36 protein-coding genes, 4 tRNA genes, 2 rRNA genes and 1 pseudogene (2 of these 43 cut by a window edge) are annotated in these 40,784 nt (G+C 32.1%); 15 read left to right on the forward strand and 28 right to left on the reverse strand.

Translation table 11 applies throughout. The features are described from left to right. Together MARIT_RS02695 and MARIT_RS02700 are read right to left on the reverse strand one after the other, a co-directional pair. Positions 1–629 carry the 5' end (the start) of a tyrosine-type recombinase/integrase gene (locus tag MARIT_RS02695; RefSeq protein WP_100210686.1) on the reverse strand. The gene continues 658 nt to the left of window position 1, outside the view, so 629 of the gene's 1,287 nt are visible here — the first part of the coding sequence; the start codon lies at positions 627–629; its stop codon lies off the left edge, out of view. 725 nt (positions 630–1,354) lie between these two features. After that, a complete protein-coding gene (locus MARIT_RS02700) occupies positions 1,355–1,927 on the reverse strand; it encodes a hypothetical protein (RefSeq protein ID WP_100210687.1) in 573 nt (190 codons plus the stop codon). A gap of 155 nt (positions 1,928–2,082) precedes the next feature. Here MARIT_RS02700 and MARIT_RS02705 point away from each other — a divergent pair, with 155 nt between their 5' ends. Continuing rightward, on the forward strand, positions 2,083–2,838 hold the full coding sequence (locus MARIT_RS02705; RefSeq protein WP_262509613.1) for a zinc-dependent peptidase: 756 nt from the start codon (positions 2,083–2,085) through the stop codon (positions 2,836–2,838). A gap of 2 nt (positions 2,839–2,840) precedes the next feature. Here MARIT_RS02705 and MARIT_RS02710 read toward each other — a convergent pair whose 3' ends face one another. Together MARIT_RS02710 and MARIT_RS02715 are read right to left on the reverse strand one after the other, a co-directional pair. Beyond that, positions 2,841–3,269 (reverse strand): hypothetical protein, encoded by a 429-nt coding sequence (locus MARIT_RS02710; RefSeq protein WP_024741332.1) that lies wholly within the window; start codon positions 3,267–3,269, stop codon positions 2,841–2,843. A gap of 3 nt (positions 3,270–3,272) precedes the next feature. Then, on the reverse strand, positions 3,273–3,500 hold the full coding sequence (locus tag MARIT_RS02715) for a hypothetical protein (RefSeq protein WP_136437531.1): 228 nt from the start codon (positions 3,498–3,500) through the stop codon (positions 3,273–3,275). A 331-nt stretch (positions 3,501–3,831) separates the two neighbouring features. On the opposite strand from MARIT_RS02715, the gene MARIT_RS02720 reads away from it, so the two are divergent. Then, on the forward strand, positions 3,832–4,251 hold the full coding sequence (locus MARIT_RS02720; protein ID WP_024741330.1) for a CBS domain-containing protein: 420 nt from the start codon (positions 3,832–3,834) through the stop codon (positions 4,249–4,251). A gap of 851 nt (positions 4,252–5,102) precedes the next feature. Here MARIT_RS02720 and MARIT_RS02725 read toward each other — a convergent pair. Then, positions 5,103–5,702, reverse strand: coding sequence for an outer membrane beta-barrel protein (locus MARIT_RS02725; protein ID WP_100210690.1), 600 nt, complete (start codon positions 5,700–5,702; stop codon positions 5,103–5,105). An 851-nt stretch (positions 5,703–6,553) separates the two neighbouring features. On the opposite strand from MARIT_RS02725, the gene MARIT_RS15595 reads away from it, so the two are divergent. Next, on the forward strand, positions 6,554–10,027 hold the full coding sequence (locus MARIT_RS15595; protein WP_162288603.1) for a T9SS type A sorting domain-containing protein: 3,474 nt from the start codon (positions 6,554–6,556) through the stop codon (positions 10,025–10,027). A gap of 188 nt (positions 10,028–10,215) precedes the next feature. Here the strand turns inward: MARIT_RS15595 and MARIT_RS02735 are convergent, their stop codons facing one another. The 12 genes from MARIT_RS02735 to MARIT_RS02790 form a co-directional block, all read right to left on the reverse strand. Further along, positions 10,216–10,419: a hypothetical protein gene (locus tag MARIT_RS02735; protein ID WP_100210692.1), complete on the reverse strand. Its 204-nt coding sequence runs from the start codon at positions 10,417–10,419 to the stop codon at positions 10,216–10,218. A gap of 251 nt (positions 10,420–10,670) precedes the next feature. Further along, positions 10,671–11,369, reverse strand: coding sequence for a sulfite exporter TauE/SafE family protein (locus tag MARIT_RS02740; protein ID WP_024742273.1), 699 nt, complete (start codon positions 11,367–11,369; stop codon positions 10,671–10,673). Then, on the reverse strand, positions 11,369–11,815 hold the full coding sequence (locus tag MARIT_RS02745; protein WP_100210693.1) for a FixH family protein: 447 nt from the start codon (positions 11,813–11,815) through the stop codon (positions 11,369–11,371). Before MARIT_RS02745 ends, MARIT_RS02740 begins: the two co-directional genes overlap by 1 nt. A 20-nt stretch (positions 11,816–11,835) precedes the next feature. Further along, complete coding sequence (gene ccoG, locus MARIT_RS02750) at positions 11,836–13,257, reverse strand: cytochrome c oxidase accessory protein CcoG (RefSeq protein WP_024742271.1); 1,422 nt, start codon at positions 13,255–13,257, stop codon at positions 11,836–11,838. Positions 13,258–13,279: 22 nt separating this feature from the next. Continuing rightward, entirely contained in the window at positions 13,280–14,146 is an 867-nt protein-coding gene (locus MARIT_RS02755) for a cbb3-type cytochrome c oxidase N-terminal domain-containing protein (RefSeq protein WP_100210694.1), read from the reverse strand. 15 nt (positions 14,147–14,161) lie between these two features. Next, positions 14,162–14,329, reverse strand: a complete 168-nt coding sequence (locus MARIT_RS02760; RefSeq protein WP_024742269.1) for a cytochrome c oxidase subunit IV — start codon at positions 14,327–14,329, stop codon at positions 14,162–14,164. Between the two features lie 4 nt (positions 14,330–14,333). Then, a complete protein-coding gene (gene ccoN / locus MARIT_RS02765; RefSeq protein ID WP_100210695.1) occupies positions 14,334–16,535 on the reverse strand; it encodes a cytochrome-c oxidase, cbb3-type subunit I in 2,202 nt (733 codons plus the stop codon). A 30-nt stretch (positions 16,536–16,565) separates the two neighbouring features. Further along, a complete protein-coding gene (ccoS, locus tag MARIT_RS02770) occupies positions 16,566–16,772 on the reverse strand; it encodes a cbb3-type cytochrome oxidase assembly protein CcoS (RefSeq protein ID WP_024742267.1) in 207 nt (68 codons plus the stop codon). 873 nt (positions 16,773–17,645) lie between these two features. After that, positions 17,646–19,007, reverse strand: a complete 1,362-nt coding sequence (hemN, locus tag MARIT_RS02775) for an oxygen-independent coproporphyrinogen III oxidase (protein WP_100210696.1) — start codon at positions 19,005–19,007, stop codon at positions 17,646–17,648. A 48-nt stretch (positions 19,008–19,055) separates the two neighbouring features. Further along, entirely contained in the window at positions 19,056–19,754 is a 699-nt protein-coding gene (gene deoD, locus MARIT_RS02780; protein ID WP_024742265.1) for a purine-nucleoside phosphorylase, read from the reverse strand. A gap of 7 nt (positions 19,755–19,761) precedes the next feature. Next, positions 19,762–20,427 (reverse strand): deoxyribose-phosphate aldolase, encoded by a 666-nt coding sequence (gene deoC, locus MARIT_RS02785; protein WP_100210697.1) that lies wholly within the window; start codon positions 20,425–20,427, stop codon positions 19,762–19,764. A 5-nt stretch (positions 20,428–20,432) separates the two neighbouring features. Continuing rightward, positions 20,433–22,805 (reverse strand): heavy metal translocating P-type ATPase, encoded by a 2,373-nt coding sequence (locus MARIT_RS02790; protein WP_100210698.1) that lies wholly within the window; start codon positions 22,803–22,805, stop codon positions 20,433–20,435. Between the two features lie 106 nt (positions 22,806–22,911). On the opposite strand from MARIT_RS02790, the gene MARIT_RS02795 reads away from it, so the two are divergent. Next, complete coding sequence (locus MARIT_RS02795) at positions 22,912–23,598, forward strand: Crp/Fnr family transcriptional regulator (RefSeq protein ID WP_024742262.1); 687 nt, start codon at positions 22,912–22,914, stop codon at positions 23,596–23,598. A 56-nt stretch (positions 23,599–23,654) separates the two neighbouring features. On the opposite strand, the gene rpe is transcribed toward MARIT_RS02795, so the two are convergent. Both rpe and MARIT_RS02805 read right to left on the reverse strand, forming a co-directional pair. Continuing rightward, positions 23,655–24,311 carry a ribulose-phosphate 3-epimerase gene (gene rpe, locus MARIT_RS02800; protein WP_024742261.1) on the reverse strand — a complete coding sequence of 219 codons (657 nt, stop codon included), beginning with the start codon at positions 24,309–24,311 and terminating at the stop codon, positions 23,655–23,657. A 263-nt stretch (positions 24,312–24,574) separates the two neighbouring features. After that, the gene (locus MARIT_RS02805; protein WP_024742260.1) at positions 24,575–25,438 is read right to left on the reverse strand and encodes a sigma-70 family RNA polymerase sigma factor; all 864 of its coding nucleotides are present in this window, start codon (positions 25,436–25,438) and stop codon (positions 24,575–24,577) included. 204 nt (positions 25,439–25,642) lie between these two features. On the opposite strand from MARIT_RS02805, the gene MARIT_RS02810 reads away from it, so the two are divergent. The 3 genes from MARIT_RS02810 to MARIT_RS02820 are packed head-to-tail and all read left to right on the forward strand — an operon-like array spanning position 25,643 to position 27,270. Continuing rightward, complete coding sequence (locus tag MARIT_RS02810; RefSeq protein WP_024742259.1) at positions 25,643–26,212, forward strand: RNA polymerase sigma factor; 570 nt, start codon at positions 25,643–25,645, stop codon at positions 26,210–26,212. A 2-nt stretch (positions 26,213–26,214) separates the two neighbouring features. After that, positions 26,215–26,415: a hypothetical protein gene (locus MARIT_RS02815; protein WP_024742258.1), complete on the forward strand. Its 201-nt coding sequence runs from the start codon at positions 26,215–26,217 to the stop codon at positions 26,413–26,415. A gap of 36 nt (positions 26,416–26,451) precedes the next feature. Next, on the forward strand, positions 26,452–27,270 hold the full coding sequence (locus MARIT_RS02820; RefSeq protein WP_024742257.1) for a mechanosensitive ion channel family protein: 819 nt from the start codon (positions 26,452–26,454) through the stop codon (positions 27,268–27,270). A 338-nt stretch (positions 27,271–27,608) separates the two neighbouring features. Here the strand turns inward: MARIT_RS02820 and porT are convergent, their stop codons facing one another. The 5 genes from porT to MARIT_RS02845 form a co-directional block, all read right to left on the reverse strand. After that, positions 27,609–28,313 (reverse strand): type IX secretion/gliding motility protein PorT/SprT, encoded by a 705-nt coding sequence (porT, locus tag MARIT_RS02825; RefSeq protein ID WP_100210699.1) that lies wholly within the window; start codon positions 28,311–28,313, stop codon positions 27,609–27,611. Between the two features lies 1 nt (position 28,314). Beyond that, positions 28,315–29,043, reverse strand: a complete 729-nt coding sequence (ubiE, locus tag MARIT_RS02830) for a bifunctional demethylmenaquinone methyltransferase/2-methoxy-6-polyprenyl-1,4-benzoquinol methylase UbiE (RefSeq protein WP_100210700.1) — start codon at positions 29,041–29,043, stop codon at positions 28,315–28,317. Beyond that, a complete protein-coding gene (locus MARIT_RS02835) occupies positions 29,036–29,929 on the reverse strand; it encodes a NifU family protein (protein ID WP_100210701.1) in 894 nt (297 codons plus the stop codon). The genes ubiE and MARIT_RS02835 overlap by 8 nt, the downstream gene beginning before the upstream one ends. A 98-nt stretch (positions 29,930–30,027) precedes the next feature. Then, positions 30,028–31,458 carry an OmpP1/FadL family transporter gene (locus tag MARIT_RS02840; protein WP_100210702.1) on the reverse strand — a complete coding sequence of 477 codons (1,431 nt, stop codon included), beginning with the start codon at positions 31,456–31,458 and terminating at the stop codon, positions 30,028–30,030. Positions 31,459–31,492: 34 nt separating this feature from the next. Then, entirely contained in the window at positions 31,493–32,659 is a 1,167-nt protein-coding gene (locus tag MARIT_RS02845; RefSeq protein ID WP_157926169.1) for a hypothetical protein, read from the reverse strand. Positions 32,660–32,813: 154 nt separating this feature from the next. Here MARIT_RS02845 and proS point away from each other — a divergent pair, with 154 nt between their 5' ends. From proS to rpsT, 4 genes are all read left to right on the forward strand, one after another. After that, positions 32,814–34,292, forward strand: coding sequence for a proline--tRNA ligase (proS, locus tag MARIT_RS02850; protein ID WP_024742251.1), 1,479 nt, complete (start codon positions 32,814–32,816; stop codon positions 34,290–34,292). A gap of 75 nt (positions 34,293–34,367) precedes the next feature. Further along, positions 34,368–34,439 (forward strand) — tRNA-Glu (locus MARIT_RS02855). Positions 34,440–34,546: 107 nt separating this feature from the next. Continuing rightward, a tRNA-Glu gene (locus MARIT_RS02860) sits at positions 34,547–34,618 on the forward strand. 35 nt (positions 34,619–34,653) lie between these two features. Beyond that, positions 34,654–34,905, forward strand: coding sequence for a 30S ribosomal protein S20 (rpsT, locus tag MARIT_RS02865; protein ID WP_024742250.1), 252 nt, complete (start codon positions 34,654–34,656; stop codon positions 34,903–34,905). A 113-nt stretch (positions 34,906–35,018) separates the two neighbouring features. Here rpsT and MARIT_RS16225 read toward each other — a convergent pair. From MARIT_RS16225 to MARIT_RS02880, 4 genes and pseudogenes are all read right to left on the reverse strand, one after another. Continuing rightward, a pseudogene (locus MARIT_RS16225) lies at positions 35,019–35,381 on the reverse strand (transposase). Positions 35,382–35,434: 53 nt separating this feature from the next. After that, positions 35,435–35,851: a transposase gene (locus MARIT_RS16230; RefSeq protein WP_317042298.1), complete on the reverse strand. Its 417-nt coding sequence runs from the start codon at positions 35,849–35,851 to the stop codon at positions 35,435–35,437. A gap of 428 nt (positions 35,852–36,279) precedes the next feature. Further along, the gene (locus tag MARIT_RS02875; RefSeq protein ID WP_157926170.1) at positions 36,280–36,792 is read right to left on the reverse strand and encodes a hypothetical protein; all 513 of its coding nucleotides are present in this window, start codon (positions 36,790–36,792) and stop codon (positions 36,280–36,282) included. An 83-nt stretch (positions 36,793–36,875) separates the two neighbouring features. After that, positions 36,876–37,592: a hypothetical protein gene (locus tag MARIT_RS02880; RefSeq protein WP_024742552.1), complete on the reverse strand. Its 717-nt coding sequence runs from the start codon at positions 37,590–37,592 to the stop codon at positions 36,876–36,878. 947 nt (positions 37,593–38,539) lie between these two features. On the opposite strand from MARIT_RS02880, the gene MARIT_RS02885 reads away from it, so the two are divergent. From MARIT_RS02885 to MARIT_RS02900, 4 genes are all read left to right on the forward strand, one after another. After that, positions 38,540–40,059 (forward strand): 16S ribosomal RNA (locus tag MARIT_RS02885). Positions 40,060–40,185: 126 nt separating this feature from the next. After that, positions 40,186–40,259 (forward strand) — tRNA-Ile (locus MARIT_RS02890). Positions 40,260–40,350: 91 nt separating this feature from the next. Then, positions 40,351–40,424: transfer RNA gene (locus MARIT_RS02895), tRNA-Ala, on the forward strand. 159 nt (positions 40,425–40,583) lie between these two features. Then, a 23S ribosomal RNA gene (locus tag MARIT_RS02900) occupies positions 40,584–40,784 on the forward strand; it runs 2,678 nt beyond the window's last position. Together the 16S and 23S rRNA genes with 2 tRNA genes alongside form the textbook arrangement of a ribosomal RNA operon.

Raw genomic sequence — 40,784 nt, forward strand, 5'->3', positions numbered from 1 at the left:
AAATCAATATTACAAAAGCCCCTTTTGTTAGCATCTTTTAGCCACGTTTTAAGCCCTTGTATTTTTGTTCCTGTGGTATTCTGTGTATAGCCCTGTACATTGATACAGAAATTTACAAACTCTTTGTAAAAATTGTAGCCTATTCCTTTAAGTTGTATTTGTTCGTTTTTATGCTTTTCAAAGGCAATCAAAGTGTTTAAAATACTTTTGTTTTTTCGCTTTGTTCCGTCTGTAATCGGTTGCCCTGTTTGCTTATTTAGGGTTTCCGTGGCTATATGATACTTTACAAAATCAATTAAGTATTTTTTGTATTGTTCGCTATCTTCTACACGATTAAAGAACTTGTTTACATTGTCTTTTAGCCAATCTTTACCAAAATGGTTGTCGTTTGATATTGTATAGTTATAGCAGTCCGTTAGGTATTCGCTTAATTGAGCTAATTTTTTATTTATTGCTATACGGTTTTGTATCGTGCTTTTATTCTTTACTTTTTGATAGGTGTTTGAAAAATCGCCCTTTTTTACCTTAAAACCTGTTGAGGTACTTTGGTCTAGTTTTTTACTTATCCACACACGGACGTAAATTTTTTGGCTTTTATAATTTTCCCTAACGTAAAACTTAACTTTCATAACACACCATTTGCAATATTGCTAAAATATATATTATTCCGAATTAATTCCGAAAAAAAGTTAATTTATCCGTATTCTAATTAATTTGTGTTAATGTTTTTATTGTGGTTGGTTTTAGTTAAATGATTAACTTAGTTGGTTTTAGTAAGGTTTTAGTAAGGTTTTTGATTTGTGTGAATTAAGTAGGTTTTGTTTCCTTCGCAGTCACTTTTTTATACCCTCTTAATTAAATTTAAGAGAAGTCTTCTTTTTCCTTTAAAAAATAGAAACTCACTCATTTTTATAATAATAATTCTTATACGACGTTTAAGGATTTAGTGAAATTTAATTTTTAAAGCTTTTATAAGCGGTATTAAGAGTTGAATAATTTACTTTCTTTTTTCTAATAAGAATCAGTTCGAGTGGCTTCTCTATTTTTGATATAGAAAGATCGCCTTGGTAGTTTCGCGATATTTAGTATTCTATTAAATTCACTCGAAGCTGATTATTTAAAATACTTTATTAAAAAAGATTAGTTTAAATCTCTTAAAATTAGTTAATAGAGGTTACTTATATATATATCCGTTTTTATTTGAGTAAAATTTTTGTTTTTTTATTTCTTTAGCTATAGAATTTAGAAATAATTCAAGAAAGTTATCTTGGAATTAGAACGTATATATTAAAATATTAAGAGGTCATTTAAAATTATTTTAAATGACCTCTTTTGAGTTTTTGTATAAAAAAAATTATTTTATTTCAGAGAACCTTTTGTCAATAGCAGCTTGTAATTCATTAGGATAAATTAATGAAGGGAATTTTTTATTATAAGGGAAGTGCTCTACATAGTAAGTATTGCCTGAGCTATGTTTTAATTCATAGGTGAATTCTTCATTATTTATCTTAATTACCTTTCTTTCATTAGTGTAATTAAAATTAGTGTCAAAAAGCCTTCTGTATTCCTCATTTGACTTTTTAAATATTTCAAATTTTCCATAGTTTGCTGTTAAATTATCACTTATTGTATCAGCAAATTTACCTGTGATGTAGTCAACAGGTACAAAAATAAATTTTCCATTTTTGTATTGAGCAGAACTTATCGTTCCTCTAGAGATGATACTATCTGATATATAGTTGATAGAAGTATCTATTTGTCCATTGCTAACTTTATAAATGGCTGTGGTGATCCATGGCGAGAATTTTTCTAATTTTTCAGCTGTTGGAAGCGGAGGTGTAGTAGGGGCTGCGTCCTCTGATGAGCAAGAAATAAAAGAAATTGTACTAAGCGCTATAAAAGCTAGTTTAATGATGATTTTTTTCATGATAAATGGTTTTTAATGAGGTTTTTACATCAAATTTTATGCCATTAAAAAGAATCAATATATTTAAAAAAATAGGAGGTTGTGTATTTTATTTATACTTATTTTGCTTTATGAAACATATTTATGCTATAAAATTTAGTCTTTACTTCGTTAGTATGCTTACTTTTCTTATAAAATACATAGAGTATATATATGTTTATATATTCCATAAACCCATTTTTATTCATTTGTATTTTAGGCTTAGAAAATTATCAAAACAGCAAAAAGAAATATTGATAAATAAGTTCGGGTTTTATAATAGATTATCAGAAGAGCACAAGGTGTATTTTGAACATAGATTGTCCACCTTTATAAGGAGAAAGAAATTTATAGGGAGAGATGGATTTATAGTAACAAATGAGGTAAAAATACTTGTAGGAGGAGTTTATGTAATGTTAACTTTTGGACTGAGGAAGTATTTAATAGATGTATTTGATAAAATCATTATATATCCGTCTGCTTATTATTCTGTAATAAATAATCATTGGCATAAAGGAGAGTTTAACTACCGCTTTAAAGCGATAGTTTTTTCTTGGGAGGATTTTGTTGAAGGGATGCAAATTGAACATGATAATTTTCACTTAGGAATTCACGAATTTATGCACGCTTTAAGTTTTTATGGAAAAAAATCTAATGATTATAGTGCAAAGGTTTTCTTCGAAATGCATGAAGATATTACAAGCATCTTACACAATCCAGAGAATATATTAGATATAAAAAAGGCAAATTACTTTAGGGCTTATGCGTATACTAATAAATTGGAGTTTATGGCTGTTGTTATGGAATATTTTTTTGAATCTCCTGATGAACTTAAAGCGCATTTTCCAGTGCTGTATCAAAAAATAGTAAAAATGTTGAACTATAAGTTTTAAGATTATTTTGGAGTAGGTTCGTTATTGTTGCTTTTTACTTTACTCATAAAAATAGAAGCTATGGCCACTAGCATCAGCCCTGTAAAAGCGCTTCCTAATATTTCATGATTTTCTTTGATTAAGGTGTAAGAAAGAAACATACCTCCTGCTAATAGAAAAAAAGAAAGTATTAATCCCAAGTAATTAATCCATCTTAGCCCATTTTCATTTTTTTCTACTAGGTTGAATTTTTTATTGAATGTTTTGTGTCTGAACTCTTGTTCCTTTTCTGCTCTTGATTTTAGCCAATTTATTATTTCTGGATCAATTTGAGATAGCTTTTCTATTTCAGAAGCATCTGGTAGTAAGCTATCGTCAAAAGTTTCTTCTATCAAATGATCTTTTCTCCCGTCTCCTTGAGTTACTTGAGCTTTTCTTTTTTGTTTTGCCATTAATTAGGAGCTTCTTTTTTTTAGTTCTTTTTCAGCCTTTTTAGTATCTTTTAAAAAGATATTAATATCTTTTCGTAAAAGAATTTTATCGTGGTGTGGGGCTGGTATATCAGATATATCCAACATTTCGCATCGCATTTTTTCAATATTTTTACTGGAATGATGATAACTGCCTGTAAACATATCAGTGATATCTGATAAAAGATTTAAAAACTTTTCTGAGTTACTCACAATTTTAAAATATAGTGTCATGATTCATGAATGCAAAGTTAACTAATTAATATTTAAAGAAGTCTTAATCAAGCGTTAAGATTAAATAAATACGTTTATTTAAAATAAATAGACGTTATAGGATCTAATCTCAACAAGTTACAAAAAAAGTTTGGTTTGTATGAGGAATTGCTCTCTTATTTTATATTTTTTATAAATATCAAAACAACAGCTCGCTCTGCACTTAAGTTAAGCTTAAAAAAAGTTATATAACATGATTAAAATCAGTTTTTCTATTCTTGAAAATTAGGAAATTTGCTATAGAATTTTAACCTAAAAGACTCCTAATATTATGAAAAAAAGGATACCGATATCAGTAATTATGACCAAAGATGTAGTAACATTAAATACTACAGATGATTTAATGACGGCGGAAAAGCTATTTAAAGAAAATAGCATACGTCATATACCCGTTGTTAGAGGAAGTGAAATTATAGGAATGCTTAGCTACACAGATTTATTGAGAATTAGCTTTGCAGATGCTATTGACGAAAATGAAGCAGATGTAGATACGGTAGTGTACAATATGTTTACGATTGAGCAGGTTATGGCTAAAAATTTAGTGACAATAAATTCAAATGCAACGATAAAAGAAGTAGCTGAAATTTTATCTAAAAAAGAATTCCATGCGCTTCCTGTAGTAGATGATTCCAAATTAGTAGGAATTGTGACTACTACTGATTTGATATATTATCTGCTAGAGCAATTTTAATTTTTTACCCCCATTTTTTATATTATCTTAATTACTTAAACTAGAAATGATTTTTTATCATTTCTAGTTTTTTATGAAGAGTTATTGATCAACAGTTGGCTTATCAATAACTTTTATAGGTTTTCTATTCATTTTAGAAAATTGCAAGTTTTGAATAATTGTTTTAGAATGAAATTCTATTTTAGAGACTACTCTTGGTTTTGCTATAGAATGATCTTTTACTTCTTAAAGAAGTGACTCGGTAGGTGTGGTTTGGGTAAGAGCTTGTTAATCGGTTTTTAGTTTTGCGGTAAAATTGAATTTCAATTTTTTGAGGAATTTTACATCCTATTAGAAGAATATAATATTATTAGATATCGTTCTTAATGATGTCATAAGTATATATAAAGAAGGTAGTAAGAACTAACGAGATATTAAAAAAGCTACTTCTAGTAAAGTCTTTAATAAATAGTCAAAAATGTGAAATTATTTCTAAAGCTTTATGATTGCTATAAATTAGGAATAATCACGCAAAATTTCGACGACTCCATTCTATATTGTATTATCATTTCATCCTTATTATACAACCAAGTTATTGTAAAATGACAGTACCATTGCACTTTTAAAGTAATGGTACTGTCTATAAATTTATTAATACTCTTTATTTAAAAAAGTCCTTCTATTTTATTAGTGAAAATATCTAATGAAAATCTTAGATTAACGCAAGGACTAATTAATGTTGTAACTTAATGTCTGAGAATTTATATAAAAAATACTGCGATTATATCGTTTTTAAATGATATCTTTTATATAGTATCATAACCGTTTGAATTCTATTAAGTGACGGTATGAAAATTATTAGTCAAGTATCGTTAAAAGTCAAATTGGTATCCTATACTTAATTGAAAAACTTGGTTTAAAAGTAAGTTTTCAACATTTGTGTCTTGGAATCCATTCCCCGTGTCAACATTTCTTCCATATAAATCAGCAAGCCCTTGTTTGTAACGTAGATCAACAGTCATACCGAAAGGAAAATCATATCCAATTCCCCCCATGATAGCAAAATCGAAACCATCAGGTTTTGGAGTGATATTCTTATGATTTACTAAAAAGTCTAAAACAGGAGCTACCTGTAGGTTAAATTTACTTTTAGCTATATAAAATTTATTATTAATAACAAGCGATAAATAATTAACTTTAATCTTAGAAGAATTAGCTCCAATAGCTAATTTTCCTCCTTGTTCAGAGTATAAAATCTCAGGGTGTAAGGTATAGGTATCTGTAAATTTAAAAGAAACGGAAGTACCAGCATGAAAAGAAGTCGAACTACTTTTATTTCCACCAGAAAGTCTCTCTAAGTTTGTAATGGTTGAATTATTTAACCCAATTTTTATACCAGGTTTAATCTTCACTTGAGCGTTAATTATAAGTAAAGAAAACATAGCAAGCGCTGTTAATGCGAATTTTTTCATGATTACTTTTTGTTTAAAATTTTCGCCAAATGTAGGCTATTATTATATAAAAAAAACTTAATTTTTTGAAAAGGATTTTATAATTAAACTAAAAGAGTTTTTTTTAAATCTTAATGTAAGCTAGTTGGGTAGTAATAGGTGTATTTTTGTGTTAAATAAGAACATTTTTAGCTACTTCTTAGTTTCTTATTTTGGTGATGTAATTTTTAAAGAGCACCTTCAGAAAAATAGATAATAAAAAAAGAAGATATGCGCGGTTTTAGCTGGGGGTGTTTGGGATGTTACAAGTCCTTTTGTAACAAAATATAATGGGTTGATAAGAACGATAGCGAATTTACTATATATGAAAAAATAAGCGAGGTTTGTTTAGAGAATAAGTCTTTTCTAATAAACTTTAGCGTTGAATCTTTTAAGCATTTATTTTAAACTATGTTAGTAAGGGGTTATATCAAAAGATAACTGTTGTACAAGTTTGTGTAGGGAGGCTGTTTTTGGACGATAATTTTTGAATGAAATAAGGCTATAATTTTGATTATATACGAGAAAAAATAAAAAAAAATGGTTGAAGATTAAGCAACGATGTCTTTTTTTTGTTTGAGAATGCTTAATTTGTTTTATGTTATACAATATACTTTTTTGAGAAAAGGAGGCAACGTTAAGAAAAATGTAAAGTACTGTTTGTTTTTTTTGCTAGTTAAATGCACAAAACTCTTTAATTTTTAGGTGAATAACTTAATTTAATATAATTTTATAAAATTAAAATGTTCGTTTTATGGCTACTGAAAAAGTTGTGAGTAGTAGCTGTTTAGGTCGTAACATTAATGTATTAACCCCTTATAAATTAAATTAAAATGAGAAAACTTTACACAACATTATTAGTAATGACCTTTTGCATGGCAAAGGTAAATGCTCGGGATTTTAAGCCCTTGCAGGAAGAACAAGGCAAAGGAGGTAGCTTCGAATCGGAAGTTTCCATCCCTACTAATTCTGACAAGAGTAAGTATGCTGCAAGTAGTGTGATTTCTGCTAGGAATTTCAATCCATATGAAGAAGAAATTGAAGAAGATAATTATGACTATGTAAATGAAATCAATCCGCAAGGTTTAGAGTTAACTTGGGCAAATCAGGTAAAAGGATCTGGTAGCAATTTAGGGAAATCTGTGACTACAGATCTTGAAGACAATACCTATATAGTTGGAGAATTTGAAGATTTTACAGATTTTAACCGCACTGAAATAGGAGGTGTTTTAAAAACAGAAAATGAATTTAGCGATATTTATGTTCAAAAGCGTGATTCTAATGGAAAACATGTTTGGGCAAAACAAATACGAGGAACTGCTACAAGAAAAGTAGGTCGCGTTATTACTGATTGTGGAAACAATGTTTATGTAATAGGGACTTTTGAAGGAAAAGCAGATTTTGATTTAGGAGAAGGAGAAAAATGGTTGACTGCTAAAGGAGCGTCTGATATATTTATTTTAAAATTAGATTCAGAAGGAAACACAGTTTGGGTAGAGCAAATAAGTACTGGAGGATCTATTTCAGAAGAAACAGCAGGCACCGGTTCTATGCAAATTGGAACTGATAATAACTTATATGTAACAGGTTTCTTTAAGGATAGTTTATCAGCAACTATCGGAGGTCAATCAATCAACTTTAATTCTGAAAGTGAAAGTATTTTTGCACTAAAAATGGATCTAGATGGAGGTTTTGAATGGGTAAAGAATTTTGAAGGAAACGGAAAGAGTTATACTAGCGCTTTGTCATTAGACCAAGATAATAATGTATATATATCTGGAGATTTTACAGGAGCTATAGAGTTTGATCCGAACGGAGAAGGTTGCTTGTTAGAAGGTGTTAATGCTAGAGATAAATCTATGTTTGTTACAAAATTAGATACCAATGGTGTCCTAGAATGGGTAAAAAAAATAGATAACGCTACTATAGGAGGTGGAATTTCTATAACAAATGATGCTCGTAATAATGTATATATCTCAGGAATTTTTTGCCAAGTTATTGATGCAAACCCAAATAAAGGTTTATATAAACTTACACCATTATCAGAGGAAGGAGCAAATACATTTATGGTAAAACTAACTTCAGAGGGAGCGTTTTTATGGGCAACTCCTACGCAAAGTAATGATTATAGTGAATTGCATGGAATTGTTGTGGATAAGGAAGGGTATTCTTATGGAATAGGATCTTTTAGTGGAGCTATAAAATTTGGAGAAGAAGGTTGTGAGGAAATAAGCTCATGTAATAAAGAATCTCAAATCTTTATTCAAAAAATTAGCCCAATCGGAATATTAGAATGGGTAAAAGGAATAGGAGCAGAAGGAGCTGATGAAGGATTAGGACTTCATATAGATGATGATTATAATTTATATGCAACAGGATCTTTTGAAGGAGAAGTAAATTTTAATGTCAATACTATTGAAAAGAATTTAACATCAGGAGGGGCAGAAGATACATTTGTATTGAAAATGTCTATTGTTGGTGATGGTTGGTTTTGTGAAGAGGATCAAGAAGAGGAGGTATATAACTTAGAGTATGTTTGGGGAAAACAATTGAAAGGAGATTCTAATAATGAAGGAGAATCAATAACTACAGATTGTGATGGAAATGTATATGTAACGGGATCTTTTAAAGGAATAACTGATTTTGATACTTATTTAGATGGTAAGCGATTGACTAATGGTTATAAAGAAGCGAGTGATATTTATATTCAAAAATTAACTCCAGAGGGGTACCATGTTTGGGCAAAGCAAATTATGGGGTCTTCTACACAACAAGTAAGTCGTATTGTAGCTGATGCGGATAACAATCTATATGTATTAGGAACGTTTGAAGGTACTGCAGATTTTGATTTGGGAGAAGAGCGATTATGGATGACTGCGAAATATGGTACAGATGTATTTGTATTAAAATTAGATTCAGATGGAAATACTATTTGGGCGAAACAAATAGGAACAGGAGGAGTACCAGATAAAGGTTTTATGCAATTGGGTAAAGACAACCATTTGTATGTAACAAGCTCTTTTACTGGTCAATTAACAACAGAGGTTCGTGGTTCGGCAGTTCAGATAGCTAGTGAAGGAGAGAGTCTTTTTGCGTTAAAGATGAGCTTAGATGGAGAATTTAAATGGGTAAAGCATTTTGAAGGAGTAGCGTCAGGTTATGGAACCACAGAGGCGTTGTCATTAGATCAGGATAACAATGTATATGTTGCAGGGCACTTTGGTCGTGCAATGGATTTTGATCCAAGTGAGGCATCGCATATTTTACGAACAGAGAGTAGGGGAGCTACATTTATAACCAAGTTAGATAAAGAGGGGAGCTTTCAGTGGGCAAAAATGCTTAAGAATGAATTTATGAGTTCGGCTTATAGTATTGCGAATGATTTAGAGAATAATGTGTATGTTTCAGGTACTTTTCAAGATGAATTAGATGTGAATCCAAATGAAGGAGTTCATACAATCAGTTCAATAGGAAATACGAATAACTATTTAATTAAATTAGATTCAGCAGGAGGTTTCTTATGGGCTATGCCAACGCAAAGTTATTTAGATTGTCGTTTGAATGAAATAGTATTAGATGAATATGGAAATAGTTATGGAATAGGATTTTTTACGGATGATATAAAAATAGACTGGGAGTGTGAAGGAGATGAAGATGAGGTTGTGGCATCTGAAGGAGAATCACAAATATTTATGCAAAAGGTAAATGCGTATGGAGGTTTAGAATGGATAAGAGCTGTAGGAAGTACTGGAGGAGATTATGGAGAAGGATTTCATATAGATAATGATTATAATTTATATGCAACCGGATCATTTGAGGGTACCGTTGATTTCAATGTAAATGAAATAGAAGAGAATTTAATTTCAGGAAAAGAGCGAGATACGTTCATATTGAAATTATCTTTAGTAGCAGACGAGGATGATTGTTTAGAAGAGGAAGAAGAAGAGGACGATTATTGTGAAGGAGAAGGAGAAGGAGAAGGAGAAGGAGAAGGAGAAGGAGAAGGAGAAGGAGAAGGAGAAGGAGAAGGAGTTGCTCCTGATACGAATGATAACACTATTCCTTTAGGAGTTGTAGTAAACGCTTATCCGAATCCAACAACATCTACATCGGTTACAGTTAATTTTAGTTTACCATTACCAGAGGTAACAATTAAGGTGTCTGATGCTCAAGGGCGTTTATTACATAATTCATTGTATAGAAATGCAAATGATATAGTATTGCCTTTAGATGATTTGAAAGGTCTTTATTTTATAGAGATGATTACTGCTGATGCAAAGCAAACAATATCAGTAGTTAAGAAGTAGTTTATAGCATTACTTTATGCAAAGAAAGAGGCTGCCTGAAAAGACAGCCTCTTTTCTTTGCCTATTTACTGTAAATAAGAAGAAAAATAATTTAGAAGATCGAAATAAAGAGGGTAGAAACACATATTATTTTGACTTTTTTAGAAATAATTACATTGTTGATAAATCTTAAAGAATTTAGTGTATGTTTAATACCTGCTAGAAAACTTTTTTAAGATTCTTTTTGCGAATGCCTTTCCTGTTTTAGCATAGCTTATACAGTTTTTGTTACTAGAAGTTCCTCTAAATCTATTTCCAAGAGTATTCTTACTTGTTATTTTAAGTACGATATTGTTTTTATTTGCTGTTTCTACAAGTTTTAATAAGGTGCTTATTGTTATAGGTTGCCTCATTATGCCAGTATTTACTTTTTCTTTTCAGCTTAGCAGCATGTTATTTCATATATACCTCGCAGGTAAGGTTTTTCTAATAAATGTAATAAAACGTTTTACGTTAATATACCTTTAATTTTTAGTGGCATCAAAACTGTTTTTTACAACATTCATTTTTTATTTAATATGGTGCGGTAAAGAATAGTGCTAAAGTAGCTATTGATTTTATTTCATGATTTTTATGTTTAAAGAATAGTTATGACATAATACTTTTAATGGCATAGCTGTGCATTAGTTATGAAGTTTAAATTAGGCAAGGGAGATATATAAGGAATTCCTAGTCCTAACCCCCTAAGAATAAATAATATTCCTATTAGTACGACAGCGTAGGGGATTATTTTTTGAATTTTTTTTCTTACAAATCCAGTTGTGAAATTACCTAGATACACCACAGAACTCATTAAAGGAATCGTTCCTAAGCCGAATAGAAACATATATAGGCTACCTGATAAAGCATTTGTGGTAGCTAAAGCACCAAATATGGCCATGTATATTAATCCACAAGGTAAAAACCCATTTAAAAAGCCTATTGTAAAAAAAGTATCGTTTCCTTTCTTTTTTAATTCCTTTCCTAAAGACGATTTTATTTTAAGCATACCTCTATTAACAGGTTTGAAAAAGTTATATTTTTGGAAGGTTTTGGGAGCAAGAGTGATAAAAATCATTGAAAAACCAACAATGATTGAAAGTTGCTGCTGAAAACCAAAGAAATAAAACCCTTTACCCAACAAGCCAAATAATAAGCCAATAAGGCTGTAGGTGAAAAGTCTGCCAAGATGATAGCTTGTTATTTGCAAGACTTGGGTTGCCTTATTGGAGGCACTTATCGGAAGCATAAATGCGATAGGGCCACACATTCCTATACAATGTAAACTTCCTAGTAAGCCAAATATAAATGCTGATAAAAACATTAGTAGATGAATTCTTTTTGATATAAGTAATCTTTATTTTTATAGTTCCATGATACCGTAATGTTCCAACGACCATCTAATAAACGGTTCTCAGGCACGAGCAAATATGGTTTGGAAAAAGAAATAGGAATTTCAAAATCCAGTTGCTTATTAGATGGTCTGTATAGGAACACTTTTCCTTGAATATCTTCTAGCTTAAAACTGGCAGGAAAAAAGATTCTTATCCCCTCCAGCGTCTTTTTTATTTTAATACGTTCTTTTAGAGCTTGTGCATTTTTTGCAGCGTTGATATTATTTTGATATTCTAATTCTTTTTGATAATATTTATCCGATACTAAATCATGGTTGTAATCTTTACCAGTACTCATAGTAATTACAAAATACATGATAAAGCCTATAAAGCCAATGATTGCGATTACGATACCTGTTCCCCAGTTTAATTTCATTTTTAAGACTTTTATAATGATTATCTATAGCTTCTTGGCCCTAGAAAGTTAGTAGTAGTGGTTTCTATTAAGTTAGTACCAGCATATACTCCTATTTCTAAGGTTACTTTTTCTCTTTTTAATGCTGATTGGTGTAGTTCAATGAATAAGGTGCCTTCTGCCAATCCTTGCTTAGGAATACTAAAATTTTGATGTGTAACTATTTCAATTTTTCCTTGATGAGATAGTAATTTATAACTAACGTTGTTCATCTCTTTCGTAGTTTTATTGATAACTTTGTAAGTGTAAATATTACTGATAATCCCATTTTCTTTGTGTTGGTATAGCTGCCCGGGTAACCGAAGAATCGTAGCCTCAACATCATTCCTAAGAAAAAGCATTCCTGTGAGTACTCCAATTAAAATACAAAGTACTGCTGAGTATCCCTTCATTCTAGTCGAAAATTTAAAAGGTGTTTTTTTTGCTATATTTTCTTCGCTAGCGTAGCGAATTAACCCTTTTTGAAAACCTACTTTTTCCATAATATGATCACATTCATCTATACAAGCAGTGCAGTTAACACATTCCAACTGAGTACCATTTCTAATATCGATTCCTGTAGGGCAAACATGAACGCATTGAAGGCAGTCAATACAATCTCCTTTTCCAGAGCTGGCTCTGTTTTCTTTTTTATTGAATTTAGCTCTTCCCCCTTTGCCTTCGCCTCTTACATAATCATAAGCAACATTAATAGTTTTATTGTCTAACAATACTCCTTGCAATCTTCCATACGGACAGGCAATAATACAGACTTGCTCTCTGAACCACACAAAAATAAAGTAGAAGACACCTGTAAAAATTAATAAGGATATTAAGGTACTTATATGGTGAAATGGATTTCCAGTGATGTATTTAATGAGGAGGTCGCTTCCTATTAAATAAGCAAGAAAAACATTTGCAATCAAAAACGAAATGATAAAGAAAATGAACCATTTTAAAAGTCGCTTTCTTATTTTCTCGCTATTCCAAGCCTGTTTGTCTAATCGAATTTGTTTCCCTCTATCCCCATCAATCCAATATTCAATTTTTCTAAAAACCATTTCTAAGAAAATGGTTTGAGGGCAAATCCATCCGCAAAAGATACGACCAAAAACAACTGTAAAAAGAATAACAAAAACAACACCTATAATCATTGATATAACTAGTAGATGAAAATCTTGGGGCCAAAAAGGAAACCCAAAAACATTAAACTTACGTTCTAGTACATTGAATAACAAGAATTGATTTCCTTTGATTTTAAGAAAAGGAGCTGCAATTAGAAAGAAGAGTAAGAAATAACTTGTATAAGACCTATACTTATAAAGTTTTCCATTAGGTTTCTTAGGATACACCCAAGAACGTTTTCCCTCTTTATTGATAGTTCCTATACTGTCTCTAAATTGTTCGTTTTTGGGTGTTTCCATTGCCAATTATTAAAAAACCAAATTATTCTTCGTTATAAATATCTCCTTGAGGAGCTTTGGGTTTAGCAGGTGTAGTTCCTTGTAAGGATATGATATAGCTAGCTACCTTTTGAATATCTTTAGGCTTTAGTGTTTTACCCCAAGCAATCATACCTTTACCATCTCTACCCCCATTTGAAATAGTATTAAAAATATTCTTAATACCACCGCCTAGAATCCAATACTTATCCACTAAGTTGGGGCCAATACCGCCGCCTCCATCAGCCATGTGACAAGCTACGCAGTTAAGAGTGTACACCGCTTTTCCTCTACTTAAATCAGTTTCGTTACTTAGCACTGTAACCGTTTCAGCATCAATAATAGTTTCTTTTGAAGTTGATTTGTAAATAGCCAGCTCTTTGTTTGCTGTTGCTACTGATTTTTTATATTCCATTGTTTGATTATCAGCACCTAATAATTCATACCTAACTAAATAGATAACACCAAAAATAATCGTAGCATAAAACATATATACCCACCATGGTGGTAAATTATTATCAAGTTCTTTGATACCATCGTAATTATGATCTAGTATAATTTCTTCTTCTTCATCAACTGCCTTTGCTTCCGTCCATTTTTTTATTAGCTTTTTGATCCAAGCCCAATGATCTATATCTTTTGGGTTAATTCCTTGCTTTTCCATTAAAAGTTCCTCAGCTTTCTTTTGAGCAATGATATTTAATAGCTCTTTAAAGAAAATTACTAGAGCAAGCGTAATAATGGCTATCCAAACTAATGGATTTTCATATAGACTAAAAGGGTTTTTATACGAAGTAATGGCTGTTATAATTGCTATAAGGCTAAAGGTAATAAAAGCGATATAAGCTATAGATTGAAAATATTTCTTCATCGTATTAATTTTTTACTAATTATCTAAAGGTAAGTTGCTTACTTTTTTTATGTAATCTTTTTTAGCGGTAGCTACCCACCAAAATAATATTACAAAAAATGTAAAGAAAATAGTTAATGATATCATTGGGTATATTTCAATACCAGTAATGCTCTCCATATGGTTTTTTACAAACTTTAACATGTATTTAGTTTTGAGAGGTTAATTGATCTTTTACATCTTTAACTTTAATATCTGTACCTAACCGTTGTAAGTAAGCTATTAAAGCAACGATTTCTCTATCTTTCATTTCAATAAAAGGTAAGCCGCTTTCCTTTGCATATTGCTTATCAGCTTCATAACTTTTAGCAAAATCAGGATCGGCATATAAGTTTTCCTGAATTTTTAAGCTTTGTGCTTCCATATTAGCAGTTGCATTAGCAATATCATCTTCAGTATAAGGAACTCCTAAACTCACCATTGCTCTCATCTTTTCTTGAGTATTGCTTTTATCTAATCTATTTCTGATTAACCATTGATAAGCTGGCATAATAGAGCCAGAAGAAGTGCTTTGTGGGTCATACATATGGTTTAAGTGCCAATTATCAGAATACTTACCACCAACTCTTAATAAATCAGGTCCAGTACGTTTAGATCCCCACAAAAATGGATGGTCATATACAAACTCACCTGCCTTTGCGTATTCGCCATAACGTTCAACTTCACTTCTAAATGGGCGAATCATTTGTGAGTGGCAGCCAACGCAGCCTTCTCGTATATACAAATCTCTACCCTCTAGTTCTAGAGGAGAATAAGGCTTTACGCTGGTAATGGTCGGAATATTTGATTTGACTAATAGAGTAGGAATAATTTGCACGATTCCTCCAATTAAGATTGCAATAGTAGCATATATAGTTAGCTTAATAGGTTTTCTTTCTAACCAAGTATGCCAAGTTTCTCCTTTTGTTTTGTATTTAGATATTTTAGTTAATGCAGGAGCTTCGGCTAGTTCATCGGTAACATTACTACCTGATTTTACTGTTCTTATAATGTTGTATAGCATTACAAAAGCACCTATAATAAATAAGCTACCTCCAATAGCACGCATCCAATACATTGGTATAATTTCGTTTACAGTTTCTAAGAAGTTTCCATAAGTTAAAGTACCATCAGGATTAAATTGTTTCCACATAGATGCTTGTACAAAACCTGCAACGTACATAGGTAAAGCATACATGATAATTCCTAATGTTCCAATCCAGAAATGAAAATTAGCTAACGTTACTGAGTAGAGCTTGGTTTTGAACATTCTTGGAATTAGCCAGTAAAGCATACCAAAAGTTAAAAAGCCATTCCAAGCTAAGGCACCAACGTGTACATGAGCAATAATCCAATCACTAAAATGAGCGATTGCATTTACATTTTTTAAAGATAGCATAGGCCCTTCAAACGTAGCCATACCATAACCTGTTATAGCTACTACCATAAATTTTAGCACAGGATCTACACGCACTTTATCCCAAGCACCACGTAAGGTTAACAATCCGTTAATCATACCTCCCCAAGAAGGAGCAATTAGCATTACAGAGAAAGCAACTCCTAAATTTTGAGCCCAATCAGGTAATGAAGTGTATAATAAATGATGAGGGCCAGCCCATATATAAATAAAAATTAAAGACCAAAAGTGAACAATGGATAACCTATATGAATACACAGGACGATTTGCGGCCTTAGGAACAAAATAGTACATGAGACCTAAAAAAGGTGTGGTTAAGAAAAAAGCCACAGCGTTATGCCCATACCACCATTGTACAAGAGCATCTTGAACTCCTGCATACACAGAGTAACTTTTTAAAAAACTTACAGGAAGCGCTAGACTGTTAAAAATATGTAGCACAGCTACTGTAACAAAAGTACCTAAATAAAACCAAATAGCTACATATAAATGTCTCTGCCTCCTTTGAAGAATGGTCCAAATCATATTTACACCAAAGGCAACCCAAACAAGAGCAATAGCAATGTCAATAGGCCATTCTAATTCAGCATATTCTTTTGAACTGGTGTATCCTAAAGGAAGTGTGATTGCAGCGGCGACTATTATCAATTGCCACCCCCAAAAATTAAAATTACTTAAAAAATCACTTGCCATTCTGGCTTTTAGTAGCCGTTGCAATGAATAGTAAACTCCAGCGAAAATAGCGTTTCCTACAAATGCAAAAATTACGGCATTGGTATGCAATGGGCGTAAACGACCAAAGCTTAGCCATGAAATTCCGTCAGTAATATTTGGGAATAAAAACATAAAAGCTAGTAGCAGCCCTACTGAAAAGCCTACAATCCCCCAGAGCAATGTGGCATAAATGAATTTTTTTACGATTTTATTATCATAATAAAATTGTTGCAGTTCCATAATTTGTTTGATTTTAATATCTATTGTTAGTTATTTTCGTTCTCCTTTTAACTGTTTTAAAGAGGGAGCAATTTTAGTTGTTGTTTTATCTTTGACTAACTCATCATCAAAAAGCATACGAACCGAAGGAGTGTATGGATCATCATATTGTCCTTCTTTTACAGATATAATAAATGCAATAAAAAATATAATTGCCACTAAAATACTTAGTGTAAGTAGTAAGTAAATTACGCTCATGTGCCCCCCTAATAATTGTATGACAAAGGTAAAGGGAGGTCTTTTTTTTAAATATGATATTTGTCATGTTTTAAAACTTTTGTATTATAAAAAGTGAACAAAGTTTTCAAAATTTATTACGGACTAGATTCTATCTCCGTGGAAGGTTAGGTTTTGTAAGAGGAAGGAATGTACTTTTTAGCCAATAATTATTCTTTTTGATGAGGAAGAGGGCTTTAAGAGTTAGAAAAACTATCATTTCGTTTTTACAATGTTTTTCAGATTGTTTGTCTTTCAAGTTTAATTTTATGACAGAAGCATGACACTATTCCCTTCTTTAGAATTTAGAGTGCATTTATTTTGTATGATGCGTATTTGAAAGGATGGGTAAAAACTTGAATTGACCAACAGAAATTTTTATTTGAGAAGAGGTAGAACTAAAAGATTTAGTAGCAAAGTTTCAAGGAGATGGGCATATCGCTTTAAGTAGGCATATTAACAAATGCTTAGTTTTCCTGTGAATTATCAATAAATTTTATGTTTTTCTTTTAAAAAAATAACTGATTACTGTGTTGTTTGTATGAGACAGGAAATTGGAATAAGGAGTGGTATAAGTTTTTTTAGAAGGGATAAAGTTTTCGTACACTTTTATGTTGTTAATTGTTTTATTTTGATTGGTACACGATTTTTTATGGTGTTTTTTTAACATCAATTCGATAGTAAGAACGAAATTATTTTGTCTTAAAAGGGGAAGCCAAAACTAGAAGTAATTATGTTCCTAAAAAGAACTATTGCATTAAATTTTTTGTTGAATATTAGAAAAGAAATTTGGTATTATGTGAAGTTGATAGGGAAAAAAGGAAGTAATAATTATCAACATTTAAGTATAAAAAATTAAATAGTCATTGAAAATAATTTAGCCTTAGGTTGCTTTTTGTGGAGCTTTTTATCAAAAGCCATGCAAATATTTCGTACGTAGGGCCTAGCCTTTTCAGGAACAGTTAAGTTATTAGAGTTTACAATAACTAATCCATCGGAAATCATTTCTTGAAGTTTGTTTAGATGTACTTGAATATCTTGAATTTGTAAGTTTTCTGGCTGCCAAGAAGTGGTAAAGTGGCACATAATATTTAGGATATGTTTTCGTATAATTACATCTTCTTCAGATAATATATGTCCTTTAAATATTGGAATTTCCCCATTGTTTACGATGCTTTGGTATTCTTTTATTGTTTTTGCATTTTGAGCAAATCCGTACCAAGAATCTGATATTGATGACATTCCGAGTCCTATCATAAGCTGTGTTTTGTTAGCAGTATATCCCATAAAGTTTCTATGAAGAGTTTTATCTTGCGTAGCTTTATATAGGCTGTCTGTAGGTAAGGCAAAGTGATCCATACCTATTTCAATATACCCCATTTCCGAAAATAATTCTTTTCCTATTTCGTAAAGCTCGCGCTTCTGATCATCTTTTGGCAAATCGGCTTCTTTAAAACCTCTTTGCCCAACCCCTTTAACCCAAGGAACGTGAGCATAGCTGTAAAAAGAAATTCTATCGGGTTGTAATTCTTTGGTTTTATGAATTGTATGGATTACATTTTCCTTCGTTTGAAAAGGGAGTCCGAAAACCAAATCATGGCTGATAGAATGATATCCAATTTCTTTCGCCCAGTGGTGAACCTTTTGAACATTTTTAAAAGGTTGAACTCTATGAATAGCTTTTTGTACCTTTATATTATAATCTTGCACGCCAAAACTAACACGAGTAAACCCTAAATCATATAAAGTTTGTAGATGGTTTTTAGAAGTATTATTTGGGTGACCTTCAAAACTAAACTCATAATTTTGGTGTTTTTTACTTTTAGAAAATATTCCGTCAATTAATTTTTTTAGTTGTTCCGAAGCAAAAAAAGTAGGAGTACCACCACCTAAGTGAATTTCTTTAATAACAGGTGTTTCTTTGGCTAAGTTGCGGTACAGTTCCCATTCTTTTAAAACTGTATCAATATATGATTCTTCCACTTCATGACGTTTTGTAATATGCTTATGGCAGGCACAGAATGTACATAAACTCTCACAAAATGGTAAATGAATATATAAGCTAATTCCCTCACTAGCATTACTTTCAGCAAATGATTGTTGAAAAGTTTTGATCCATTTCTCTTTTGAAAAAGTACCATTATCCCAATAAGGAACAGTAGGATAACTCGTGTATCTAGGTCCAGGGATATTGTATTTTTGTATAAGTGAATTCATATTCTTGATACAGTTTGGTCTTTAAATAGAAAATTATTAGGAGGAGTTTTAAGCAATTCCTAAAGCGATTTCTATCATTTCTTTAAATGTTTGCTCTCTTTCACTAGAGCTTGTTCTTTCTCCTGTAACTAAGCTGTCTGAAATAGTTAAAATAGACAACGCATTTACTTTATGTTTTGCGGCTACGGTATATAATCCATTTGTTTCCATTTCCACGCAAAGCACTCCATATTCAGCCCATTTTTTATAGCTTTCAAATTCATCAGCATAGAACTCGTCAGAGCTTAATATATTTCCTGCTTTAATCGTAATATTTTTTTTACTAGCAATGGCTAAAGCTTTTTGAAATAAAGTAAAACTAGCGGTAGCCGCATAGTCAGCACCGTTGAAACGAATGGTGTTTAGCCCTGAGTTAGTAGATGCTGCCATGGCAATAACAATGTCTCTAATTTTTATTTCTTTTTGATAAGAGCCTGCTGATCCTACCCTAATTAAATTTTTGACGCCATATTCGGTAATTAATTCATGCGTATAAATTAAAGTAGAAGGAATGCCCATTCCTGTTCCTTGTACAGAAATGCGTTTTCCTTGGTAAATCCCTGTAAAACCTAGCATTCCTCTAACATCATTATAACAGGTGGGGTTTTTTAAAAAAGTTTCTGCAATCCATTTCGCCCTCATAGGGTCACCAGGTAATAAAACCGTTTCTGCAATATCACCTTTTTTTGCTTTAATATGTATGCTCATTTTAATTTTAGTATTGATTTGTGTCTGCGATGCCTGTAGTAACTAAAGATACGCCTGATGAGGTGCCTAACCTAGTAACCCCTAAAGCAATATATTTTTTAGCGATGTCGTTATCTCTAACCCCTCCAGCCGCTTTTATTTGTACTTTATCAGTAACCACTTCTTTCATTAATAGTACATCTTCAAGAGTAGCTCCATTAGTACCGAACCCAGTAGATGTTTTAATAAAGTCTGCTCCAGCATCTATTGCTAATTGAGAAACTTTTTTGATGTGCTCTTTTGAGAGATAACAGTTTTCAAAAATAACCTTTAACGTATTTTTACCGATACTATTTTTTATTGTTCGAATTTCATTTTCTACATAATCATATGCTCCATCTAAAAGCTTTCCTACATTTATAACCATATCAATTTCAGAAGCCCCTTTAAGAATACAGTCTTTAGCTTCAAAAACTTTAGCTTCGGTGGTCATAGCCCCTAAAGGAAAGCCAATTACAGCGGCTATTTTTACATTGGAATTTGCTAATTCTTTTTTAGCTAGTTCAACGTAAGAGCCATTTACGCAAACAGCATAAAACTGATGAATTTTAGCTTCATTGCATAAGTTTATAATGTCTTTTTCTGTTGCGGTAGCTTTTAATAAAGTGTGATCTATATATTTGTTTATATTCATGCTTTTTAATTAATTTTTTTACCTAAAATGTTGGTTGTTATTGTTGTAAATATAACGATACTGATAGAGCTTAAAGGCATTAAAATAGCTGCAATTACAGGTTTTAATTGCCCTGTTGTAGCAAAATATAGCCCGATTATATTATACAGTAAAGATAGTAAAAAGCTATATTTAATAACTCGTATAGCTTTTTTAGCTATTTGGATATAATTGGGAATTTGATGGAATTTTGAAGCATCTAAAATAGCGTCACAAGCAGGAGAAAAAATGTTGATATTTTCAGATAAGGCAATCCCTACATTACTTTGTGCTAGGGCTCCAGCATCGTTAAGACCATCACCAATCATAATAACACTTTTACCTTCTTTTTGTAATTTTTTTACATGGCATAGCTTATCTTTAGGTTTTTGATTGAATAAGAGTAATGTGTTTTTAGGAAGTATTCTTTTTAAATATTCTTTCTCCCCTTCATTATCTCCAGAAACTATTGCTAAATCAAAATTTTTATTCAATTTAGAAAAGAGTTCTTTTACGCCATTTCGATATGCATTTTTGAAAATGTATTTCCCCTTGTATTCCCCATTGATATTAATATGAACGGAAGTATCTAAATTATTTTGCTCAGCACTTTTTTTAACAAAAGCAGAGGATCCTATTTTAATGCTTGTTTTTTGAGAATTAGCAACGATTCCTTTTCCTGTATATTCTTCAAAATTATCAATTTTAGCAGGCTTATCAACTAAAGAGTTATATAACATTCTACTTAAAGGATGATTAGATGCTCTGAGGGTGCCTTTTAATACGGATAATTGAACTTTATTTAGAGGGGTTCCTTGGTAATGAATTTGATGCTCCTTAGTAGTTGTAAGTGTTCCTGTTTTATCAAAAATAATAGTATTGGTTGTAGCAAGTTGCTCAACTACTGTTGCATTTTTTAAATAGCATTTCTTTTTTCCCAAAATACGAAGTATGTTCCCTAAGGTAAATGGAGCAGCAAGAGCGATTGCACAAGGGCAAGCAATAATAAGTACAGCGGTAAATACGTTTATGGCTTTGTTAATATCATGGTAAACCCAAAAAGCAGCAGCAATAAAAGCAATTGCTAAAATAGTTACGGTGAAATGTTGGCTAATTTTATCCGTTAGTGTTTTAAAAGAGGAGTTTTTATCTTTCTTAAAGACATCATTACTCCATAACTGTGTTAAGTAACTTTGAGAAACAGAAGTTAATACCTCCATTTCTATATTATTGGATAGTTGTTTCCCTCCGGCAAATAGCTTATCTCCTGATTTTTTAATAACAGGAAGAGCTTCTCCAGTAACAAAACTATAATCTATTTTAGCTTCCCCCTTTATTAGAATACCATCAACAGGAATCAACTCCTGATTTCTAATAAGTAATCTATCTCCTTTTTTTATCTCATATATTTGGGTACTTGTTTCTTCTCCTTTGCTTTTAATTTTGGTTACGGCAATAGGGAAGTACGATTTGTAATCGCGTTCAAAAGATAGAAAATTATACGTTTTTTGTTGGAAGAATTTCCCTAGTAATAAGAAAAATACTAGTCCTGTTAAACTATCGAAAAAGCCAGTTCCTAAGTCAAAGATGATTTCCAAAGAACTTCTAATAAATAATACGCTAATTCCTAAAGCAATTGGAACATCTATATTTAAAATTTTAGAACGTACTCCTTTGTATGCTGAAATAAAATAATCTTGAGAAGCATAAAAAACCACGGGTAAAGAGAAGAAAAACATTAACCAGCGGAAAATTTCTTTGTATTGCTCTAGCCAAAATTCTGAAACCTCAAAGTATTCAGGAAAAGAAAGAAACATAACATTACCAAAGGCAAATCCAGAAACGCCCAGTTTGTAAGTTAAACTTCTATCAATTGTTTTTTTTCCAACTTCATAATCTTCTAAGGAAATATAAGGCTCGTATCCAATAGCACTTAATAATAAAACAATATCTTTTAAAGAAGAAGTATCAGTATTATAGGTTATTCGAACGGTTTTTTTAGGAAAATTTACTTGAGAGGAAGAGATACTTGATTTTAATTTGTACAAATTTTCTAACACCCAAATGCAAGAGCTACAGTGTATATGAGGAATGTAAAGGTTGATTACATGAATATTTCCATCATTAAACTCTAGCAACTTGCTAACAATAGTAGTGTTTTCGAGAAAGTCATATTTTCCTTGAGTATTTTCAGGAATGGCTCCAGGATTTTTTTGGAAATCATAGTAAGAAGTTAAGTCGTTTTCTGAAAAAATTTCAAAAACAGCTTTGCAACCATTACAACAAAAAAACTTCTCCTGTACTGCAATTGTCTTTGTATCGCAGTTATTCCCACAATGAAAACATTTTGTGCTTTCCATATTTACTCTTTTGCCTGTTGCAAAGATGCGATAACATTCATAATAAAAACATGATATTTATCAGCTTTTAGTTACCTTTGTAGTAAAGCTAAAAGGGGGAGCTATTATGGGAAAATGTGAACAATGTATTATTCGACAATTTAATTCTTTAAGGTCGCTAACAAAAGATGAATTGATTAGGATTTCTGGATGTAAAACTTCTAAAACAATAAAAAAAGGAGAAGTTTTATTTGATGAAGGAGAGCATATTAATGGGGTTTTTTGTGTTAGAGATGGTATTTGTAAGGTCTCTAAAATGAGTGATAATGGACGAGATCAAATTGTTCATTTAATAAAAAAAGGGGATTTATTAGGAGAGCGTAGCTTAATCAATAATGAAGCCTCTAATTTAAAAGCAGTTGCTGTTAATGATATGAAGGTATGTTTTATACCTAAGGAAGAGATTATAAAAGATCTTGAAAACAATCCTAAATTTACAATGGATGTTTTAAAAAATATGGCTTTATCTCTTAAGAATGCGGATAATGTAATTGTGGATATGGCTCAAAAGACGGTCAAGCAACGTTTGGCGGCTACATTATTATATTTAGATGAAAGATTTGAAAAAGATGATGATGGAGCTATAAAGGTTCATTTTTCTAGAGAAGATATAGCAAATGTTATTGGTACCGCCACAGAGTCAGCTATTCGACTACTTTCCGAGTTTAAAAAGAAAGAAGTTATAGGATTAAAAGGGAAGAGCATTACTATATTGGATAAAAAAGAATTGCAAAGTATTATGAATACTTTTTAATTTGTATTTTATAAAAAAGACCTTTACTTAAAAAATAAAGGTCCCTTTTTATACAATTAATTGATCAGAAGTTTGAGTTCAGAAATGGTTTCTGTAGGGTTTTCACTTTTGAAAACATAGCTTCCAGCAACTAAAACATCAGCACCAGCTTCAATGAGTTGGTTGGCATTTTTATTAGTAACACCACCATCTATTTCTATTTGAGTAGGGGCATTTGAGAATTCAATTAAATGCTTTAATTGATGCACCTTTTTATAAGTGTTTTCAATGAAAGACTGTCCGCCAAATCCTGGATTAACACTCATAATACATACTAAATCTAAGTCAGTAATAATATCTTCTAGAACAGCTATTGGAGTGTGAGGATTTAAAGCAACTCCCGCTTTCATTCCAGTTGCTTTTATGGCTTGTATAGTTCTATGTAAATGAGTACAGGCTTCGTAATGAACCGTTAAGATATCAGCTCCTAAATCAGCAAAAGTTTGTATGTATCGGTCAGGATCTGTAATCATTAGGTGTACATCAATTGTTTTGTTTGCATATTTTGAAATAGCTTTTAAAACAGGCATTCCAAAAGAAATATTAGGAACGAAAACGCCATCCATGATGTCAATATGAAACCAATCAGCATCGCTATTATTTACCATTTCAATATCTCTTTGTAAATTTCCGAAATCGGCGGCCAAAACAGAGGGTGCAATAAGTTTTTTCATTTGTTGTATTGTTGTTTTTCGCAAAAATAGTTATAATACTATTGGTATTATAAAATTTTAGAGATACTTTGATTCTTTTTCGTTAGGTTAGCCTTAGCAAATGGACTGATAATAGGGTGGAGCTATATAAAATAATTAAGTAGATATTTATAAAGAGTATAATAATACAGACAGTATAAAAAGAGAAAACTCCCAAAGTAATTGAGAGTTTTCATTAATCAAAAAACGAATAGTTATGACAACTATTTGTTACTGTATATGTTTTAGCCTAAATAAGTCATTAAAATTTTACTTCTAGAAGTATGTTTTAATCTACGAATAGCTTTTTCTTTAATTTGTCGAACACGCTCGCGAGTCAAGTCAAAAGTTTCTCCAATTTCTTCTAAAGTCATAGGTTGGTGTTCTCCTAAACCGAAATATAGTTTTACAACGTCGGCTTCACGGGGAGTTAATGTTTCTAAAGCACGATTAATTTCAATGCGTAAAGACTCATGTAGTAATGTTTTGTCTGGGTTTGGTGATTCTCCTGAGTTTAGTACATCGTATAAGTTAGAATCTTCACCTTCTATTAAAGGGGCATCCATTGATACATGACGACCAGAGTTTTTCATAGATTCTTTGACATCATTAACAGTCATGTCAAGCTTTTTAGCAATTTCTTCAGCACTTGGTGGACGCTCATTTTCTTGTTCTAGAAAAGCGTACATTTTATTAATTTTATTAATAGAACCAATTTTATTTAAGGGTAATCGAACGATACGAGACTGTTCAGCTAAGGCTTGTAAAATTGATTGACGAATCCACCAAACAGCGTAAGATATAAATTTAAAACCGCGAGTTTCATCAAAACGCTTAGCTGCTTTAATTAAACCTAAATTTCCTTCATTAATTAAATCGGGTAGTGTCAATCCTTGGTTTTGATATTGCTTAGCTACAGATACTACGAAACGTAAATTGGCTTTTGTTAGTTTTTCTAAAGCAACTTGGTCTCCGGCTTTAATACGCTGAGCTAGCTCAACCTCCATGTCTGCGGTAATTAAATCTACTTTTCCTATTTCTTGCAAATACTTATCTAAAGATGCGGTTTCTCTATTGGTAACTTGCTTTGTAATCTTAAGTTGTCTCATCTAGTATCGGTAAAATTTTAACGATTAATATTCCTTATACAATTACTTATACGAAGAAAGGTTTAAAAATGTTACAAAAAAAAATATTTTTTATAGGAAAGTTGTTTTATAAAAGTTATTTTCGATAAATTTTTTAAGAAGAAGTGACTCTTTGAAATAAAAAGTGTCTAATTAAAACAAACTACTTATAAATTAACTACCTGATTGAAGACACTTGAAGTGAATAAACTAAGCGATGAAGAATTGGTTTCTAAAATAGTTGAAGCGAATGATACCCATTTGTTTGCTGTTTTATACGATAGGTACGCTACTGTTGTTTATAATAAGTGTTATGGTTTCTCTAGAAATAAAGAGGAAGCTCAAGATCTTACACATGATGTGTTTATTAAGCTTTTTGTTAAATTGAGGAGCTTTAAAGGAAACTCTAAATTTTCTACATGGCTATATTCTTTTACGTATAATTTTTGTGTAAATTATGTACAGAGAAATTCAAATAAGAAAAAAGAGAAAGTTACTGTTGTTACAGATGTGATTAAAGAAGAATCTGATGAAGATGAAATTGATGACGCTGCTTTATTTGAGTTAAAATCTGATAAATTAGCGAAAGCACTGGAATTGATAGAGCCAAAAGAAAAAATGATTTTACTAATGAAATATCAAGACGACATGTCTGTGAAAGAAATATCAGAAGCGTTAAGTATAGGAGAGAGCGCTGTAAAAATGAGAGTTAAAAGAGCAAAAGAAAGAGTAGTAAAAGTATATCAAGAGTTGTAATCATGGAAAACCCGTTCAAAAAAATATTACATAATGAGGAGGTGCCAAAAGTACTTAAAGAAAAAGTACTTAATGATGTAGCAATGATAAAACTTACGATAGATGTAGCAGACTTATTTGTAGTAAAATACCCGAATACGATTGGGGATATATTAGGAGGAGGATTTCAAAAAAAGAAAAAAGGAAAAGAAGATGGTAACTAATAACGCTAAACTAACTACTAAAATAATATTATAATAATGGCATTACAAGCAGAGGTATTAAAGCCTTTTCAAAAAATCTTTGAAGACATTTTAGAATCTTTACCAACAGTACTTAAATTTATAGGATTTGTAGTATTTGCATGGTTATTTATTCGAGTTTTTATTTATGTATTGAGAAAAATTTTAGCGAAAACCAATATAGATGAATGGTCTAAAAAATTAAGCCAAACAAAGATTTTCGGAGATACGACAATAAATATTGTATTAACGAAGGTTATTTTAGGAGTTCTAAAATGGTTTTTAATTTTAGTCTTTGTTTTAGCAGGAGCTGAGATGTTTGGTTTGACTGCAATTTCTAATGGAATTCAAAGCTTTTTTGCTTATTTACCTAGGTTATTAACTGCTCTTGGTATTTTCGTAGGAGGAGCTTATCTAGGAACTGTTGTGAAGAAGTCTATTCAATCAATGTTCAAGTCGCTAGATATTACAGGAGGAAATTTAGTAGGAAATATTGCGTTCTATTTGATAGTAGTGTTCCTGTCAATAACGGCATTAGATCAAGCAGGGGTAGATACAAGTGTTATCAAAAGTAACTTAACTCTTATAATAGGATCTATTTTATTAGCCTTTACAATAGCCTTTGGTTTAGGATCGAGAGATGTGATTAAGAGATTACTCTTTGGATATTATTCTAGAAAAAATATAGGGATAGGAGATGAAATTGTGGTGAATGATGAGGTTGAAGGGGTTGTAATTGCTATAGATAATATTTGTCTAGTGTTAAAAACGACCAATGGAAAGGTAGTATTGCCTATAAAACACATTGTTGATAATAAAATAGTTGTTAAAAAGTAGTTAATAGTTATATACTTTTTATATATTTGCCAATTATATACGTGGAAATAACAATAAAACGATAGATTTCGGGGGACTTCTATCTTATAGGTAAGGAGTAATCTTTACATTTAAAAGAAGACTATTTATAGTCTTCTTTTTTTGTATTAGAATGTGACTTAAAAAAGAAAATGGTGTCTTATTATATGAAGAGGTAGATTTCGGGGGACATCTATTATCTTTGAATATATAGAAAAGCTCTTAGAGCTAGAAAGGTTGCTTACAAGCAACCTTTCTTTATTTTTTATCCTAATTTTTTAGAACTTTTATTGAAATAACTTTGAATTGAGAATTTGTCTTTATTCAAAAGATAAATGTAGAAATACTCCACGAGTACCTAAGAAATCTATAGGATCTGTCCATTGGCTAGGAGAAGAATTATCGTATTTTAATTCATTGTTTAGGGCAAATACTCCCCTTATAGAAGGAGAGAATTTAAAATAATTTAAATAAAAATCTACACCGATTCCTATTTCATACATGAAATTACTTGAGGTAGCTCTAAATTCTCCTGAAGAATTATCATTGCTATTTTTCTCATTACTAGAAAAATTGTAGTCATATGAAATACCACCCAAAACATAAGGCCTAAAATTATTAAGCCTATTGGTGCTAAATTTAAAAATTAGAGGAAGATGTAAGTAAGTAGCTCCAACTTCTCTAGTTCTTATATTTTCATTTGTGCCAGGAATATGATCAAAAATAAGCGTTTTTGTATTAGACATTAGCCCTGGCTCGAATCGAAGGTTCACATTATCGTGTAACCTCAAATCAGCAATTAAACCAACATTAAAACCTATTGAAGATTCAACTTTGACATTCGGATTACTAATGTTACTTGGTTTGTATGCTATTTTGTAGCCATTATTGTTAAGCCCTAGGTAGAAACCATAATGAAAAAGAGGTTTGTCAAAACTAGGAAGGTTCAATACTTTTTCTCTTTGAGAAAAAGTATTATTAATTACTAGTAGTAAAAAACTGAAAGTAAAAAGTTTTTTTAACATATTATTTTGTAGAAGTATATATTGAAGCAACGCCAAACGTTACAGGTTGATTCTTTGCATTCTTAAACCCATTTTTTTCTAAAATATTGTTGAATTCTTTTCCGAAGGGGAAAGAATTTGCACTTTCCGATAAATAAGAGTAAGCAACTTTATCTTTTGAAAAAAGTTTCCCTATAAAAGGAAGAATAAAAGAAGTGTAAAATTGATAGCCTTGCTTAAATGGAAACTTAGTAGGGTTTGAAGTTTCTAAAACAACAAAGGTTCCTCCTGGCTTTAAAACTCGCTTTATTTCTTTTAGTCCTTTGTCGAGATTTTCAAAATTTCTAACGCCAAAAGAAACGGTAATTGCGTCAAAAGTATCATTGTCGAAAGGCATATTTTCGGAGTCACCAACAACCATTTCAATAGTGTTTGCTAATTTAGCGTTAAGGATTTTTTGTTTACCAACTTCTAGCATTCCTTCTGAGATGTCCAATCCAATTATTTTATCAGGATTTGTTTTTGCAAGCATAATGGCTAAATCCCCTGTTCCAGTAGCAATATCTAATATTTTTTTTGGATTATTCTTACCTACCAAAGCAACTACTTTTTTGCGCCAGCTAATGTCAATGCCAAATGAAATTACTCTGTTTAATCCATCATAATCTTTTGAGATATTATTAAACATTTTAGCCACTTGCTCTTTTTTTCCTAATTCGGAATTTTTATAAGGTTTTATTGTTTTACCCATTGATTGCGATTACTTCGTTAATTTGATTTGGTAGCATTTCTTTTAGCATGGTCTCAATCCCATTTTTTAAGGTAATTGTAGAAGAGGGGCATCCGCTACAAGCTCCTTGAAGAATAACACTTACGCGCTTTGTGGTTTCATCGTATGATTGAAAAGCAATATTTCCACCATCGGAAGCAACTGCGGGTTTAATATATTCGTTTAAAATATCAACAATTTTGGCAGAAATTTCGGAAAGTTCCTCTTTAGGGATTTCAACATTTTGTTTTGTTTGTTGTTTTGGGAGCTCTTTAATAATGATATTACCTTCTTGGAGGTATGTTCTTATAAAAGAACGAACTTCAGAATAAACCTCATCCCATGATACCATATCGTATTTTGTAATAGAAATGTAATTTTTAGAGATAAAGATTTCTTTTACAAAAGGGAAATTAAAAATAGCCTGTGCTAGTGGAGATGATTTACTGGCTTCTTCTATATTTTGAAACTCTACATCTGTTTGTGTCAATGCTTTATTGGTTCCAAATTTCATGACAGCTGGATTTGGTGTAGCTTCTGCATATACCTCAACAGCTTCTTTTTTAGAAGTGGTTTCTTTTACAACCTCATTGCCTTCTTGTAAATATTTTTCAATTTGCTCTTTAACTTCATTTTCAACATCGTCCCATTGTACAATGTCATAGCGCTGAATAGCAATGAAATTAGCGGTTATAAATACCTTTTTTACAAAAGGTAGATAGAATAATTGTTGAGCTAAAGGAGAGTTTTTAGCTTCATCAATATTATTGAATTCATAACTACCGCCATTAATTAAAATTGAATTGCTTACAAATTTTATGATGGTTTCGTTTGCTGTTTCTTGAATGTTGATTTTTATATTGCTCATAAGTAAAAATGTAAAGCAAAATTAAGGTAAAAAACTGAATTATTTAGATATAAAAAAAAACCGCTAAATGCGGCTTCTTTATTTCCTTAATATAAAGATTATATATTGAAAGAAATGGTTCCTGTTATTCTAGAGTTATCCATAGTTAGTTCAGAAGGATTAGCATTTCTTGAATCGTAGATATAATAAGGAGAGGTATATTTAGAATTGCTATAAGACAAATCTATTTTAGTATTTCCAAAATTATAACCTAAACCCGCTGAAAATCCTTTTAAATTGTCAGAGTCTAAAGCATTTTTATAAGGACTGTTTTCAAAGTGATAACCACCGCGCAAACTCATATTATCAAAACGCCATTCAGTACCTATATTAATAGCGTGAGAAGCTTTGAAATTATTTGAGAAATTTTGGTTTTCTATGTTGAAATTTCCATTATATAATCTAGTGTTTTTGTAATCTTTATAAGTATAGTCAATGCTGATCAGCCCTTTTTTGCCAAAAACAAAAGCACTGCTAGCGGTCAACTTTCCTGGAGTTCTTAATCTAAAAGGAGGAAATAAAGAATTGAAATCTCTTTCAGGAATAAAATCAGGATCTATCTCTTTATAAATATCAAAAGTAGTAATGTTTTTATTAGAGTTATTTGTTGTTGATATAGAGGTGTATCCAATCCAATCATCATACCTGTTGTTTTGAGGATGAAAAACCCTTAAATCGTTCTCTTCTAAGACTTCGGCGTACCAAGTAGGTGTTTCGTAAGAAAGACCAAAGCGAAAATTCTGGTGTAGCTTATAGATAAAGCCAAAATTTAAAGAAACTCCGTTTCCTTCAATATAAACATTTTGCTCGTTTGAAGCGTTTAAAGTATTTCCGTTATCATCTTTATTAACCTCATTTAATCTTGTTTTTTGAGAAAAGTTAAGATTGTGGAAATTTAAGGAAGCACCAATATATAATTTATTTAAATGAGCAGCAGAGAACCCAACGCTGAAAACGCTAGTATTTCCATTTGTATTATTACTGAATTTTTGCTCTTGCGCATTGTCAAATTGGTTAGTGATATCTTCAGGGTGCTCATTAAACAATGCGTAACCGCTATTTCCTTGCGTATAAAAATTTGAGGTAAAATCGTTTTTTATTCGGTAGTTGAAGAATAAAGCAAATCTATTCCAATTGGTATCATAAGCGGTATCAAAAGATAATATGCCTCCTGCTTGTGAAATATTGAAAAAGTTATTTTGAGTATTAGTGCTATTTCCGTAATAAGAAGCATCAATAATTGTTTTAGTCTCCCCTAAAGTGATAGCTAAAGAGCTCTTTTTAGCAACAGCTCCACCTGCGGGATTTATACCAGTAGAAGAGAGGTCTCCACCTAAAGCCCCAAAGGCGCCACTCATAGCATTAAATCTGGCAGTGCCATAATTGTTGTCTGTTCCGAATAGTATTCCTAAATCGTTATAACCTAATGACTGAGAAAAGGAGGAGAGCTGCAAAGCTATCATAAAGGTGAATGATAAAATAGATCTCATATTTATTGTGGTTTATAGGTAGGTGTTAAAAAAATTAAGAAGACCTTCTTCTGTAAGAACTATTACTTCTAGGAGAATAAGATCTAGAAGAACTTCTAGGCGAACTGTAGCTACGTGTACCATTACTTCTAGAATTTGAATACCTGCGAGTGGACGTTCTGTTTCTTGTAGAACTAGTGCTTCTATTATTAGGAGTGTAACTTCGATGAGTATTATTTCGCGTACTTCTTCTGTTTCTTCTTGAATTTGTTCTGTTGTTACCCTCTGTATTGCGTCTTGAGTAGTTGCGTGTGCCTCTAACGCTTCTATTAGAAGATGATCTACGATTGTTAATTTGACTTCTACGATTTACTCTAGAGTTGTTAGTCCCATTTTTATAGAAACCACTATTTCTTCTTGTATGGTAGCTTCTGCCTCTGCGAGTTCTGGAAGAGGTATTTCTTCTATAAGAGGAAGAACGTCTGGAGTTAATAGCACTACCCCTTCTGGAATTTCTTGCGTAACTTCTTCTAGAAGTTATATGATAAGGTCTTTGATAGTATCTGTTGATACCTCTTCTGGAAGAATAGTACCGATTTCCGTAATATCTATATGGGGTATGGTATCTATAGTAAGCTCTATTATAATAAGGAGAGCAATAGAAAGGATTGTTAAACGCAAAATCACCATAGAATCCAGTATTCCAATAATAAGATGAAGGGTAAGGATCCCAAAAAAGTGAGTTATACTGTCTGTAGTAGCCCCAGCGATACGGTCTGTAGTAGCCAAGGTCGTAAAAGGGAGAATAATAATTAGAATAGCCAAAACCTGTATTAATATTAATAACTACATCTGTATCATTGTCAAAACCCCAAGGTTCATTATACGTAATCCTAGTTTTAGGAGCGTGATCATTTTCTGTGATTTCTTCGAAATCTTCATTGTCGTCGTCAGATTTGTAGCTTTCAATATCTGTTATGATATCAGTTCCATTGATTTGATCTAAACGTTCTAGTTCTTTAGTGAAATAATTATCGTTGTATGGTTTTTGATGAGTAACGTTAGCATTTTTTCTTCTGGTTTCAAATGCTGTATCATCATAAATTCCATCATCATTGTTGTTGGAAACATTTTGAGCGGTTCCACAAGCAACTAGTAAGCTAGTTATGAATAGTGACAAAAAGTATAGTGAAAGTTTCGAGTTTTGGCAATGTAACTTCATATCTTTTAATTTAAGTAGGTAAACAGTTTTCTTTATAGGTCAATTGATTTGCAAAAAAACATAACTTTGTTTGGACTATTACCTTTTTAACGTAGTTTTGCAGAACACAATTCACAGATATAAAAGTAACAATATTTGTGCCAAATTTTTGATAATGAGTAAGAAATTAACAAAACGAGCGGAAGATTATTCGAAATGGTATAATGAATTGGTTGTAAAAGCCGATTTAGCAGAGAATTCAGCGGTTAGAGGATGTATGGTTATAAAGCCTTATGGGTACGCTATTTGGGAGAAAATGCAGGGAGAGTTAGATAGAATGTTTAAAGAAACAGGCCACCAAAATGCGTATTTCCCGCTTTTTGTTCCGAAAAGTTTATTTGAAGCAGAGGAAAAAAATGCAGAAGGATTTGCAAAAGAATGTGCAGTTGTAACTCATTATAGGTTACAGAATGATCCGGATAAAGAAGGTAAATTAAGAGTAGATCCAGAAGCGAAGTTAGAAGAAGAGTTGGTTGTTAGACCAACTTCAGAAGCAATTATATGGAATACTTATAAGGGATGGGTGCAATCATACAGAGATTTACCTTTGCTAATAAATCAATGGGCAAATGTAGTAAGATGGGAGATGAGAACACGTTTGTTTTTGAGAACTGCGGAGTTTTTATGGCAAGAAGGACATACGGCACATGCATCTAAAAAAGAGGCTTTATGTGAAGCAAAACAAATGCAAGAAGTATATGCTAATTTTGCTGAAAACTTTATGGCAATGCCTGTGATAAAAGGAGCTAAATCTGAAAGTGAACGATTTGCTGGTGCTGATGAAACTTATACTATTGAAGCGTTAATGCAAGATGGGAAAGCATTACAAGCAGGAACTTCTCATTTTTTAGGGCAAAATTTTGCAAAAGCATTTGATGTTAAATACACATCTAAAGAAGGAAAACAAGAATATGTTTGGGCAACGTCTTGGGGAGTTTCTACTCGTCTTATAGGAGGGTTGATCATGACGCACTCTGATGATTCAGGGTTAGTTCTGCCTCCTAAATTAGCGCCTATTCAAGTGGTCATAGTTCCTATCTATAAAGGAGAAGAACAATTAAAGGTCATTTCGGAGAAAGTAAGCGTCATGGTCAAAGAATTACGTAAAAAAGGGATTGCTGTAAAGTTTGATGATAGGGATACCTTTAGACCTGGAGCAAAATTTGCGGAATACGAATTGAAAGGAGTTCCTGTAAGAGTAGCTATGGGGAATAGAGATCTGGAAAATAATACCGTTGAAATAGCTCGTAGAGATACATTTGAAAAGAAAACAGTGTCGCAAGATGAAGTTGTAGGGGTTATAGAGAGTTTATTGGAAGAAATTCAGGAGAATTTATATGATAGAGCTCTTGCTTTTAGAAATGCACATATAACAAAGGTGGATACTTTTGAGGAGTTTAAAGAAGCTATTGAAACTAAAGGAGGTTTTGTGTCGGCTCATTGGGATGGTACTGTAGAAACCGAAAATAAAATAAAAGAATTGACTAAAGCAACTATTCGCTGCATACCAAATGAAGCAGAGGAAGAGAGTGGAGTATGCGTATTTACAGGAGAAACTTCTAGTAAACGAGTGCTTTTTGCAAAAGCGTATTAATTTTTTTTAAAAAAAGTTTGTGTAAATTAAAAAGAGTTTATATATTTGCACCCGCAATCGCAAAGAAAGCAAAATGGTCCGTTCGTCTAGGGGTTAGGACGCCAGGTTTTCATCCTGGTAACACGGGTTCGATTCCCGTACGGACTACAAGTTCTTTTACTTTTAAAAGTAAAAAAAATATTAAAAAATAAGATTTAAAAGATGTTGTAAGATTAGAAAAATAATTATACATTTGCATCCGAAATCAAAAAAATGGTCCGTTCGTCTAGGGGTTAGGACGCCAGGTTTTCATCCTGGTAACACGGGTTCGATTCCCGTACGGACTACAAGTTTTTTATAAACAACATAAGAAGTTAAGAAAATGGCAAATCATAAGTCAGCGTTAAAAAGAATAAGAAGTAATGAAGCTAAGCGCTTAAGAAATAAATATCAGCACAAAACAACACGTAATGCTGTTAGAAAATTAAGAGCTACTGAAGATAGAAAAGAAGCAGAAGGAATGTTTTCTAAAGTTGTTTCTATGTTAGATAAATTAGCTAAAAACAATATTATTCATAAGAATAAAGCTTCAAATTTAAAATCTAAGCTAGCTAAACATGTAGCTGCTCTATAATATTTTTTTAAAATTAATTTTAAAAGTGTCTCAGTTTGATTGAGACACTTTTTTTATGTTTTAAAAATAGATCTTATTATAAGATATTCTCGGATCAATCGCAAAAGTTGTGGTTAAGTAAAAACCTGAGTTAATCTGTATAAGAAAAATTCTACATTTCTCACCTCTCTAAATTGTGTTCTAAATGCTTTTACCTTTGCATTGAGGGATTCCGCGGAAGCGTTTGTGCTTCGGTTGTCAAAATAGTTGCGTATAGATTGATAATTTAAACTAATAGAGCTGGCTACAATATTAAAAGCTTTAAATTTTGATTCCTCTACCTATTTAAACCAATGTGCTGGCTTGGTATAGGCTATATCCTTGGTTATAGTTTTGTTATTAAACAGATTTTTGAGTTTTTGACAGATGCTGTATGCCTTTTTAATATCAGGATAGTTTTTAAATAATATTTTAGCTCTTTGCTGTTGTTTTAGTATCCAATCATTTTTGGATTTATATAATAAATATTTACTTCTTGCTAATAATTGTTTTAAAGTATCTGCATTAGTAAAAGTTTTAGTAGTGTATGCTTTGTTATTTTTTTAGCTTCTTTTATTTGGTTGTTTTCTTGGTCTATGGCTTCCCAACGATGTTTTATACGGATATCTTGTAAAACATCTAAGGCTAATTTCTGTACATGAAATCTATCTGTGACTTGCACAGATTTAGGAAAACATCTTTTAGCGACTAATTTCATGGAATGCGCCATGTCTAAAGTGATTTTTTTGACTTTATTAGGTTTAACACTTGGTATTTTATAAAGATATTGGATTACTTGCTCCGCCTTAGTTCCTGCAATGATAGCTACAATACTTCCTGCCTTGCCTTTGGCTTTTTTGTTAGTTATAATAGTATAGAGTTCTCCTTTAGATAAAGCGACTTCATCAGTAGAAAGTTGTTTTTCTATATTCTCGGGGAATAATAACCAATCTTTGGCATGTGATTTTTCCTTCCACTATTTAAAATCACTTAAATAATCTTTAAACTGGCGTTGTAGTTTTTTACCATTAAGCCCATAAAAACTAGCAATCGTATGGCAATCATTAGCTTTGATACTGATCAAGTGTTTTTAAAAAAACAGCGAACTCAACGGTCATTCGAGTTCCCTGTGCTATTAGATTCCAGTTTCTATAAACTAATTTTTAGCTTTTATAACATACTGGAATGGTTTAAAAGCATTCTTTAATGGTAACTAGTTTTACTAAAAGGGCTCTTAAAAGACTTATTTTTTATCTATAGTTAGATTTTTTAGTATTTGTGTAACAGTTACCACTGCTAGTAAATATTATTCATTCTTTTGGTATTGTTTAATTTGTTTCCAACGTTTTGGGTCAATTACTTTCCAATAAACCTCGTAAAAGTCTTTTTTTCAGGATTATGGTTTTTTATAAGTTCTCCAAAAAAGTTTGTTAATGCAATTTTTTCTTCATTTTGTTTCGTTAACGCATCTCTTTCTTTTTCGTCTAATACCATGACAGATGCGTAAATATATTTCCAATTCTCAAGACCAGTTGTCAGAACAGTATATTTTTTTCCGTTTGGTAAGAGGTCAATATTATTCCATATTAGTATTGGGTGATTTTTGTCACTCGGAAAAATTTCCTTATCCCATTTTCCGTATTTATCAAACATCACTTTGTGTGTGTAAAATGGAGAATAAACGCATTCATATCTTATTTCATTAATTTTTGTTGTGTCTTTATTATTTATAGTAACATATTTTTTATTCAAAATTTCCGTAAACTTATTCTTGTAAATTTTAGGGCATTTTGTTTCCTTAATAGCTTTTCGCATTGAAGAACAGTTTAAGAAAATAGAAAATATAATTGTTATGTAAATTCCTTTCATAGATTAGGTTTTAATGTTTGCTGACGTTTAGTGTATGGTACGTTTGTATCCAGTAATGCATATATACAAATTGGTATGTTTTTTTACTCTATTTTTTCTTTTAGCAAATATTTGATCTGGCCCTGAAGATATTCTCCATATTCTACTTTACTTTCCAAACTCGTTTTTTTTCCATTAAGATTCGATTTTATTGACATTTTATTATCACCAAGAAAAGTAATTTCTACGTGAGAAGCATCTTCTTTTAAACCGTGCCTTCTTGACCTTGATAAAATAAAAGACCATAAAGATTGTCCAGCCCTGAGTTTTGCATCAAGGCCTAATTTCCTCATTTTTTTAATCAATCTTAGAGCATCTTTTCCATTTGATATCCAACTATCAGAAAAACTGCAATAAAATTCTTCGATTGAATTCCAGCTCTCTATAAATTCACCTTTTATTCCTTCTCCCTTTTCATAGTATTCAGCAAGCAAACCAAATTGTATTTCAGGAAATTGATTTGTCATTTTAGATGGCATAGATTTTTTTAATACCCAATCCAATATAATTTTTCCAAGTCTTTTTACGTCGTTACTAAATATTTCAAATATTGAGCAATTATCCCATTCGAAAATGTACCTATAACTTTTTTCGTTCCCAAATAATGAGATTGTACAACTTCTAATTTCATTTTTTAATAAAAGATCATATGAGGTAGAAAAGGGCTCTGGTTGAGGAACAAGGATGTTCCTTTCTAATTTAATTAATTCAGGAAAGCTATTATTTAATTCTGTTTGTAATAGTTCTAATTCTTTACTCATTATAATCTGAGACTTGTTTTAATTAGACATAACGTTTTTATAGATACATAAAGTACATCTTTATTTAAACCAAAATAAGTTAAATATTAAAATCGTCCAAAGGATCTTTTAATTTTTTCTAGACTAGTTGTACCAACAAGAGTATAAAATATGGTTGTTTTAGGATTATTATATCCTAATGCTTCTCGAGTAAATCTAATTACTCGTTCTACTTATTAAAAGTAAAGAAAAGCACTTGGGTTAAGATGTATGGAAATTTTGACGAATAAAAGAGGGAATATAGAGGTAAGTGCGTATAAAGAGATGTTTTCAAAGATGAGAAGACGCTCTAAAAAGAAGAAGAAATAGCTAGTAAATGTAATTTTTACAAGATAGGAATAAAGAACAATAAAAAACTTTGCTTCTATAAGGTGTTGTTTTCTATGAAGTTGCGTTGTATTGCATAAAAAAGGGCAAAAAAAGGCTTGTTATTGTATAAATAGTTTCTATATTTGCAGCCGCTAACGGGCAAATAAGCAAAGTTAGCAAAGATCATTGAGAGATTGGGTTTGTAGATGTTTAAATAAAAGTTAAAAAACGTTTGTTTCGAGAGATTTAAAAGTTTTATATTTGCGCTTGTTTAATAACGAGGAGTTGATTTTTTAGCTTTTAAAATTTAAAAAAAACTTTTTCAGAAAAAAGTTTGTCAGTTTTAAAAAAGGTTATACATTTGCAACCGCTTTCTAAAAGAGAGTAACGTTCAAGAAAATTTGGAAGATTTTGAATAAAAAAATCAGTTAGTTCGAGTCTAACATTTCTACAAGAGATTATTTTAGTTTGCATAAAGATTAGAATAATAAGTTCATTGAAAATATTGAAATTGACAGCGTAAACAAAGAGTAGAATAACCACTTTATATAATAAAGTAATTCTTTTGAAACTTATTCATTCATAATATTAAAGATTATACAATGAAGAGTTTGATCCTGGCTCAGGATGAACGCTAGCGGCAGGCTTAACACATGCAAGTCGAGGGGTAACATTGTAGCTTGCTACAGATGACGACCGGCGCACGGGTGCGTAACGCGTATAGAATCTGCCTTCTACAGAGGGATAGCCTTTAGAAATGAAGATTAATACCTCATAATACTTTGGAGTGGCATCGTTTTAAAGTTAAAGATTTATCGGTAGAAGATGACTATGCGTCCTATTAGCTAGATGGTAAGGTAACGGCTTACCATGGCAACGATAGGTAGGGGTCCTGAGAGGGAGATCCCCCACACTGGTACTGAGACACGGACCAGACTCCTACGGGAGGCAGCAGTGAGGAATATTGGGCAATGGAGGCAACTCTGACCCAGCCATGCCGCGTGCAGGAAGACTGCCCTATGGGTTGTAAACTGCTTTTATACAGGAAGAAACGTACCTACGAGTAGGTATTTGACGGTACTGTAAGAATAAGGACCGGCTAACTCCGTGCCAGCAGCCGCGGTAATACGGAGGGTCCGAGCGTTATCCGGAATCATTGGGTTTAAAGGGTCCGCAGGCGGTCGATTAAGTCAGAGGTGAAATCCCATAGCTTAACTATGGAACTGCCTTTGATACTGGTTGACTTGAGTAATACGGAAGTAGATAGAATATGTAGTGTAGCGGTGAAATGCATAGATATTACATAGAATACCGATTGCGAAGGCAGTCTACTACGTATTTACTGACGCTCATGGACGAAAGCGTGGGGAGCGAACAGGATTAGATACCCTGGTAGTCCACGCCGTAAACGATGGACACTAGTTGTTGGGAAATGTCTCAGTGACTAAGCGAAAGTGATAAGTGTCCCACCTGGGGAGTACGATCGCAAGATTGAAACTCAAAGGAATTGACGGGGGCCCGCACAAGCGGTGGAGCATGTGGTTTAATTCGATGATACGCGAGGAACCTTACCAGGGCTTAAATGTGGAATGACAGGGCTAGAGATAGCTTTTTCTTCGGACATTTCACAAGGTGCTGCATGGTTGTCGTCAGCTCGTGCCGTGAGGTGTCAGGTTAAGTCCTATAACGAGCGCAACCCCTATTGTTAGTTGCTAGCAGGTAAAGCTGAGGACTCTAGCGAGACTGCCGGTGCAAACCGCGAGGAAGGTGGGGATGACGTCAAATCATCACGGCCCTTACGTCCTGGGCTACACACGTGCTACAATGGTATGGACAATGAGCAGCCATCTGGCAACAGAGAGCGAATCTACAAACCATATCACAGTTCGGATCGGAGTCTGCAACTCGACTCCGTGAAGCTGGAATCGCTAGTAATCGGATATCAGCCATGATCCGGTGAATACGTTCCCGGGCCTTGTACACACCGCCCGTCAAGCCATGGAAGCTGGGGGTGCCTGAAGTCGGTCACCGCAAGGAGCCGCCTAGGGTAAAACTGGTAACTAGGGCTAAGTCGTAACAAGGTAGCCGTACCGGAAGGTGCGGCTGGAACACCTCCTTTCTAGAGAAAGATGGTGAGTTACAAAAGGAAGTTTTACTCTTTGCTGTTAATTTTAAAATATAGACTAAGATCTTAAAAAAAAAGAGAATGATTTAAGTGTATTTATATGCTTAAGCTGTCTTAGACAGTCTCGTAGCTCAGCTGGTTAGAGCGCTACACTGATAATGTAGAGGTCGGCAGTTCGAGTCTGCCCGAGACTACAAAATTAAGACTTAGAAAAAAAAAGGAAATTCTGGAAGTTAGAGGATTCAACATTACAAGATTGAGGATTTTATAATCTAAATTTCATATGGGGGATTAGCTCAGCTGGCTAGAGCGCTTGCCTTGCACGCAAGAGGTCATCGGTTCGACTCCGATATTCTCCACAATCAGATGTAAATCTGAAAACGTTCATTGACATATTGGTAAAATGATATCGTAAAGAATCAAGATAGAGTGTTAATCTTAAGATTAACAAGATATTTTTATAAAAAAATAAATAAATATAAAGAGCTCGTTCTAGTGTAATCACTAGAGCAAAAGAACAATAAGCTAAATAAGGGCGTATGGCGGATGCCTAGGCTCTCAGAGACGATGAAGGACGTGATAAGCTGCGAAAAGTTGCGGGGAGAAGCACATATTTTAAGATCCGCAAATATCCGAATGGGGCAACCCGTCATGTTGAAGACATGTCACCTAGCAATAGGGGTAAACCCGGTGAACTGAAACATCTAAGTAACCGGAGG

Source organism: Tenacibaculum maritimum NCIMB 2154, assembly GCF_900119795.1.
In the GTDB taxonomy this organism is placed as follows: domain Bacteria; phylum Bacteroidota; class Bacteroidia; order Flavobacteriales; family Flavobacteriaceae; genus Polaribacter; species Polaribacter maritimus.

Excerpts from the sequence above, each read along its gene's own strand:
- MARIT_RS02700 (WP_100210687.1), bottom strand. The coding sequence starts at position 1,927 with ATGAAAAAAATCATCATTAAACTAGCTTTTATAGCGCTTAGTACAATT.
- MARIT_RS02705 (WP_262509613.1), top strand. The coding sequence starts at position 2,083 with ATGCTTACTTTTCTTATAAAATACATAGAGTATATATATGTTTATATA.
- MARIT_RS02710 (WP_024741332.1), bottom strand. The coding sequence starts at position 3,269 with ATGGCAAAACAAAAAAGAAAAGCTCAAGTAACTCAAGGAGACGGGAGA.
- MARIT_RS02720 (WP_024741330.1), top strand. The coding sequence starts at position 3,832 with ATGAAAAAAAGGATACCGATATCAGTAATTATGACCAAAGATGTAGTA.
- MARIT_RS02725 (WP_100210690.1), bottom strand. The coding sequence starts at position 5,702 with ATGAAAAAATTCGCATTAACAGCGCTTGCTATGTTTTCTTTACTTATA.
- MARIT_RS15595 (WP_162288603.1), top strand. The coding sequence starts at position 6,554 with ATGAGAAAACTTTACACAACATTATTAGTAATGACCTTTTGCATGGCA.
- MARIT_RS02735 (WP_100210692.1), bottom strand. The coding sequence starts at position 10,419 with ATGAGGCAACCTATAACAATAAGCACCTTATTAAAACTTGTAGAAACA.
- MARIT_RS02740 (WP_024742273.1), bottom strand. The coding sequence starts at position 11,369 with ATGTTTTTATCAGCATTTATATTTGGCTTACTAGGAAGTTTACATTGT.
- MARIT_RS02745 (WP_100210693.1), bottom strand. The coding sequence starts at position 11,815 with ATGAAATTAAACTGGGGAACAGGTATCGTAATCGCAATCATTGGCTTT.
- ccoG (WP_024742271.1), bottom strand. The coding sequence starts at position 13,257 with ATGGAAACACCCAAAAACGAACAATTTAGAGACAGTATAGGAACTATC.
- MARIT_RS02755 (WP_100210694.1), bottom strand. The coding sequence starts at position 14,146 with ATGAAGAAATATTTTCAATCTATAGCTTATATCGCTTTTATTACCTTT.
- MARIT_RS02760 (WP_024742269.1), bottom strand. The coding sequence starts at position 14,329 with ATGTTAAAGTTTGTAAAAAACCATATGGAGAGCATTACTGGTATTGAA.
- ccoN (WP_100210695.1), bottom strand. The coding sequence starts at position 16,535 with ATGGAACTGCAACAATTTTATTATGATAATAAAATCGTAAAAAAATTC.
- ccoS (WP_024742267.1), bottom strand. The coding sequence starts at position 16,772 with ATGAGCGTAATTTACTTACTACTTACACTAAGTATTTTAGTGGCAATT.
- hemN (WP_100210696.1), bottom strand. The coding sequence starts at position 19,007 with ATGAATTCACTTATACAAAAATACAATATCCCTGGACCTAGATACACG.
- deoD (WP_024742265.1), bottom strand. The coding sequence starts at position 19,754 with ATGAGCATACATATTAAAGCAAAAAAAGGTGATATTGCAGAAACGGTT.
- deoC (WP_100210697.1), bottom strand. The coding sequence starts at position 20,427 with ATGAATATAAACAAATATATAGATCACACTTTATTAAAAGCTACCGCA.
- MARIT_RS02790 (WP_100210698.1), bottom strand. The coding sequence starts at position 22,805 with ATGGAAAGCACAAAATGTTTTCATTGTGGGAATAACTGCGATACAAAG.
- MARIT_RS02795 (WP_024742262.1), top strand. The coding sequence starts at position 22,912 with ATGGGAAAATGTGAACAATGTATTATTCGACAATTTAATTCTTTAAGG.
- rpe (WP_024742261.1), bottom strand. The coding sequence starts at position 24,311 with ATGAAAAAACTTATTGCACCCTCTGTTTTGGCCGCCGATTTCGGAAAT.
- MARIT_RS02805 (WP_024742260.1), bottom strand. The coding sequence starts at position 25,438 with ATGAGACAACTTAAGATTACAAAGCAAGTTACCAATAGAGAAACCGCA.
- MARIT_RS02815 (WP_024742258.1), top strand. The coding sequence starts at position 26,215 with ATGGAAAACCCGTTCAAAAAAATATTACATAATGAGGAGGTGCCAAAA.
- MARIT_RS02820 (WP_024742257.1), top strand. The coding sequence starts at position 26,452 with ATGGCATTACAAGCAGAGGTATTAAAGCCTTTTCAAAAAATCTTTGAA.
- porT (WP_100210699.1), bottom strand. The coding sequence starts at position 28,313 with ATGTTAAAAAAACTTTTTACTTTCAGTTTTTTACTACTAGTAATTAAT.
- ubiE (WP_100210700.1), bottom strand. The coding sequence starts at position 29,043 with ATGGGTAAAACAATAAAACCTTATAAAAATTCCGAATTAGGAAAAAAA.
- MARIT_RS02835 (WP_100210701.1), bottom strand. The coding sequence starts at position 29,929 with ATGAGCAATATAAAAATCAACATTCAAGAAACAGCAAACGAAACCATC.
- MARIT_RS02840 (WP_100210702.1), bottom strand. The coding sequence starts at position 31,458 with ATGAGATCTATTTTATCATTCACCTTTATGATAGCTTTGCAGCTCTCC.
- MARIT_RS02845 (WP_157926169.1), bottom strand. The coding sequence starts at position 32,659 with ATGAAGTTACATTGCCAAAACTCGAAACTTTCACTATACTTTTTGTCA.
- proS (WP_024742251.1), top strand. The coding sequence starts at position 32,814 with ATGAGTAAGAAATTAACAAAACGAGCGGAAGATTATTCGAAATGGTAT.
- rpsT (WP_024742250.1), top strand. The coding sequence starts at position 34,654 with ATGGCAAATCATAAGTCAGCGTTAAAAAGAATAAGAAGTAATGAAGCT.
- MARIT_RS02875 (WP_157926170.1), bottom strand. The coding sequence starts at position 36,792 with ATGAAAGGAATTTACATAACAATTATATTTTCTATTTTCTTAAACTGT.
- MARIT_RS02880 (WP_024742552.1), bottom strand. The coding sequence starts at position 37,592 with ATGAGTAAAGAATTAGAACTATTACAAACAGAATTAAATAATAGCTTT.